The following is a 57,671-nucleotide window of genomic DNA, read 5'->3' on the forward strand; positions in this document are numbered from 1 at the left end:
CTTTATTGATGAAGGAAACATTCTGGAGGAAGCAGCACCGGCTGAGTTTTACGCAAACCCGAAGGAAGAACGGGCACGCCTATTCTTGAGCCGTATTTTAAATCATTAAAAAGAGAAATGGGGGAGTTTGTATGAAAAAGATTTTATCGTTAGCATTGATTTCTTTAATCGCTGTTGCCATGCTTGCTGCATGCGGAAGCAAGGGGTCAAACGGAGAAAGCGCAAAGGATAGCAAAAAAGATACATTAGCTGCCATTAAAGATCAAGACAAAATTGTTTTCGGTGTTAAAACCGACACCAGGCTGTTCGGCCTGAAAAACCCAAGCTCAGGTGATATCGAGGGATTTGACATCGACATTGCCAAACAAATCGCTAAAGATATTTTAGGGGACGAAAACAAAGCTGAATTTAAAGAAGTCACATCAAAAACAAGGATTCCGATGCTTCAAAACGGAGATATCGACGCCATTGTCGCAACGATGACGATCACTGATGAACGAAAAAAGGAAGTTGACTTTTCCGATGTCTATTTTGAAGCAGGCCAATCACTTCTGGTGAAAAAAGGCAGCAAGATCAAAAGTATTGAGGACCTTGGCAAAGGATCGAAAGTTCTCGCTGTAAAAGGCTCCACTTCCTCTCAAAACATACGCGAAAAGGCACCTGATGCGAGTGTATTAGAGTTCGAAAACTACACCGAAGCCTTTACAGCGCTGAAATCCGGTCAAGGTGATGCTCTCACAACGGATAATGCCATTTTATACGGAATGGCTGACGAGAATAAAAATTATCAATTAACAGGAGAACCATTCACGGATGAGCCATATGGAATTGCCGTAAAAAAAGGACAATCGGCTCTCGTAAAAGAAATTAACGCTTCTCTCGAAAAGATGAAATCGGACGGTAGATATGACGAGATTTATAAAAAATGGATTAAAGAAGAACCAGCTGAATAACGAACATCCCGGGGTGAGCAGGCGATGCTCATCCCGATTTTATAAGGAGAGTGAATAAAGCATATGAATGTGTCTATTCTATTCGATAACTTCGACATGTATATGGACGGTTTTTATCACACGCTGCTCGCAAGCCTGATCGCGCTGGCCGGCAGCTTTGCGCTTGGCGTTCTTGTCGCGGTGATGAGAATAACAGTATTTAAGCCCTTGCAATGGCTCGGGACGGCTTATGTCGAATTTATCCGCAATATCCCTTTGCTTTTGATCACATTTGTCTTTTACTTTGGACTTCCAAATGCGGGTCTGAGGCTGGATGGATTCCAAGCGGGAACCGTTGCGCTCACAATTTATACGTCTGCTTTTATCGCAGAAGCCATCAGAGCCGGCATCCAGTCTGTTTCAAAAGGGCAAATGGAAGCAGCAAGATCGTCAGGCTTTACCTACAGCCAGGCAATGGTATATATCATTTTGCCCCAGGCGATCAAAATTGTGATCCCCCCCTTGGGCAATCAATTTTTAAACTTGGTCAAAAACTCGTCTATTCTCGGGGTTGTTGCCGGATTGGATCTCATGTATCAGGCTGATTTGGTGTCATCAAGCACGCTCGTCGTTTTTGATGTCTATATCTTTGTGGCACTCTTTTACTTAGTGCTGACGATACCGCTTAGTATCGGTGTTAACTATTTGGAAAAACGGCTGTAAAGAAGCTATTGATAAGGAGTGAAAACCATTGGATTTCATCGGAGCTTATTCATCTGAACATTTAGCTTTTTTATGGGACGGCTTTCTCGTCACACTGTACGTTGCATTTATTTCTATCATTCTGAGCTTTATTTTCGGGTTGATCGCAGGTACTCTCCGCTATGCGAAAATCCCTATTCTTTCTCAACTGATTGCCGTTCTCATTGAAACGATCAGAAATCTTCCCTTATTATTAATTATTTTCTTTACATTTTTCGCCCTGCCGGAAATCGGGATCAAACTTGAAATTACAGCTGCCGCTATTACAGCCTTAACAATCTTTGAATCCGCCATGCTTTCTGAAATCATACGGAGCGGCCTGAATTCAGTTGACAAAGGGCAGATTGAAGCGGCGCGTTCCTCCGGTCTTAGCTATACACAGACACTTTTCTCTATTGTGATGCCTCAGGCGCTTCGCCGGATGGTTCCGCCGATCGTAAGCCAGTTTATTTCTTTATTAAAGGATACATCGCTAGCTGTTGTGATTGCCCTGCCTGAGCTTATTCATAACGCTCAGATTTTAAACGGGCAAAGCGCTGACGGCAGTTATTTTTTCCCGATTTTTCTGCTGGCAGCATTGATGTATTTTGCAGTCAATTATAGTCTTTCACTTGCAGCCAGACGCCTAGAGGCACGGCAGACATAAAAAGGATACTCTAAAGAGAGTATCCTTCATTCCTTAAAACATCTTCATCATTCTTTTTCTCATCCGCTTCATGCTTCGGTTATTCAGCATGTCAGATTGAGTTGCCATTCGGTACACGAGAGCCCCGGCTCCCAGCGCCAAAAGAGAAGTCATTGTCCGATTCATCCTGCGCATCTCCTTTCGTTATTAAAAATTGATGCTGCGTTCATCCTCAGAAAACAAATCATCCAGGCTGCTTAGCGTTCCGTCTTCTTCCACTTGATGAGTTTCAATCTTCCCTTTGACCACTGTCAGCTCAATGAAACAGCCCCAGCAATAATATTGGTTCACGCCGATTTTCCCGATATCCTTACTTTTGCAGTTCGGGCATATAAGCATATCTCACACCTCTATCCGTTCAGAACGATCTCGTCTTTCCGCACCTCTACAAGCGAATCCGCTCTTTGGATCTGGCGTTTGCACCCCGCTAAGTCAGAAAAGAAACCGTCCGAGAGTTCATATGCTACGATTATGCCCTTGTCCAAACAAAAGTATACATCTTCCAGCATCCCCAAAATATCACCCTCTTGCGATTTCACGAGCTTCATTTTCATCTGCTCATATGTGAAGCATGATTTCGGAAGAGGCAAAAGCTGTTCTGAATTGACTGCGGCCAATATCCGGTCATGAAGAATGCAACTGATATCACATGCACGTAAAAGCGCATGATGGTTATGAAAAAGACGTTTTTGTTCAAGAATAAACCCGAGACAATTTCCTTCGAGAGAAAAACAAATATCAGAAATCGTCCCAAGATAAAAAGAAGTTTGTTCTGAATATACAGGAAATCCTTCTACCTCATGGCATGTTCTCAAAGTGTGATCAACCACCTTTTGTTGAACAGGCTTAGGTTTTGCTTTTCGCCTTTGACACATACGATGAAATCACTTCCACCCCCAATGAAAAAAGCTCCCGCAAACACGGGAGCCCTTTTTACAGCTGTTCTTCTTTCATAAAATCGAATGGCGTAATGCCTTCCATTCCGATATTTGCGTCGTGCACGCTGAACGGGAGCTCTTTTTGCAAAGCCGCAAGCTCAGCATCCATTTCAGCCACCTGCGCTGACAGCCTGTTTTTTAATGAGGTCTGTCTGACAGTCGCGTCATTATTTTTCACGCCCCACTCCAGCGCTTCCTCTTCCCCGCATAAAATGAGAAATTTCTTCGCCCTCGTGATGGCGGTATATAGAAGGTTTCTTCTGAGCATTCTATAGTAGCCCTTCACTACAGGAAGAACCACGATCGGAAATTCACTGCCCTGCGATTTATGAATAGAGCAGCAATACGCATGAGTAAACTGACTGAAGTCTTTTTTCGTAAACGTCATTTCATTGCCGTCAAAAGAGACAACAGCCATGTCTTCTTTTTCTGTATTTTCCTTCGCATAGAAAATTGAAGTGATTTCTCCAATATCGCCGTTAAACACATTGTTTTCCGGCTGATTGACAAGCTGCAAAATTTTATCCCCGGTTCTATAGACAACGTCACCGAACTTAATTTCCCTCCGCTTTTCTTTTGGAGGGTTTAAAATATCCTGCAGCATCACATTCAGCTCATTAATTCCGGCTTTCCCTCTGTACATTGGGGCGAGGACCTGTATATCTTTTGCCGTATATCCTTTTTTCAATGCATTCGCGACAACCTTCTCAACTACTTCTTTAATTTGCGAACCACCGCAGCGGATAAAGGAACGATCCTTTGTCGGGGCCGTCAGGTTGTTTGGAAGCAGCCCGTTTTTCATCTCGTGGGCAAGCTCAACAATCGACGATCCTTCCGCTTGCCGGTAGATGTCTGTCAGTCTTACGGTCGGAATCACCTGGGATGCCAAAAGGTCTCTGAGCACTTGACCGGGTCCGACGGAAGGCAGCTGGTCTTCGTCTCCGACAATGATGATTTGAATATGGTCAGGGATCGCTTTGAACAAATGATTCGCAAGCCATATATCAAGCATACTCGCTTCATCGATAATCAAAAGCTTCCCTTCAATCGGCTGGTCCTCTGTATGAGTAAATCCTTCCGCGCCATTCCAGCCGAGCAGCCGGTGTATCGTAACCGCCGGAAGACCCGTTGACTCACTCATTCGTTTCGCCGCTCTACCTGTAGGCGCGGCCAGCACAATCGGAAAGGCTTCATCTTTTTTATAATCCGACGGATCAAGCGAAGCACCGTGGAGTTCTCCATACAATTCTACAATGCCTCTGATGACCGTTGTTTTACCGGTACCTGGTCCTCCCGTTAAAAGAAGCATCGGTGACGACAGAGCTTTTTGTATCGCTTCCTTCTGACTCGGCGCGTACTGAACATTCATACGCTCTTCCAATTCCCCTAAAGCCAGAAGGAATTCTGATTCAGGAAACTGGTCGTCATATTCGGTTTGGCTTGCGATCTGTTTCACACGCTTTGCAACATTTTGTTCAGCGAAAAACAGCGACGGAAAGTAACATCGTTCATCTTCAATGATAATATCCTTATTTTCTCCAAGCGCAATCATTGCGTTAGCGGCATCCATTTCTGTAATGCGCTGTCCATCTGCCGCTGACTGATTTAACAGCGTTTGGGTTTCGATAATCAGCTGCTTCGTTTCTATGTACGTATGCCCTTCTGAAAGGCATGTCGTTTCAAGCGTGTACAAAATAGCCGCTTTTATCCGCTCAGGATGATTCCCTGAGAGCCCCATTCTTCCGCCAAGCTCATCTGCTTTTCCAAAGCCTATGCCTTCCACGTCTCTCACAAGCTGATAAGGGTTTTCCTGAATTTTCTCCAGCGTCTCGGATTCATAGGCCTGATAGATTTTCATAGACAGCTGAGGGCCGAACCCAAATTGATTCAGCGAAATCATAATTTGCTCCAGTCCCTGATGCCGCTGCAAAGCACCGGCAAGGGTGTCAGCTTTCTTTTTTGACAGTCTCGGAACATCATAAAGGACTGAAGAATCAGCCAAAATTTTATTAATCGCACTGTCACCCAGTTTTTTCACAATCTCTTCAGCGGTTTTTTTACCGATTCCTTCAAACAGATCGCTCGACAAATACTGAATGACGCCTTCTTTTGTTGTCGGGATCTCCTTTTTGAAATGCTCAGCTTGAAATTGCAGTCCGAACTTTGGGTGAGTAACGGTTTTTCCGTAAAACGTGTAGGTCTCTTCTTCTTGAAGCGCAGGGAAGTAGCCCGTCACGGATACGACTTTATCTTCAATAGCTTCGGAGGTCTCTGTGACTTTCACTTTCAGAACCGTATATAAATTGGCGTCATTGTGATAAATGACGGTGTTTACTGTCCCTTTTAAAAAGGGCTCCTCCTCCATTTTCAGCTGATCCGGGTGCTGCTGCACGAGCCGTCCCTCCTCCTGAGCTTTTTATGATGGGTCGATCAGTTTTTTTGCATGAAGCGCCAGCATATGATCGGGCTGGATTTCGATAGCCTTGTCCAGCATTTCAAGCGCTTTTTCACGATTTTCTTTATAAGCATAAGCGACACCGGAATTATAAAACGCATCCGCGTGCCCTGGGTCTTGCTCTGTTACAGCTTCGAATTGGCTGAGTGCTTCGTCCAGCATGTCTTCGTTCGCTAAGCACATCCCGAATTGGAAACGCGCTTCTGCATCGTTTTCATTCAGCTCGACGGCTCTTTGTAAATATGGTAGAGCGAGCTTAGGCTGCTCAAGCTTTACGAGAACGGTTCCAAGCATGTAGAAAAGATCACCGTTCTCCATTCCGGCACGCAGCGCTTTTTCAAACATGTCTTTCGCTTCTTTGTACATTTCTTTTACAACATAGACATTTCCTGCTCCATAATAAGCAGTGGCTGCCCCGCTGTCTAAGTCAAGCGCTTTTTCATAAAACGCAAGCGCCCGTTCCAGTTCATTTACTGATGAAAGCAGGTTAGCAAAGTTAATATACGGAATTGCGTCTTCTTTGTTCTCTTCAATCGCTTTTGTAAAAGCCTCTGCCGCTTTTTCGTAATCGCCTTCCTGCATTGCCTCTATACCGGCTTGATTGTAGTCCACAGACATCTTCCTTTCATTAAAAAACCCCAACTCGCTGTTGAGGTTTTTTTCATTTTATACATACCACAATTTTGTTCCGTCTTTATATACGTCATCGATGGTTCCGCCGCCAAGGCATTCTTCGCCATCATAAAAGACAACGGCTTGTCCCGGTGTGACAGCACGGACCTGTTCGTCGAAGATAACCTCCGCTTCGCCTTCCCCAGTCATTCGAACCGTCACTTTATGGTCTTCTTGACGGTAACGGAATTTGGCCGTGCAGGAAATTTCTTTGCCGTCCATTATATCCGAACGAACCCAGCTGATATTGGTTGCTGTAATTTTATCGGAGTAAAGGAGCGGGTTGTGGAACCCTTGATCCACGTAAAGGATGTTCTTTTCAAGATCTTTACCGACCGCAAACCACGGCTCGCCGCTTCCGCCGATGCCAAGACCGTGACGCTGTCCGATCGTGTAGTACATTAACCCGTCATGGCGTCCTTTTACTTCGCCGTCCATCGTCATCATATCGCCCGGCTGTGCAGGGAGATATTGGCTGAGAAACGTTTTGAAGTTGCGTTCGCCGATAAAACAGATGCCTGTGCTGTCTTTTTTCATTGCCGTTGCAAGTTCTGCTTCTTTGGCAATTTCACGCACACGGCTTTTTTGAAGCTCGCCGATCGGGAACATGACTTTGCTTAGCGTATCTTCTGTCAGCTGATTCAAGAAGTACGTTTGATCTTTGTTTTCATCAATGCCGCGCAGCATTCTGACTTTGCCGCCGCTTCTGTCGACCCTTGCATAGTGGCCAGTCGCTAAATAATCAGCGCCAAGTGACAAGGCATGCTCCAAAAATGCCTTGAATTTAATTTCTTTGTTGCACAGCACATCAGGGTTTGGTGTTCTGCCTGCTTTATATTCATCGAGGAAGTATTGAAATACCTTCTCGTAATATTGCTTTTCAAAATTAACGGCATAGTACGGAATTCCGATTTGATTGCAGACGCGGATCACATCTTCATAATCCTCTGTCGCCGTGCAAAAACCGTTTTCGTCCGTATCATCCCAGTTTTTCATAAAGATTCCGATCACGTCATAGCCCTGTTCTTTTAAGAGCAGAGCCGCCACAGATGAGTCTACTCCGCCAGACATGCCGACAACGACTCTTGTATCCTCCGGCCGTTTTTCCATTTCATTCACTCCAATAATTAAGTCCGCCTTATTGTGTCAGCCGCTTTACAACGGCAGCCACATGTTCGGCAGCGGTTTTCACTTGCTCAGCCGTATTGCCGAGACCGAAGCTGATTCGAATTGAGGACGTCAGCCGGTCGCTCTCTTCACCGAACATGGCAGTCAGAACGTGTGACGGCAGGACTGAACCAGCGGTGCACGCTGATCCGCTGGAAACCGCGACTCCCGCCATATCAAGATTTACCAGCAGGGCCTCCACAGATGCACCGGGAAAATAAAGGTTCATGACATGCGGAAGGCTATGCTCTTGATCTCCATTGATCTCGAATGCCACATCGGCATCCTTAAGCGTGCCGGCAATGATTGTTTTAAACGATTGATACTTCTCGTTTTTTTCGTCCCGTTCTTCGCCCGACAGCTTGACCGCTTCTTTCAGCCCGACAATTCCCGGAACATTTTCTGTTCCGGCACGGCGTTTTCTTTCTTGCTCTCCTCCGAATAACAGCGGAGAAAGCTTTACATCCTTACTTGCATATAAAAAGCCTGTCCCTTTTGGCCCGTTGAGCTTGTGCCCAGAAACAGACAGAAGGTCAATATGGCTGCTTTTCACATCAATTGGAAAAAATCCGAATGCCTGAACAGCATCGGTATGAAAATAAGCCTTATGTTCCTTCAGCAGCAGGCCGATTTCATCGATTGGCTGCACAGTTCCGACTTCGTTATTTCCATACATCACTGTCACAAGGATTGTATCATCACGGAGTGCTTCTTTCACCTGATTTGCACTGACTCTGCCGTTTTCATCAACATCCAGATACGTCACTTCAAATCCGTCTTCCTCCAGTTTTTCACATGTGTGAAGCACGGCGTGATGCTCAATTTTTGTCGTGATGATATGTTTTCCCTGATCTTTTCTGGCAAGCGCAGTTCCCATTATCGCTAAATTATCGGCTTCCGTTCCCCCGCTAGTGAAAATAATTTCCTGTTCTGCCGCACCAATTTCAGCTGCAATCTGCGCTCTTGCTTCGTCCACCCATTTCCGTGATTCCCTTCCAAATGAATGAATGCTGGATGGATTGCCGAAATTTCCGGAGAAATGCGGTATCATTTTCTCCAGCACGCGATCATCCATCGGAGACGTTGCAGCGTGATCCAAATAAATCCGTTCCATTTTGTTTTACACCTCTGATCTAAATATAGAACATATAAGCTTCTTGCTCTCCATCTGTGTAGCTGGCAAGGTCCTCTAAAGTTGTGCTGTCTAACACTTCTTTAACAGCATCCCGTATGCGGATCCACAGCTCCCGCTTGGCAGGCTCCTCGTCTTCGAGCACTTCCACAGGGCTGATCGGACCTTCAAGCACGCGGATGATGTCTCCAGCTGTAATGGCATCCGGCTCACTGCCTAATACGTATCCGCCGTATGCGCCTCTGATGCTTTTGACTAAGCCGGCATTTCTGAGCGGTGATACCAGCTGCTCTAAATAATGCTCTGACAAATTATTCGTCTGTGCGATGCTTTTTAATGAAGTCGGGCCTTCACCATGCTTTTTCGCGAGCTCGATCATAATGGTGAGACCGTATCTTCCTTTAGTTGATATTTTCAACATGAACACCTCTGTTATTTCATGATTTTCCACATATATAATGGTAATTTCTATATAATTCGTCCGTTTATTAAATAATAGACCAACTGCTATTATAGCATACCTTCTGCGAATTTTCATGGAAGCCGGCGGAAACAGGGCTTCCCCCTTTTCTAATTTCCGGTTTTCCGTTACCCTGTAATTAACTAAGGAGAGATGATGATGAAGCCATTGGCATATCGGATGCGTCCGACGAAAATAGAGGATATTATCGGCCAGCAGCATCTGGTGGCTGAAGATAAAATTATCGGCAGAATGGTTCAGGCAAAACATTTGTCATCCATGATTTTGTACGGGCCGCCCGGAATTGGAAAAACCTCAATCGCAACAGCAATCGCCGGTTCAACAAGTATTGCTTTCCGCAAGCTGAATGCCGTTATTAACAATAAAAAGGATATGGAGATCGTAGCTCAAGAAGCCAAAATGTCCGGCCAGGTCATTTTGATTTTGGATGAAGTCCACAGACTCGATAAAGGAAAACAGGATTTTCTTTTGCCTTATTTAGAAAATGGCATGATTATTTTAATCGGCGCCACTACAGCTAACCCATATCACGCCATAAATCCGGCCATCAGAAGCCGAACGCAGATTTTTGAGCTAGAGCCATTAACACCTGAATTGATTAAACAGGCATTAGAGCGGGCTCTTCATGATGAGCACCGGGGGCTTGGCACATATTCCGTTTCAATTGATGACCAGGCGATGGAGCATTTTGCCCACGGATGCGGAGGAGATGTCCGTTCCGCTTTAAATGCGCTTGAGCTTGCCGTATTGTCAACGAAGGAGTCTGCGGATGGCGTGATCCACATCACATTAGAGACTGCGGAAGAATGCCTGCAAAAGAAGAGTTTTTCTCACGATAAAGACGGTGATGCGCATTATGACGTCTTGTCCGCTTTTCAAAAATCGATCCGCGGCTCTGATGCCAACGCCGCTCTTCACTATTTGGCCAGATTAATTGAAGCGGGTGACTTAGAAAGCATCGCAAGGAGACTCTTGGTTATCGCCTATGAGGATATCGGCTTAGCCAGCCCGCAGGCCGGACCGAGAGTGCTGCATGCAGTTCAGACCGCCGAACGTATTGGCTTCCCTGAAGCGCGCATACCGCTGGCCAATGCGGTCATTGAGCTCTGTCTCTCGCCAAAATCCAATTCAGCTATTTTAGCAATCGATGAAGCGCTCGCGGACATCAGAGCAGGAAAAATCGGCGATGTCCCAAAACATTTAAAAGACGCGCATTATAAAGGCGCACAGGAACTTGGAAGAGGAATCGACTATAAATACCCTCATAATTACGAAAATGGATGGGTTGAACAGCAGTACCTCCCTGATCCTTTAAAGAACAAGCAATATTACAAACCGAAACAAACTGGTAAATTTGAATCTGCGTTAAAGCAAGTGTACGATAAATTAATAAAAAGAAAATAAAAAAACAGCCTTGAATATGCTTCAAGGCTGTTTTTTATTCATTATTTATCCTTCACGCGTTTGATTTCAATATCTTTCAAAAGATCCATGACAACATGACCGCCCATAATCAATCCCGCAACAGACGGCACAAAAGCATTAGAGGACGGCGGCATTTTGGCTTTGCGGATTTTCGCATCGTCATTTCCGACTTCTTTTCTGACGTCTTCCCGGATCACAATTGGGCTTTCATCGGAGAAAATCACTTGAACGCCCTTTTTGATGCCTTCTTTACGGAGTCTCGTACGAACCACCTTTGCAATCGGGTCAGTATGTGTTTTAGAAATATCTGCGATTTGGAAACGTGTCGGGTCTGTCTTGTTCGCCGCACCCATGCTGGAGATCAGCGGAATATCCCGTTTCAGACATTCTTTCATTAAATGGATTTTATAATGAATGGTGTCTGACGCATCAATTACGTAGTCAAGGTTATACTCAAAGAATTGCTCATACGTTTCTTCCGTATAGAACATTTTTAACGAAATCACTTCACACTCAGGGTTAATGTCTGCAATACGCGCTTTCATTAAATCCACTTTCGGCTGACCGACAGTTGAAAGAAGAGCGTGAAGCTGACGGTTTACGTTTGTGATGTCCACATCATCCTTATCGACAAGCAGGATGCGTCCAACGCCTGAACGTGCAAGCGCCTCCGCTGCGAACGATCCGACGCCTCCAACTCCAAGCACAGCAACCGTGCTGTTTTTCAGCGTTTCAAGGCCTTCTTTTCCGATAGCTAATTCATTGCGTGAAAACTGGTGTAACAAGAACCTCACTCCACATTCGTAATCTGGTTTTCATATGATAAATGGCTATTACAGAAACAGCCGTTTTTTCTGCGCATAAAAAATAAAGTCCCAATCGTGCCGTTGCAGCTTTCCTTTGTTTTGAACCCGCTCTCAGCAGGTGGGTGCCCTCTTTTAAATCTTGTAAGTCCTCTTTACCGAATGAAAAGAGGCATGTACGCCATTTAAAAATGCGGGCTCCCAAATCAAAAATATGTTCGGTCAAAACTAGGTGTACAACTAACACATCAGGACTTTATTTAACTTGTCAAAATCATATCATAGACGATTTTGATTTTCAAGAATCGAACTGCACATTCAGTTCTTTACTTTTGTTTTAATAGAAAGATGAAGTTCATCAAGCTGCGCGTCGCTTACTTCTCCCGGCGCATCTGTCATCAGACAGCTTGCACTTGCCGTTTTCGGGAAAGCAATCGTATCTCTCAGATTCGTCCGGCCGGCAAGAAGCATCACGAGACGGTCTAAGCCAAGCGCGATTCCGCCGTGCGGAGGAGCGCCGTATTCAAATGCCTCAAGAAGGAATCCAAACTGTTCTGCTGCTTCTTCTTTTGTGAAACCAAGCAGTGCCAACATTTTTTCCTGAATATCCTTTTCGAAAATACGGATCGAACCGCCGCCAAGCTCATAGCCGTTTAAGACGAGGTCATAGGCTTGCGCTTTCATGTCCTCAGGCGCTGTTTCAATCAGCTCAAGGTCTTCACGGACAGGCATTGTAAACGGATGGTGCGCTGCGTAAAAACGGCCTTCCTCCGCATCATGCTCTAAGAGCGGCCAGTCAATAACCCATAAGAAATTGAAGAGGTCTTCGTCAATGAGTCCCCGTTCTTTCCCAAGCTTTAAGCGCAGGGCGCCGAGTGATGCGGCAACAACTTCGAATTTATCCGCCCCGAACAGCAGCAAGTCACCCTCAGCGGCATTAAGTGCTTCAATCAGCTTAGACTGCTTTTCATCATCAAAGAATTTGGCGATCGGGCCTTTCACTCCGTCCGCTTCGACCTTCACCCAAGCAAGTCCTTTCGCTCCGTAATTTGCAGCAAACGCACCTAGAGCATCGATGTCTTTTCTTGAGTAATCGCCTGCCCCGCCTTTTACATTGATGGCTTTGACTACTCCGCCGTTTGCCACAGCTGATGAGAACACCTTAAATTCAGTATCTTTTACAATGTCAGATACATCTGTCAAAAGCATGTCAAAGCGAGTATCCGGTTTATCAGAACCGTATTTGTTCATCGCCTCGTCATACGTCATTCGAGGCAGAGGAAGCTTGAGTTCCACACCTTTCGTTTCACGCATAATCTTTGCCATCATATCCTCAGCCAATGACATAATGTCTTCCTGGCTCATAAAGGACATTTCAATATCGATTTGCGTAAACTCAGGCTGGCGGTCCGCACGCAAGTCCTCATCGCGGAAACAGCGGGCAATCTGATAATAGCGTTCAACGCCTGAGACCATCAGAAGCTGTTTAAATAGCTGCGGAGATTGAGGGAGCGCATAGAATTCACCTTCGTGCACACGGCTCGGCACCAAGTAGTCACGTGCGCCCTCAGGTGTGCTTCCTGTTAAAATCGGCGTTTCAATATCAAGAAACCCTTTTTCATCTAAAAAGCTCCGAGCAGCTTTCGTCACGTTATGGCGCAGCTGGATCGTTTGAAACATAGCCGGTCTGCGCAAATCTAAGTAACGGTATTTTAAACGCACGTCCTCTGATACATCATCCGCTTGATCAGAAATGGCAAACGGAGGCGTCTTCGCAGCACTCAATACAGTCACTGCATCAGCGTGAATTTCAATCGCGCCTGTTTTCAAATTCTTATTCACTGTACCTTCTTCGCGCGCAACCACTTTTCCTTGAATATCAAGTACGTATTCGTTTCTGATGCCTTCAGCAATAGCAAGCGCTTCTTTTGATACATCAGGGTTAAAAACGACTTGAACAATTCCCGTACGGTCACGCAAGTCAATAAAAATCAATCCGCCGAGGTCCCGTCTTTTTTGGACCCAGCCTTTCAGCGTTACAGATTCGCCAATTGCTTTTTCAGTCATTTCGCCGCAATAATATGTTCTTCCAAACAATGCGTTCCACTCCTTATCCCTTTTGGTTTGCTTTCATCACATGTATAAATTCATCAAGAGCCACTACAATCTGTTCGCCTGTTTTTGCATCCTTTACATTGATTTTGTTTTGAGCAAGCTCATCCTCTCCCAAAATCGCAATAAATCTGGCGTTGAGGCGGTCAGCGGTTTTAAACTGGCCTTTCATTTTCTTATTTTCGTAATCAATTTCACTGGAAATGCCTGCTTCTCTCAGTTTGTACACCAACGAAACGGAATAATCCTTCGCTTTTTCGCCAAGCGTCACGATATAGCAGTCAATCCCCTGATCAACAGGCAGTTCTCTTTTTTCAGCATCAATTGCGGCAAGCAGGCGTTCAATGCTCATCGCAAATCCGATGCCGGGCGCTTCTGGTCCGCCGATTTGCTCGACCAATCCGTCATAGCGTCCGCCGCCGGCAAGCGTTGTAATAGCGCCAAAGCCTTCCGCATTGCTCATGATTTCGAATGCGGTATGATTATAATAATCCAGCCCTCTCACAAGGTTAGGATCAATTTCATAAGAAATGCCGAGATCGTTTAAATATTGCTTCACTTTTTCAAAATAAGCGGCTGATTCTTCATTTAAGTAAGTAAGAATAGAAGGTGCCGATTTCATCAGCTCATGATCCCGGTCCTTTTTGCAATCCAAAATTCTGAGCGGATTGGTGTGCAGACGTGACTGACAGTCTGAACAAAATTCCTCGATGCGCGGCTCAAAGTGTTTCACGAGCGCTTCTCTGTAGCTTTTGCGGCTGTCCCGATCGCCAAGACTGTTTATCACAAGCTTGACGTTTTTCAAGCCGGCCTTCTGATAAATACCCATCGCCAGCGCCATTACTTCAGCATCTATTGCAGGGTCTTTCGATCCAATCGCTTCGATTCCAAACTGATAAAACTGGCGGTAACGGCCTGTCTGCGGACGTTCGTAACGGAACATCGGCCCGACATAATACAGCTTTGTCGGCTGAACAGGATTCGCAAATAATTTATTTTCATTAAAAGCGCGAACTGCTGCAGCAGTTCCCTCGGGGCGAAGCGTCAGGCTTCTGCCTTTGCGGTCCTGGAAGGTGTACATTTCTTTTTGTACAATATCCGTAGACTCCCCGACGCCTCTGGCGAACAGTTCTGTATGCTCAAAAATCGGCGTGCGGATTTCTTTATATTGATAAGTTCGGCAAGTGTCTCTCATGATTTGTTCAACATACTGCCAGCGCTCTGATTCTCCGGGCAGAATATCTTGTGTTCCTCTTGGAATGTTATATCCCATGTGTAGACCTCCTTATGTATCCCTTATAAAATATACATTTATCGTCAATGATGAAAAATAAAAAAACTCCCGTCTCTACTATACACATATAGTAGGGACGAGAGTTATACCCGTGGTGCCACCCTAGTTGGAATATTTTCGTATTCCCGCTCGATCCTTTAACGCAGGTTCACGTTCACTGCCTAATGACGGTATCACGCGTTCAGCAGGAAACCTCCGGAGTGTTGTTTCGAGAAAGACGCAATGGGAGCCGCTTTCAGCCTGGGGCGGTTCCTCTCTAGCCATGCAATCTGACCTACTCTTCTCCATTATTGGTTCAGTTTAATTATTATTTATTATGTACTCGATTTCTATTATAATAATGGCATTGCTGTACTCTGTCAAGCTTTATTCCGGTTGTTTTTCTGCTGTGATGCTTCTTTGGACATAAGACCAAATTCCGTTGCCGTTTCAGTGAGATAACCGATTGTATCAGGATCGGCATGATCACTGAAATGCAGGTTTCCTTCGCCGTCGTGAAATGCACGTCCCATTTTTGGATGATATTTCATGATTTGCACACCTTTTTCATTGGTTTTATGCCTAGTATAAACAAATCATTTTATTTTTATTTAAAAATCAGAAAGGACTTTACGATATTAATAAAGAATGCTTTTTTTTATGATCATTAGAAAGGAGGACACAATGAGCAAGAAACACTTTGTCCTTATTGTATGTATTATCGTCGCCGGGGCGCTTTTCCCGCCTTTTTCTGCCGTTACAGCCGCTCAGGGAGAAGCCGTCATCGCAACAGATGAAATGAACGTCAGAAGCGGCCCGGGGCTTAGCTACGGCATCATGGCGGAGGTGAAAAAAGGAGAACGCTACCCCATCTTGAAGGAAGACGGAGACTGGGTGCAAATACAGCTTGGTTCCGGAGATAAAGGGTGGGTTGTCTCCTGGCTTATTACTAAGGAAAAACAGTCAGGCACAAGCTCTACAGACAGCAGTGAAACTGTAACATCAACAGATCCCGATTTACGGATGAGAACAGGCCCTGGTACTTCATACGAAGTCATCGGCAAATTCCCGCAGGGCAGCCAAGCCGCAGTGATTGACAAGAATTCCGGCTGGATCAAGATATCATATCGAAATTCCACCGGATGGGTATCTTCCGAATACGTCACTTCAGGCAGCGGCAGTTCAGCGTCTGAGGAAAGTGATCAGACAGAATCATCTGGTTCAACAACGGGCACGGTTGGCGTTTCTTCACTGAATGTCAGAGGCTCTGCCTCACATGATGCAGCGATTATAACAAAACTTTCACGAGGAACGAAGCTTACAATCCTCGAAGAGAAAAACGGCTGGCTTCATATTGAAGCGAATGGGCTAAAAGGCTGGGTCGCAAGCCATTACATTGTGACCAGTTCTGACCCAGCTGAAGATTCAGCTGATGTCAGCAGTTCAGACAGTACAAAAAAAGCCTATATCGTATACGGAGGAACGAATTTAAGAAGCGATGCCTCAACGTCAGCTTCTATCGTTAAACGCGCAGCCAAAGGCGATGCGTACTCCATTACCGGATCAAAGGGCAGCTGGTATGAAGTAAAACTTGACAATGGGCAGACCGCTTATGTCGCCAACTGGGTGGTACAGACGTCTAAAAGCGCTGAAGAATCCGGAGAGCCGCCTGTCGCTGATTCCGCTTCCGGAAGCGGGTCGCTGAAAAACAAAGCGATTGTTGTCGATCCGGGGCATGGAGGAAAAGACAGCGGAACAATCGGCTATTCAGGCCAATTCGAGAAAAAACTGACGATCAAAACGGCGAAACTGCTGGCCAGCAAACTTAGATCAGCAGGAGCAGACGTGTATGTGACACGGCAGGATGATACATTTGTCAGCTTACAATCACGAGTCTCGACGTCTCACTACCGCAATGCAGACGCCTTCATCAGCATTCATTACGACAGCTTTGCGGATACTTCTACAAGGGGAAGCACAGCTTATTACTACAGTCCTGCAAAGGATCAGGAACTGGCATCAGATGTACACTCTGAAGTGGTTAAGCGATCTTCCATTCCTGACCGCGGCGTACTGTTCGGAGATTATTATGTGCTCCGTGAAAACAAACAGCCCGCTATGCTGTACGAGCTAGGATATGTAAGCCATCCGCAGGAAGAAGCCATTGTACATAGCAATTCATATCAAGAAAAAGTAACAGACGGAATTGAGAGCGGATTGGAGAAATATTTTCAATAAAAAAAGCTGCCTTTTGGCAGCTTTTTTTATTTTGAATCCATAATCAAAGTGACCGGTCCGGAGTTAGTGAGCTTTACATCCATCATGGCGCCGAATTTACCGGTTTCTACTTTGATTCCTTTTTCACGAAGCAGGTCATTCCATTTTTCATAAAGGCCCAAAGCCTTATCAGGTTTTGCGGCGTTCATGTAGTTCGGGCGCCGTCCTTTTCTCGTATCTCCGTAAAGCGTAAACTGTGAAACAGACAAAATCTCCCCGCCTGTATCCAGAAGCGACAAATTCATTTTTCCATCGCTGTCATCGAAAATGCGAAGATTCACCATTTTATCCGCTAAGTAAGCGGCGTCCTCTTCTGTATCATCGTGAGTGATGCCGACCAGGACCATAATGCCTTGTCCAATTTGGCCGATCACATCTCCATCAACGGTTACACTTGCTTCTGTTACTCGCTGAACGACTATTTTCATTTTGTGACTCCTTTAATTCATGACGCGGCGCACAGAATATATATCCCTTATTTGCTTAATGCGCTCGACGACTTTATGCAGATGATTGATGTTCTGGATAAAAATAGCCATATGAATGGTTGCCACTTTGTTGCGATCCGATTTGCCAGAGACAGAAGAAATATTTGTTTTCGTTTCATTCACTGCCTGAAGCACCTCGTTAAGCAATCCGCGGCGGTCATACCCAAGAATCTCGATCTCAACATTGTATTCCTTGCGTTTTTGCACCTGTGACTCATGTTCCCACTCTACTGGGATCAGCCGCTCCTGTGCTTCATTCGTTTTGACATTCGGACAGTCGTCGCGATGGACGGAAACCCCTCTGCCTTTTGTAATGAAACCGACAATATGGTCACCAGGCACAGGATTACAGCATTTCGATAATCGCACAAGAAGATTGTCGATCCCCTTGACGCGAACGCCAGCTTCCCGCTTTCTTCCTTGCGGATACGGTTTAGGCTCCGCAGCGACATCCTGAACGATTTTTTCTTGTTCTTCCTGATCGCGCTGTTTTCTTTCTTTTTCCGTCAGCCGGTTCGCCACCTGCAGGGCTGTGATGCCATTGTAGCCGACCGCTGCGTACATGTCTTCTTCATTTGAGAAATTAAATTTATCAGCAACTTTTTGGATGTTCTCCGGTGTCAGGACGTCCTTCACTTCAAAGTCCAGATTTTTAATTTCTTTTTCTACCAATTCACGGCCTTTTTCAACATTTTCTTCGCGCCGCTGTTTCTTAAAGAATTGACGGATTTTATGCTTCGCCTGTGAAGTTTGAGCAAGCTTCACCCAATCCTGACTCGGACCATAGGAATGCTTGGAGGTGAGAATTTCAACGATATCACCTGTCCGGAGCTTATGGTCAAGGGTCACCATTTTTCCGTTGACCTTCGCACCGATTGTTTTATTGCCGATTTCAGAGTGTATCCGGTAAGAGAAATCAATCGGGACAGAACCGGACGGAAGCTCGATGACATCTCCTTTTGGCGTAAAGACGTACACCATATCCGAGAACAAATCGATTTTGAGCGATTCCATAAATTCTTCGGCATCTGTTGATTCATTTTGGAATTCCAAAATTTCGCGGAACCATGAAAGCTTTTTCTCAAATGTTGCGCTTTCACTCGCTGCTTTTCCTTCTTTATAAGCCCAGTGAGCCGCAACCCCGTATTCCGCGATTTCATGCATTTCAAAGGTGCGGATCTGCACTTCCAGCGGGTCGCCTTTAGGCCCTATAACTGTTGTATGAAGCGATTGATACATGTTCGGCTTCGGCATTGCGATATAATCTTTGAACCTGCCGGGCATCGGCTTCCAGCAGGTATGAATAATGCCGAGCACCGCGTAGCAGTCCTTTATGCTGTTCACGAGAATCCGGACAGCAAGCAGATCATAGATTTCATTGAATTGCTTATTTTGCAGCACCATTTTTCTATAGATACTGTAAATATGTTTCGGCCGGCCTGAGAAGTCAGCCTTGATGTTGACTTCTTCGACACGTTTTTTCACCTCATTGACAACCTCGTCGACATAAAGCTCGCGTTCTGCGCGTTTTTTCTTCATGAGGTTGACAATTCTGTAATATTGCTGAGGATTCAAATAACGGAGCGCCGTATCTTCCAGTTCCCATTTAATCTTTGAAATCCCGAGGCGATGAGCCAAAGGAGCAAAGATTTCCAGCGTTTCATTAGAAATTCTGCGCTGTTTTTCTTGGGGAAGATGTTTCAGCGTCCGCATATTGTGAAGACGATCCGCCAGCTTGATCAGTATGACCCGGATATCTTGAGCCATAGCGACAAACATTTTGCGATGATTTTCCGCCTGCTGTTCCTCTTGAGATTTATATTTAATTTTACCGAGCTTTGTTACACCGTCCACAAGCATTGCCACTTCCTCGGAGAATGCTTCCTTCAGGTCATCAAGCGTCACATCAGTATCCTCCACTACATCATGCAGAAATCCGCCCGCAATTGTGGATGGATCCATTTCAAGATCAACGAGAATTCCCGCAACCTGAATCGGATGAATAATGTAAGGCTCACCTGATTTGCGGTATTGCTCGCGATGAGCGTCTTCAGCGTACAGGTATGCTTTTTCGACAAATGCGATATGCTCATCGGATAGATAACTGCGCGCTTTATCAATAACTTGCTCGGCAGTCAATACTTGTTCGTTCGCCATGGAATCACCTTTTTTAAAATGTAAACTGTATTGTAGTTTATTATCAAGAAAAAAACGATAGATGTAAAGAGCAGAAGTTCAAATCACCAAATAATATATCAAATAAATGCAAAACAATAGGAAAAAAGCACCCTGTATCGAGTGCTTTTTTCTTTATGAGGTTATCTTTAGTATTTCATTAGTGTTAAGATGTCATAATTATCAAGTTTATTTCTGCCGTCAAGGTAAGAAAGCTCGATTAAGAAAGCGATACCAGCTACAATGCCGCCAAGCTCCTCAACTAGTTTGATTGTAGCTTCAATTGTGCCGCCTGTCGCAAGCAGGTCATCTGTAATAAGCACACGCTGGCCTGGCAAAATCGCATCTTTGTGGATCGTTAATACGTCTTTTCCATACTCCAAACCGTAATCCACTTTGATGACCTCACGCGGCAATTTGCCTTCTTTGCGAACCGGTGCAAAACCGACGCCGAGCGCGTAGGCAACCGGACAGCCGATAATAAAGCCGCGCGCCTCCGGGCCGACAACCAAATCAATTTGTTTTTCTTTCGCATATTCAACAATTTGATCTGTTGCATAGCGATAGACATCGCCTTTATCCATCAGTGTCGTAATATCTTTAAATTGCACGCCTTCTTTCGGGTAATCGGGTACAATTGTTACGTATTGTTTTAAATCCATCTGTTTTATGTCCTCCTCGTACTTTCATAAGCCTCTGAATCTTGTTTCATCAGCTTATTCAGCCATTCCTTCAGCTCTTCAGCCGCAGAATAATTCAGCTTTTGATCCAGCTCCATCAGCTGCTGTTTTGCTTGATATGTTTGTGAGTCTGTTAAATCGCGTTTTTTCGCTCCGCTTATCACAGACAGCACACCATTCTCTATTTTAACAAAACCGAGATCAAAAAACACCTTTGTCATGAAATTGATTGTTTCAACGGACCAGCCTTTATGCCTCGCAAGCTCTGAACCGTGTTTTTTCAAGTCAAAAGCGCCTCTTTTCAGCAAGAATGCATAATACCATTTAAAGTGGTCTCTTGCCGGAAAAGATGATAAAAAGTGTTCCTCATGATTGAGAAAGATGAAGTAAATCCGCTCAGGCGCTTTGCCTTCCAGCAAACGTGCGAGCATGTCCAGCGAAGGCGGAGAATCCAGTAATACAATATATGCACCGTCAAGTTCATATGCCTTCGCTTGGTCTTCAGAACTGATAACGTGCACGTCATGGCGAAGATCTTCAGACTGAAGAAGCGTTGTGGTTTCTTCTTTGAAGGAGACAATGACTCGTTTATCAGACGGAAGGGCGGAAACCGTATCTTTCCACGTACGTTTTCCTCTTAAGTCAAACAGCTGCCATTCAGCAACAGCCGCATCCTTGATCATCAGCTGCGGTTTTTTTCTGTTATTCCATTCATTGATCGACATTTCACCAACAATCGAAATTTTTGAACCGGGCACTATACTTTCCTCAAGCTCGCCTTTGTTAAAACCGACGCAGTCAAGCTGGGATGAATCGTTTCTAATCGTCATTTTGACATGATTTTTATTCGCCCCGATTTTGCGGACATCTTCCAGCACTGCGTTTTCTACCATCACATGCGGTTTCGGGTTCAGCATGCCGAAGGGAGAAAGCAGATTCATCTCTGTGATGCTTTCAACCGTAATATCCTCCACGCTGCATACGAGGTCTACTTCCTGTACAGGAATAAAATCTTCTTCTGTAAGCGTATTGTCAGCTATCTCATTCAGCCTGTTCCGCAATTCCGGCACATCTTCGGCATTCAGCGTCATGCCAGCCGCCATTGGATGGCCTCCAAAGTGCGGAAGAATATCTCTGCATTCAGAAAGGCTTTCAAACAAATTAAATCCCCTGATGCTTCGTGCCGAACCTTTGGCGATCCCTTTTTCTTCATCAATTCCAAGAACAATGGCCGGGCGGTAAAAACGGTCTACAAGCTTTGAAGCTACAATTCCGACGACTCCGGGATTCCACCCTGCTTTTGCCACGACAATCGCAGTTTGGTTAAGCCCTTCTTGTTCAACCATTTCAATCGCTTCATCCGTCATTTTGCTGACCATCTTTTGCCGTTCTTTATTAAGCTGATCGATTTCAGCGGCAAGCTCTTCCGCTTCAAACGGGTCCTCGGACATAAGCAAATGAACAGCAGGATCGGCCTGTTCAATTCTTCCGACTGCATTCAGTCTCGGTGCGAGCTGAAATCCGACGGTTTCTTCGTTCGCTTCTCCGATTTCTCCGCCTGAGAGCTTAATCAGTTCTTTTAAACCAAGCCGGTTCGTCCGCCGGAGCTTTTCGAGACCTAATGTTGCAATTAATCTGTTTTCATCATGCAGCGGAACTAGATCGGCAATGGTGCCGATTGCCGCCAGGTCAAGAAGTTCATCTGGCAATTCGCCCAATAATGCGTGGGCAAGCTTAAACGCCACGCCCACTCCTGCAAGCTCCTTAAAGGGATAGGTGCAGCCAGGCTGCTTCGGGTGAACGATCGCATGGACAGCCGGAAGCTCCGGTCCAGGCTCATGGTGATCGGTAATGATGACATCTAAGCCAAGTTCCTTTGCTACCTTCGCTTCATGGACAGCGGCAATCCCCGTATCAACCGTAATAATGAGTGAGAAGCCTCGTTCTTTAATCGAGCGAAATGCCTGTTCATTAGGGCCGTAGCCTTCTTTAAACCGGTCAGGTATATAAAAATCAACTTGCGCCGACAGCTTTTGCAAAGTGTGCAGCATCACTGACGTACTGGTAACTCCATCGGCGTCATAATCGCCATATATCATAATCTGTTCTTGTTGTGAAATCGCCTGTTTTATTCGTTCAACCGCTTCTTTCATCCCCTTCATCTCATAGGGATCATAGAATTCGGCATCCTTTGTATGTAAAAACAGCCTCGCGTTTTCTGCCGTATCAAAGCCTCTTTTTACAAGCAGCGACGCAACAAGAGGTGTTATGTCCAATTGTTCTGTGAGTGATTTGACCTTTTCCTGATCTGGTCGCTGGATTTCCCATCGCATTTTTGACGCTAACATAAATTCACCCCTCAACCACCCTATTATACTAGAGCATGCTGAGGGGTTTCAAATATAATTCGAAAACTAGTCTTTTTTCTCAATCATGGCGGATGCATCCTGTGTGTCGGCTTGAACATTATTCAAATGAGCATCCTCTTGGTTATGTATCACATCCTGTGCGGTTTTGGTTTCTTTCCGCAACGCTTTTATTTCTCTCTTTAATTTCATGACTTGAAAAATTCCGGCAGAAAAAACGATCAGCGCCCCCATCAGTACTGAACCTAAAATAACTAGAATAAGCGGCCACTCTGATCTGCCAAACAGGTAATCAACTTCTACGGATCTTACATTAATTACTGCGAAAACAGCGACAAGCAACGTAAAAATAAGTGCAAATATAATCGTCCATTGTTTGTTCATTCGATTACCCCCAAACTTCACTTATTGAGGTTAGTTTCCCTATTCACATTGGTTTTAAACATGGCTTGACGCGAGTCAAGCCCCCAGTGCGGTTAATTTTTCACGGATCAGCCTTTTCAGTCCGTCTCTCTCTCCAGAGATGACGAGTGTATCTCCTTCTTCTATCACTGTTTCAAACCCTGGATTCAATTGCTTTTTCTGATTCTTCTTTAATATAGCGATGACTGTCGCTTGATATTCCTGCCGCACGTCCAAATCACCGATTGTCTTGTGAACGGCTGGTGCTCCTGCTTCTGCTTTAAACCATTCTATAATCAAATCGTCAAGAGCCACTTCCACGGTTTCTAACGCTTTCGGTTTATATGCCATCCCGCCCAGAATCGCAGAAATCTGCCTCGCTTCCGCATCATCAAACTGTACGGATGTCACACATTCTTCATGATCATTTTCGTCAAAATAATACAGCTCTCTTCTGCCGTCGTCATGAATGATAATTGATATTTTATCTTGGTTTCTGGTGACAATCTCAACTTTTTGCCCGATACCCGGCAGCTCCGACTCGCGAACCTTCATACCCAAACCCTCCCACATAAATGAAAACCTGTCACAAATCCTCTTCACACCATTTATATGTTTAATTGTAAGCGTATGTCATTATAGCAAATGTCTATTTTAAGATCAATCAAACGCCAAAAAATCAGGCTGCCCATAATGGACAGCCTGACAGTTACTCTATTGTTCCGTACCTTTTTTTAATTCTTTCCCTTTCCAAACAAGCCAAATTTGCGCGGCAATGTAGAGGGATGAATAAACACCTGTTAACAGCCCAACCAATAGAGCGATTGAGAAGTTTGTAATAGAAGATGCTCCAAAGATCAGCAATGTTATGACAACAATTACTACAGTTAATACAGTATTAATGGATCTTGTAAAGGTTTGCTGCAAGCTTAGATTTACGATATGGCTCAAATCGGCAAACGTTTTCGGCTTGCGCTTTTTCATATGCTCGCGAACCCTGTCAAATGTAACGATTGTATCGTTAATCGAATAACCGACAATCGTCAGGACGGCCGCAATAAAGGTAACATCTACCTCCAGCCTTGTAATGCTGAAAAATGTGACAATAAAGAAAGCATCATAAAGCAGTGAAACAATCGCAGCAATCGCCATTTTGTACTCGAATCGGATGGAAACGTAAATAATGATTCCGATTGAAGCAATGGCTACTGCGTACAATGCATTTCTCGCCAGTTCTTTACCAACAGTAGGTGACACCGTGCTGACATTCGGCTCGGATCCGTACTTGTCTTTAAAGTAATCTTTCACTTTTGCAATGGTTTCTTTATCAGGCACTCCTACAAAGCGGGCAACACCAATATTGCTCTTTTCGCCTGACAAGACTACCGTGTCAGGTTCCATGCCGAGTGATGCAAAGTCCTTCTCCACCTGCTCTGTCGTGAGCTTATGGTCACTTTGCACTTCAATCCGTGCGCCGCTCGCAAAGTCAATGCCCAGATTCAGCTTAAATACAAGCAGAATAATAATCCCGGCAACGGTAACTACACTTGAGAAAATAAAGAAAAATTTTCGTTTGCTCGTAAAATCCCATTTTTGGAACGGCGTATACGGTTCTGTATTTTCATCTGTGTCCTGGATGTCCACAATATGTTTCTTTTTGACGCCAAACCAGCCTTTTTTCCGGTCTAACCATCTGCTTTCCACAAGAAGCGAGAGCAGAAATCTTGATAAGAAGACTGCGGTAATAAAGCTTGTCAGAATCGACAGAATCAGCATTGTCGCAAACCCTTTAACAGAGCTTGTCCCAAAAACAAAGAGCACAACCGCTGCAATAATGGTTGTAATATTCGCGTCAAAAATCGTCGCAAATGACCGTCTGTTTCCTGAGCGAAAGGCAGAACGGACGGATTTTCCTAGCTTAAGCTCTTCCTTAATCCGCTCATAGGTGATGATGTTGGCATCTACAGCCATCCCGACGCCTAAAATGAGTGCGGCTATTCCCGGAAGAGTGAGAACAGCGTTCATCCAGTCAAAAATCTGGAGCGTAATGTATACATAAACTGATAGCGTAATCACCGCAATCAATCCTGGCAGGCGGTAATAGAAAAGCATAAATAGGAAAATAATAGCTATTCCGACAATACCTGCAAACACCGTATCGTGCAGCGCCTGCTGTCCAAATTGTGCGCCTACTGATGTTGAGTATTTTTCAGTCAGTTTAACAGGCAGCGCCCCGGCATTTAAAATGCTGGCTAAATCTTTCGCTTCCTGGACTTTAAAATGCCCTTCAATTGTAACGTCTTTTGTGTTTAATTCCTGGCTTACATTCGGAGCGGAAACATACTTAGGGTGCTCTTTTTGAACTTCTTTCTTAAAAGAGTCTCCTTTTTCGTAATCCATCCAAATGACAAGCTGGTTGTTTGGCGCCATTTTCATGACCTTTTTCGTCACTTCACCGAATTTATCAGCATCTTTCAGTTTAATACTGACAATCGGTTCATTTGTTTTGGCGTCGTATGTTTGTTTTGCCCCGTTTTCAACGAGATCAGAACCGTTCAGCAATTCCTTGTCATTTGTATCTCTGAAAGAAAGCTGAGCCTCAGTCGCCAAAATTTCCCGCGCTCTGTTTTGGTTTGTCACACCAGCGAGCTGAACACGAATCCGGTTATTTCCTTCAATTTGGATGTTCGGTTCACTGACACCGAGGACATTCGCCCTGCGGTTCAAAGCCTCTACTGTGCTGACCAGAACGTCTTTTGTGATTTTGTCACCTTTTTTTACGGGCTGTACGTCATACAGCACCTCAAATCCGCCTTGCAAATCCAATCCTAACGTAATATTGTTTGCAGCAGGCTTTGTAAAGTAGCCCAGACCCGTGCCAATCAATAGAACGAAAAGGAAAAACGCAATCAAGCGTCCTTTTTTCATTATGTATATCCTCCCTTAAACCTATGCAGATCAACTGCTACCTCAGTAGTTCTTCCAATGCTTCCTGACCTTCTTCACTGCCCAGCCAATTAGACGTTTTAAATGACTCAACAGTTGCATAGTTCATAAATTCTCCAATTTTCACTGATAAAATATCTCTTGTCAGTTCATAGATGTGCAGTTCCGATTTCTTTTTCCACTTCTTGTTTTTTAAGTATGACCACAAACTATCGAGCTCAACATCATCATATCCCAGAATCTTAAACTCTTCCAGTTTGCTGTAAAGAAACGGCCTTACGTGGTCTTTATACAGATCGGCTGGATGCTTATCCACGAATTCCACGCTCCTTTTTTATTGTTTTTCAAGAAGACTTGTCATGCTTGGACGATATATACGCATATCTTTATTGTATATGATTCCAGGTAGTTTGAGAAGGCAGGGGGTAAAAATGGCGAAACAGACGTTTTTAAAGGGCACTCTTATCCTTATCGCAGCAGGGATGGTCACAAGAATGCTCGGCTTTGTCAACCGGGTGGTCATCGCCCGTTTTATCGGCGAAGAAGGGGTCGGGCTCTATATGATGGCGGCTCCTACCTTTTTCTTAGCCACTACATTAACTCAATTCGGTCTTCCCGTCGCGATCAGTAAGCTTGTCGCTGAAGCCAGCGCACGCGGAGATCATCAAAAAACGAAAAATATTTTAGTCATGTCTCTTACCATCACTGGGATTCTCAGCCTGATTTTCACACCGCTGTTTTTATTTTTCGCCCCGGTAATGGCGGAAACCATGCTGACAGATCAGAGGACGCTGTACCCCCTCTTGGCCATTACTCCGGTCGTGCCGATTATCGCCATATCCAGTGTGCTGAGAGGGTATTTTCAAGGAAAACAAAATATGAACCCGCTTGCCGTTTCACAAGTCCTAGAACAGATCGTCCGCATTTCTCTCGTGGCTGTATGTACGACGATTTTTCTCCCTTACGGAATCGAATATGCCGCAGCGGGAGCCATGCTTTCTTCAGTTGCAGGAGAGCTGGCATCACTCGTTTATTTATTCATTTGTTTCAAATTCAAAAAGACAATGAAAATCAGAAACCATTTTTTTCAATCGATTAAAAATGGAAAAGAAACTTTTTCTCAATTAATGAGCGTCTCACTTCCTACAACCGGCAGCCGTTTTATCGGCAACCTGTCTTGGTTTTTTGAACCCATTGTTGTCGCGCAAAGCCTTGCAATTGCCGGAGTGGCGACAGTTGCGGCTACAAAGCAATACGGGGAACTGACCGGCTTTGCCATGACGCTGCTGACTCTGCCCAGCTTTATTACATATTCTTTGTCGACCGCGCTCGTTCCTGCGATAAGTGAAGGAATGGAACAGAAAAAACTTCAGGTGGTTGAATACCGATTGGAGCAGGCCATGCGGCTGTGCCTGCTTAGCGGGGGCATTTCAGTAGTGATTTTATATGTGTTTGCGGATGAGCTGATGAGCGTGATGTATGGGTCCTCAGGCGCAGCTGTGTTTATAAAAGTCATGGCTCCGTTTTTTCTGCTTTATTATTTCCAGGGTCCGCTTCAGGCTGTGCTGCAGGCGCTCAATTTAGCAGGAGCCGCAATGATGAACAGCTTGATCGGAGCCCTTGTAAAAACAGGCCTTATTTTCGTCCTTGCCACCAGACCGTCTCTCGGCATCATGGGTGCTGCATTAGCGATTGTAACGGGCATGGTGCTCGTCACCCTTTTGCATGCAGCGACAGTGAGCAAAGTGCTGCCGATCAGCATCAAAATAAAAGAGTACGTGCTCTGCTTTGCGGTTATTTTTATATGCGGGTTCCTCAGCTCTGCTGTCAAACAATATGTGCGGTTCGGAGAGTCAGAGGCTGTGAATGTTGCCGGATGGATTGCGATAAGCGCTGTTTTCTATATCATCTTGCTGCTCGTTTTCCGTTTAATCAAAAAAGATGAGCTTCGCCGCATCCCTATTATCGGACGCCTGATCGTCCGATGAAAATCAGGTGCGGTGCCCATCTTTTTCATCAATAAAAAATTCGCCGTCAGTAAACGAACAAAATGATATAGCTGAAGGATTCGTATATCCCTGTTTCAATAAATTCTCCTCAAGCCACTGGTTATCTTTGCCGATCCGAGCCAGGTTCTCAGTTTGAATGTCACCGTCAATGATAAGCGGCATCTCCAGCTGTCTATGTTCATCATTGTTTTGTTTTTTTACGACAGTCAGTTTGCCTGACGGCTCTAATATAGCAAATGATACATCAGCCACTCTGTCGATATTATTTTCTCTTAGCTGAACCATCAAATCATCAAAATTATAACGCTGTGATTTCATGGCGTTTTCGTCAATTTTTCCGTATTTAATGATAATGGTGGGCTTGCCGTCAAGAAGCTGACGTACGTTCCGGTTTTTTAAGGATATGTATGCAAACGTCACTTGGATCATCATTAGCACAAGCATTGGCAAAATGGTATGAAACAGATGGTCCTCTACGTTTTCTATGGCCAGGACAGCAATTTCTGCCATCATGATAAAGACAACGAGATCTAATATACTAAGCTCTCCGATCTCCCGCTTGCCCATGAAACGAAAAATAATCAGGATCACAAAATATAATACGACTGTGCGAAACGTTATAGTAAGAAGCTCTTCCATCATGCACCTCCAACTCATCATAGCATGCAACAAAACATACGATTTATGTAAGAAAAAGTGATCGTATTTCATAAAGCTTTTACGTCTAATTCACGGAACGAGGGAATACATTTTTACAAAGACGAGCCATCAGCATGTCTGAGGCTTTGTTTAAAAAGAACAGAAGCCTTTATAGATAGGCAGGGAGGAGAAATTCATGGAGGAAACGAAACAAGTTGGAAAAGGCATACTCTACGGCTTAATCGCTATTTTTTCAGCCATGCTCCTAACGAGTTTAGCCGTTTCACTTTTACTGACAGTAACCTCGCTTGAAGAATCATCATTCAACTGGCTGATTACCGCCGTATCATTTCTTTCTTTATTTATCGGCGGATTCATATCTGGCGGGAAAGGGAAGGAAAGAGGATGGCTGATTGGGGCATTGACTGCTTTAAGCTTTTCCTTGATTATTTTACTGTTTCAATATCTGGGATTCGGAAAAACATTTACAGCAGAACAGCTGCTCTTCCATCTTGGCTTTTTAGGCGTATGTATGCTTGGCGGCATTTTCGGAGTGAATTTGAGAGGAAGCAGATCTTCCTAATAAAAAAAGAGCGGGGGTTACCCGCTCTTTTTTGTTTGCTATGTATGAACTCCTGCTGTTATTCAGCAGCAGAAGTTTCTCTGATCGCGCGGCGGTCGAAAGTAAGACGTGTGTTATCACCAGTCTTAATGACGACTTTGCTTTCGTCGATAGAGTCAACTGTACCGTGCAATCCACCGATTGTCACGACTGAATCGCCTTTTTTCAGTTCCTCCTGCATTCGACGCACAGCTTTTTGCTGCTTCTGCTGCGGACGGATCAGCAAGAAATAAAGAACCGCAAACATTAAAATAATAGGAACTAATGTACCTAAAGTACCTGTCATCTTTTTCCCCCCTTTCTGAAACAAACTTGCCATTATGGCTTTTTATATTAGAAGCTTTTCGCATTTGGCTTGTTATAGCCGTAACGCTCAAAGAACTCTTCTCTGAAATCACCCAGACGATCCTCGCGAATAGCCTGTCTTACCTGCTCCATTAAGTGTAACAGAAAATGAAGGTTATGGTAAGTTGTTAATCGGAGTCCAAACGTTTCATTGCAGCGAATCAAGTGTCTGATATACGCCCGTGTGTAATTTTTACATGTGTAGCAATCACACTCTTCATCAATCGGACGGAAGTCTCTCTCAAATTTTGCGTTTTTCATATTGAGCCGGCCTTCAGCAGTAAACACTGTGCCGTTCCGTGCAATACGGGTAGGCAGCACACAGTCAAACATGTCTACTCCGCGGATCGCTCCGTCAATCAGAGCATCCGGAGAACCAACTCCCATCAGATACCTCGGCTTATCCTTCGGTAAAAGCGGTGTCGTAAATTCAAGCACCCGGTTCATAACGTCTTTCGGTTCACCAACGGACAATCCACCTATAGCATATCCCGGAAAATCAAGGGAAATCAAGTCTTTCGCGCTTTGTGTGCGCAAATCTTCGTATTCTCCCCCCTGAACAATACCGAACAGGCCTTGCTCGTCCTGCCGGGCATGGGCATTGAGGCAGCGTTCAGCCCAGCGGCTTGTCCGCTCAACTGACCGTTTCATGTAATCGTATTCTGCCGGATATGGCGGGCATTCGTCAAATGCCATCATAATATCAGAGCCGAGTGCGTTTTGGATCTCCATCGCTTTTTCCGGAGATAAAAACAGCTTATCTCCATTTAAGTGATTGCGGAAGTGAACGCCCTCTTCCTCTATATTACGAAACTTGCTTAATGAAAAGACCTGAAAACCGCCTGAATCTGTTAAAATTGCGCGGTCCCAGTTCATAAATTTATGGAGTCCGCCCGCTTCTTTTACAATATCCTGTCCCGGGCGGAGCCATAGGTGATATGTGTTGCTTAATATGATGCCCGCGTCCATTGCCTTCAGCTCTTCAGGCGCCATTGTTTTGACTGTCGCCAGTGTGCCGACCGGCATAAAAACAGGCGTTTCAAAGGAGCCGTGGGGAGTATGCACTCTGCCCAGGCGCGCCCCTGTTTGTTTGCATTCTTTTATAAATTCATAGCGTATTGGTTGTTCAGCCACTTTTTATGAGGCCTCCTGTTCTCAATTTATATAATCAGCATTGCGTCGCCGAAGCTGAAGAAACGGTATTCTTCTTCAACCGCATGGTTATACGCACGCAGAACGTTTTCTCTGCCTGCAAGCGCACTGACCAGCATAATCAATGATGATTTCGGCAAGTGAAAGTTTGTAATCATTCCGTCAATGGCTTTGAATTCATAGCCCGGATAAATAAAAATAGATGTCCATCCGCTTGATGCTTTAAATCGCCCATCATGTTCACCGGCAATCGTTTCAAGCGTGCGGGTTGAGGTCGTGCCGACAGAAATAATCCGTCCGCCCTTTTCCCTTACGCTGTTTAAAGCCGCGGCCGTTTCTTCTGACATTTGATAGAACTCTGCATGCATATTATGCTCTTCCACTTCATCGGCACTGACCGGACGAAACGTTCCGAGACCGACATGCAGTGTGATGAACTCAATCTGAACGCCTTTGTCCTTCAGCTGCTGTAAAATGTCTTCCGTGAAATGAAGTCCGGCTGTAGGCGCAGCGGCAGATCCGATTTCTTTTGAAAACACCGTTTGGTAGCGCTCTCTGTCATCAAGCTGTTCCTTAATATATGGCGGAAGCGGCATTTCTCCGAGTGATTCCAGCACCTCGTAAAAAATACCGTCGTATTGGAACTCAACTTTTCTGCCGCCATGCTCCAGCTCTTCCGTGCAGACAGCTTTTAATCTGCCGTCTCCAAAAGTTACAACGGTTCCTTTTTTTACCCGTTTTGCCGGTTTGACGAGCGTTTCCCACCTGTCACCAGCTTCCTGTTTCAGCAAAAGCAGTTCTACTTTTGCCCCCGTATCCTCTTTTGTTCCGAATAACCGGGCAGGCAAAACGCGGGTATTGTTCAGCACGAGACAATCCCCTTCTTTAAAGAAACTGATAATCTGTTTAAACGAGCTGTCTGTCAGCTCTCCTGTATGTTTATCAAGCACCATCAGCCTTGAAGCGTCACGCTGTTCCAATGGCACCTGTGCAATTAAACGTTCCGGAAGTTCAAAATCAAATAAATCAACTTTCATAATTTCACCTTTATTCTAGTCTTTTGTTATTTCATTCTGCCGAAAAGATTAAGCAAGATTGATAATACCACACTTATGATAATACAAGTGACAACCGGGAAGAAAAACGTCACATTTCCTTTTTTCACAAAAATATCTCCCGGCATCTTGCCGACAAAATGCAAAACCGCTCCGATAATAAGCAAAACAGCACCAAGAATCATAATGATCTTAGGAAATTCAGTCATATCGGGGAGCCTCCATTTGAAAATGGTGATAAACGGCCGGTGTGACGATCCTTCCCCGCGGCGTTCTCTGGATAAAACCGATTTGCAGAAGATACGGTTCGTACACATCTTCAATCGTATGCGGTTCTTCGCCGATCGTGGCTGAAATCGTATCAAGCCCCACCGGACCGCCGTTAAATTTTTCGATCATTCCCATCAGCAGCTTGTGATCAATGTGATCCAAGCCTAGACGGTCGACTTGAAGCCGCTCCAAAGCGTCCTGAGAAATCTCTTCTGTAATCCGGCTGTCGCCTAACACCTGTGCAAAATCCCGGACCCTTCTCAGCAGGCGGTTGGCCACCCGCGGCGTTCCTCTTGATCTTCTGGCAATCTCAAGCGCTGACGGCTGATCAATTTCAACCTCAAACACATCAGCCGTTCTCGTAACAATATCAGCAAGCTCTTCTTGTGTATAATACTCAAGCCGCGACATGACGCCAAATCGATCTCTTAACGGCGCCGTCAAAAGCCCTACTCTTGTCGTGGCGCCAACCAGTGTAAAAGGCGGAAGATCAAGACGGACTGAACGGGCAGAAGGCCCTTTTCCAATGACAATATCAAGACAAAAATCTTCCATTGCCGGATAAAGCACCTCTTCAATCGATCTGTGCAGCCTATGTATCTCATCGATAAATAATACATCCCCCGGCTCGAGCGCCGTTAAGATCGCAGCCAAATCACCCGGCCTTTCAATCGCAGGTCCCGAAGTCGTCCGCAACTCCACTCCCATTTCGTTGGCAACGATGGAAGCAAGCGTCGTTTTTCCAAGCCCTGGCGGACCGTATAAAAGAACATGATCAAGCGTTTCCTGTCTCATTTTTGCGGCATCTATAAAAACACGCAAATTCTCTTTTACCTTATGCTGCCCGATATATTGAACCAGGCGCTGAGGCCTCAGGCTTTGCTCTATCACTGATTCATGGTTGTCTGCTTCACTTGAGACGAGCCGTTCATCCATGAACATCACCTTACTTCAATAGTTTTTGTAATGCTTTTTTTACGTACTGGTCTGTTGTCAGACCAATATCCTCTTTTAAGTGAGGAAGTACCTTTTTGATTTCTTTTTCGGCATATCCAAGTACCCTAAGGGCCTCGAGTGCTTCTTCAAGCGCCGTTTCTGCCGTTTGTTTTTCAAGTCTTTCTTCATGATTGAACAGATTTTCAATCATTTCAGGCACCACGTCAGCCAGCTTTCCTTTTAAATCAAGGATAATCTGGCGGGCAGTTTTTTTGCCGACACCCGGAAACTTGACTAAAAAGGCTTCATCTTCATTTTCAATTGCTTGAATGACCGCTCCCGGGTCACCTGATCCCAAAATGGCGAGTGCCCCTTTTGGACCGATTCCGGTCACATTTAACAGCTTTGTAAAGAGCGCTTTTTCCTCCCTTGTTGAAAAGCCGTATAGTAAAAACGCATCTTCTCTTACATGATGGTACGTAAAAATGGTTTCTTGACTTCTCTCCTTATATACAAACGGATTTGGCGTAAAAATCTGATAGCCGATGCCGCCGTTTTCTATCACAATATATTGGGGAGATACATAATCAATCGTCCCTTTAACAAATTCGATCACGAAAATTCACCTCTTTGACTGTTCTTCATTGTACCATAAAAACAGCCAAAGGCTTAAAGAAAAGTTAACATATGTTCGCTTCTCATTCATTGTTCCACGAAAAAAAAGACATGAGCACATGTCTTCAATCAGCAGTGGTCACCCGCTGTACGTCTTGATATGTTCTATGACATCTTCAAACTCCGCTTTCGTCCGAAACGGAATGCCTTTTTCGAGATTTTTTTGCATATGGCTCTCCAGTCTTTCTAAGTCAATTTGAAAAAAAGATTGAATCGGTTCAGAATCCGACTCCGGCCGTCCATGAAAGGTGGAAATTACTCCGCTGTCAGAAACGCCGATATACCCATTCACCTTGCTGAGCGGAGAAATATCGTCCACCTGCTTTCGAAATAGAACGTACCCATTTTTATGTTCGACAAGCGTCCATCCCGCATAATCTGCCCAAAAGTCATCCATGGAAAGCACCTTTTCACGCTTATGCTCGATGCTGACCTCTCCATCCAAATACACTTTTTCAAGCTGCACATGCACTTGCAGCGGTTCATAGTGCTCCACTTCCGCCCCTGACGCGCGGGGAGCACCCATTAGAAAAGCTGCGGCTGAGCAAAAAATCCCCAGCAACAGATACGCAGTGCTAAATCGTTTCACCCTTTACACCTCTTTGCACACGTTTATGACTAGTCTGACCAAAGAGGCTACTGCTTAACCGTTTCCTCAAAATTTGTTTGCACATTTTTCCTGACAAGCCGTTCCTCTGGATACATATCGGCGTGCCGTTCTGAAATCGTCAGAAATTGTGTCAGGAAAGCACTGAGAAAATATAATGCTGCAAAAATCCATATCACGCCGCCTGCGCCGAGCGGGCCGATAAAAAGGCTCACGATGCCGGGAGCAATAAAAGCGCACAGACCCGATCCCAGATTTAACACAGACATGGCAGCACCTTTGTTATCAGGCGCAAGCGTCGGCAAAAGCGCGCTTAATGGAACATATCCGGCCAGTGCCGCACCGTAGCAGCAGGCAATGATCATCAGCACCCAGTACTGATGCCCGATCAATTGCGGCGCGTAATAGAGCGCCAGTGTAAAAATGCCGCAGCCGACTCCGCCAAACCACATGACAGTATTGCGCCAGCCCAGTTTATCTCCGACCGCGCCGAAAATGATGTTAAATACAATGTTGACAAAAAACAGCGTCCCCCAGATTTGCAGCCATTCTGAAACAGAATAGCCGTAACGCGCCAAATAGGTCGGAAGAAATATCGCAAATCCGAATTGTCCGATAGCATTTATTGTCTTGACTATGCCGCCGATGCCGACTTTAGGATTTTCAAACATAATTGTAAACGCCTTCGACAGCTCTTTCCATTTCGGCTGATCTTGTTTTTGTACAGGCATAAATTTATCTTTATTAAAAAACAGTGCGAGAACTCCGCCTGCTGCCACAAATAGTAAAGCGCTCCAAAGCGTATTGATTTCTCCAATCGCCGGAACCGCATAGCTCGAATAAAACGGTCCAAGCACGTTCAGACCGCACGTAAACATAAACCAAAACCAGCCGACGGCTTTACCAAGGATTTGCTGAGAGGTGCTGTATGATACCCATACAAGAAACGAGTATGCAAACAGCGGGTACCCCAAGCCCCTGAGCGCGTAGCTGCCCAAGAGAGCCGGATAGTACATATGAGGAATCGCCCAGCCGATAAAAGCAACCGAACCGAGGATAAAAGCAAGTAAACCGACCGTCATCGTCTTTCTTGGCCCCCAAGTCTGGACAAAGGTTCCTGATAGCCAAGCCGAAATCGTGACAGCAATGCCATACACCGTAAAGAGCGAAGCAGATTGCTGCATACTGAGACCGTGATCAACAAGAAAAGGAGACAGCCATCCTTGCTCAAGTCCGTCTCCAACCATAAAGATGACCACGCCAATATAACCCCAAATCATGTGAGAAGGAATTCCGATTTTGTTTAAAGCATTTCCTTTAGCATGTGCTGTATTCATGATTTCCACCGCCTACTTTTTATAAAGTATCAATGGAATGTATATACCCAAGCTTGCTGTATTGTAATCCCTTTATCTGAATATTAAAAAACCATTTTTTCAGTATGTTCAATGCTGACAGGCATGCCTAAAGCGAGCGACTGCTGAGCCGCCCTTGCTATTCGTTCCGCCTGAAAGCCGTCATCGCCGGTGCAGGCAGTCTCCCGATTGGTTTTGATCGCGTCTGCAAACTGAAGAATCTCTTCTGTGTAGGCTTCCTTATAGCGTTCAAGAAAAAAGAAATGCGGTTTATCCTTCATGACAAAGTCAGCCGTTGACACTTCTACCGTCGTCGGCCTGCTGTTGTCCGCTGCTGCCGAGCCTTTCGTGCCGAAAACCTCGACCCGCTGGTCATATCCGTACACAGCTTGACGGCTGTTGTCTATCACACCCATGGCACCGTTTGCAAATGTCAAGGTCATGACAGCCGTATCAATGTCCCCCAGCTCTGCAAAGGACGGATTCACCAAAGCCGCTCCTTTTGCATACACTTCCGTCACTTCACTTCCCATGATGTATCTGGCCATATCAAAATCATGAATCGACATATCGATAAATAAGCCGCCTGATGTGCGGACATAATCAACATTCGGCGGTTCAGGGTCCCGTGACGTAATTTTTAATAAATGAGGCGTGCCGATTTCACCATTTGAGACAATGGTTTTGATTTTCTTAAAATGAGGGTCGAAACGGCGGTTAAATCCGACTTGCAGCTTAACCCCATGTTTCCGCACGGCCGCAAGTGCCTCCTTCGTTTCATCGGGAGAAAAACTGATTGGTTTTTCACAAAAAATATGTTTTTTCGCCTCAGCTGCTTCTCTGATGATTTGCGCATGTGTATTTGTTGGCGAACAGATAAATACAGCGTCAATATCAGGATCAAGTAATAAATCTCTATAGTCAGCGGTTATGTATTCAATGTGGTGACTGGCAGCCCAATCCTGTAAACAGCTTGCAGAAATATCAGAAACCGCTTTTATTTTCATATGAGGAATCCGATGTATATTTTGAACATGAAGTTTGCCGATGCGCCCTGCACCGATAATTCCTGTCACCATCTGTTTCGTCATAGCGTGTTCCCCCTTGATAGTTTACGAAAGCGCTTTATTTAAAATTAATAGTATCCCATTTGTAAGCGCTTTTCAAGGAGTGGAATAAACGTTTTTATGTCTCTTTTATCACAATCAAAGCTTATAGGTAGCCTTCTTTCCCAAGACCAGATACACTATATTTAGGCTCTTTTTCCTGAACAGTTTTGGATTTTCCTATAAACAACTGCATAAAATAGAGCAAAGAAGGTGAATGAAATGCTGACAAAAGCAGAGGCACTGGCCCATTCAGTCATATACCGCCAAAACAGCAGATTTGATAAAGTCAAAGAGAAACCCGAGGAATTAACATTGATCGGCAAGGGACGAAGCGCCTATGTGTTTGCCATAACAGAAGGTGACCGGAAAATGGCGCTGAAGGTATTTTTTCCGGAGTATCAAGCGACAGCCGTCAAAGAAGCAGCGATTTATGAAAAATTAGCCGGATCCGCATTCTACCCTGACATTTATGAAACTGGTGATTCATTTATTTTAATGGAATATATTAAAGGCGATACCTTTTACAACTGCCTGAAAAAAGGCATCGCGATCAGCGACGATATGATTCAGCAGGTAGAGGACGCACTTTCTGACGCCCGTGCAGCCGGCCTCAACCCGTCAGACATTCATTTGCGCAATCTGATTCTGACAGAATCCGGAGCAGTGCGGGTCATTGATGTTGCGAGATTTGAACAGACGAAAACGTGCACGCAGTGGGACGATTTAAAAACGGCGTATCATACGCTTTATAAAAAGCCGATTTTCCCGAAAAAAATCCCGGGCTTTTGGCTTGAGGTTATTGCTTTTTTATATAAAAAAGATTGGTTTCAGAAGCACTTTGCCCAACGGAAAAGAAAATATTCTTCATAGAAAAGGCAGCCGCATATGCGGCTGCCTTTATCATTTTATTTTACTTTCTGACAGCAGAAATTAATTTCATTTGTTCAGGCGACAGCTTGATGCGATACCCTCTCACACTCAAATAAACCACTTCTAAGTTCTTTTCGCTGGAATGACAATATGTGTTTTCCATTTCTGTCTCCCCCACCCTTTATCTATTTTCTTTTATCATACCTGCACTTTATTGAGGAAATTTTAAAGAAATGTAAAGATCGTATAAAATCCGTGATGTGGTAAAATGGGAGAAAAAAGGGAGATAGTCACATCAAAACACGCAGTAAAGTCCTTCTTATAATATTCTCATGTCTTCTGTTTTTTGGCGGTGCCGTCTATTGGATGTTTTTTTCACTGAAAAATGTTCCGAAAGGCAGCCTCGTACAATCAGTGGAATCGCCTGACGGAAGCTATACGCTAAACACTTATGTATCCAAAAATACCTTAAGCTCAGATGCCGCTAGAGGCGAACTCGTGAATGAAAAAACACTTGTCAAAAAAACAATCTATTGGAATTATCCTGACAGCAGACCAGCCGTTAAATGGTTGAACAACAATACAGTAAAAATCGGCGGCCAGACTTTACATCTCGATATCGATGAAACTTATGATTGGCGAAAGGATGATCATTGGATTCGTGAGGAACCGCCGCAAGCATCAGTGAGGTGAGATAATGAAAGATCCTTATCGCTTTGCCTTTTATATACGCAATGGCAGATCTTGGCTATTTATTTCTCAAGGACTGTTTCACAATTGGTGTCCACATGCCTTTATAAACAGAAGCGCGGCGTACTTCATACGCTGCGCTTTTTTCACCCCATTCTCCCCTCTCATGATCATTACACGTTAAATAATGTGACAGATTAATTGTAAAAATAGTTCAATTAACCCAAAATCCTCTTTATAAAAGCAATCGAAACGACGTGAGGAGGAAGCTTGATGGCAGATTTTGTTGCTAGTTTAAACGCGGTCTTATGGAGTACACCCGTCATTTATATTTTATTAGGAATTGGATTGATCTTTTCTATTGTGACCCGTTTTTTACAAGTCAGACACATCAAGGAAATGATTGTGCTGATGTTTCAAGGCAAGAGCTCAGAGGCAGGGGTATCTTCGTTTCAAGCATTATCAATCGCGCTGTCCGGCAGGGTGGGGACCGGAAACATTGCAGGTGTGGCAACAGCAATTGCGTTCGGCGGACCCGGCGCGGTGTTCTGGATGTGGGCCATTGCTTTTATCGGTGCTTCGAGCGCCTTTGTTGAATCTACTCTTGCCCAAATTTATAAAGTGAAACAAGGCGGCCAATATCGAGGCGGACCCGCTTATTATATAGAAAAAGGATTAGGCATTAAGTGGTTTGCTGTTTTATTTGCGGCTGCGGCCCTTATTGCAATGGCTCTCCTTATGCCAGGGGTCCAGTCCAACTCCATTGCAGCGGGCGTCCAAAATGCATTCGGCATCTCTCCTGCCATTACTGGCTGTTTTCTTGTTCTCTTATTAGGTTTTATCATTTTCGGAGGTATAAAACGTATCGCCAGTGCCGCACAAATGATTGTCCCGTTTATGGCAGTCGGATACATTCTGCTCTCTCTGATCATCATTGTGATGAATATTTCTGAACTGCCTGCTGTCATTTCTTTGATTTTCAGAAGTGCTTTTGCATTAGATTCCGCATTCGGCGGTCTCATCGGAATGGCCATTTCATGGGGCGTCAAACGAGGCATTTATTCAAACGAAGCCGGACAAGGAACAGGCCCTCATCCTGCTGCCGCCGCAGAGGTATCTCATCCGGTAAAGCAAGGATTGGTTCAGGCATTTTCTGTTTATATCGACACTTTATTTGTATGTTCCGCTACAGCATTCATGATTTTATTTACCGGTATGTACAATACACAGGCTGCCGACGGTTCATTTATTGTCAATCACCTGAAAGGTGTAGAAGCTGGACCGGGCTTCACTCAGGCCGCCATTGACAGTGTGCTGCCCGGCTTTGGTGCAGGCTTTGTCGCTATTGCTTTGTTCTTCTTCGCTTTTACAACCATTATGGCTTATTACTACATCGCTGAAACAAATATCGCATATTTAGCGAGAGGCAGAGAAAGCAAGTGGGCAATGCTCGGCTTAAAAATGATCATTTTAGCCGCGACATTCTACGGTGCTGTCAAAACCGCTACACTTGCTTGGGCATTAGGTGACGCGGGACTTGGCATTATGGTTTGGCTGAACGTCATTGCCATTGTTTTGCTCGCCAAGCCGGCGCTTATTGCGTTAAAGGATTATGAGCAACAGAAGAAACAAGGCTTAGACCCAGTCTTTGATCCTAAAGCTCTCGGCATCAAAAACGCTGATTTCTGGGAGAAAGAATACACACACGAAAATGAGCGCGTCTCTTAAGACGAAAAAAGACCGGCCTGAGATCACTTCGCGCCGGTCTTTTTTATATTACTGGTAATTTGTATACACTGCCTGAACATCATCATCGTCTTCAAGCGCATCAATCAATTTATCCAGTTTTTCAACAGCCTCATCATCAGCATCTGCATATGTTTTCGGAATCATGGTTACTTCAGCTGAATCGACTGGATAATTTGCTTCAAGTGCTGTTTTTACCTCTTCAAAACGTTCAGGCGCTGTTAATACCTCCAAGTATTCATCCTCTGTCTGCAGCTCTTCGCCGCCCGCTTCTATGACATCAAGCATCAGGTCATCCTCTTCTATTTGCCGATGTGTACGGTCAATTGCAATGTACCCCTTCCGCTCAAATAAAAATGCTACACATCCGCTTTCTCCGAGACTTCCGCCGTTTTTATTGAAAGCTGTCCGCACATTTGTCGCCGTACGGTTTTTATTATCAGTTAAGCACTCCACCATGACGGCAACCCCTGATGGGCCGTAGCCTTCATAGGTGATTTCCTCGTAGCTGCTGCCGTCCTGGCTTCCTGCGGCTTTTTTTAGGGCACGGTCTATATTATCATTTGGCATATTGGCGCCTTTTGCTTTTTCAATCACAAGCCGCAATGCTGAATTTGCTTCAGGATCGGCTCCGCCTTGCTTTGCTGCCACATAGATTTCTTTAGCAAGCTTCATAAATACTTTTCCGCGCTTTGCGTCTTGCGCATTTTTTCTTTTTTGGATGTTTTTCCACTTAGAATGGCCAGCCATGCTTTCACCTTCCTTGATATTTCTATGTACACTTTAATGGGTATTGCAAGCCGTTGTAAAGAAAAAGACCGCCGGGAATCACTCTCCGGCGGCCTTCTTAGTCCTAGCGTCTGTTCATTTTATGAAGTCTTGTGAACAGTCCTTTATCTGTAGATACTTGAACGTCACGGCCATCCGCATAGTTTCGTGCGGCTTTTTTGACATTTTGCCTGTCAGACTGTGTGAAATCAGCGTGGCTTCTGACTGCGATGACTACTTTGTCATCCGTTACCATCACTTGTGTGTCGTTGACGTTTTTGACTTGTTTCACACGATTGGCGATTTTTGCGGCAAGTCTTCTGTTCTCTTGGTTGTCATACCCGTTGTTGTTCGTCCCATTTCGGTTCATGTTTCTGTTATTTGTGTTGTTATATGTTCCGTCAGTTGCCAATGGGACGCGATCATCTGCAGTAACACGGTCGTTTACATTGGTTGTGTTTCGGTCACGGCCGTTCTGGCCGTTCTGGTCCTCCATCAATTCAGAGACCGGGCCGTCGTGATCCATCCCGTCTCCCTGTCTGTCAGCGTCATTCTCATTTGTATAATATCCGATTGGACGGGTATTGCCGTTATTACCGTTATTACGAGTATCATTAAGGGCATCATTATTTGCGCCGCATGCTGTTAATCCGGCTGTCATCAAAATGAGGCCTGCAATTGTTAACTTTCTACCCAATGGAAAAACCCCCCGAGGACTGATTGAGCATGTTGTGCTCGTTTTTATCATGTGCATCAGGGAGATATGTTAAGCGTGTCAGTTATGACCATTCGACGATTGTAAGGCAATACAAAAAAAGGAACGATTTACATCGTCCCGAACAATCATTCACTTTCTTCTTCCGGCCGTCCAAACATCTGGTTTGTTGAAGGCTGATTCGGCATGGAAGTTCCGGCTGCATACGGATTCGGATTTGCTCCTCCGTAAGGCATATAAGGAGTTCCATATGCTCCTCCCTGATGACCAGGTGCTGAGAAGTATGGCTGCTGATCATCGTCACACCCGCAATCATCATGATCCTTAAATGGCGGTATATAACCATGTGCCACATTTGGCTGATAAGCACCCATCACTTGAGGAGCGCCATAATAAGGACCATATGGCATATGCCCATAAGGAGATCCATAAGCCGGCGATGCATATTGAGGCGCGCCGTGCGAAGGCTGATATCCGTAATGCCCGTGATGGCTGTTTTCATGATGCTGGTTATCATATTCACCCGGATCATATTGCGAAGGTGATACAAAACTTGGCTGGAAGCCATAAGGCTGATGGATCGGAAATGCATGTGCAGGATAGTATGGGTAGCACAGGCCGGATCCAGGCAGGACAGGTGAGATAGGAACCGGACATGGCACAAAATGGGCTGGATACGGACAGTATGGCTGAACTGCCGGCATATTCGGAACAGTGTGGTGGATGTTTTCTTCTTCCATACCGCCTACATCTGGCGCCTTAGGCGTATTAGGCATATTCGGATAATTTGCATTCTCCATATTACTCATTGCCTCCTGTTGTGGAAATTGATCTTGCATGTCATACATATGATCTATATTTCCGTCATGATGCTTTTTAGGCTCCTCCGGTTTAGGAGGTGACCAAGGCTGAAAAAGCTGATTCATATCATAATAATCGTTCACATCAGCTTCAGGATACACATTATCATGCAAATTCGGCATCGGCGGGACAAAAGGAACAGACTGCTTTTCTTTCGGTTTTGTGTCTTCTACGTCGACAACGGATTTAGGCTTCTCCTTGGAAAATGGGTGTTCTTGCTTCTCATCCCCGACTGCCGCTGGACTTTTGCCCGCTTTTATCTCTTTTCTGACTGGAACACCCCCAGACGGCACTTTTATTTTCATTCCAGGCATGATTAAATCTGGATTGCTGAGCTGCGTATTGAGCTTTTTTACTTCCTCAACATCAACTCCGTATTTTTCAGCTATTTTCCAGAGTGAATCGCCTTTTTGAACGATATGGATTTTCAACGTTTTCCCCTCCTATGCAAAACGTGAACAGTTCAGTTGTGATTACAATATGTTTCTTCACAACATATGCCTGATCAAAAGAAATTATGAATACAGGAGGGGAAATATTTCTGATTTACGTGATGGTTAGCATTCGATTCAGAGCAAGAAGGGCATCGTCCTGAATGACTTTCGGCACTTTGATCACACCTGCTGGTTCTCCTTTTTCTATTTGTTCTAAAGACCAGAGCAAATGCGGGAGGTCAATTCGATTCATCGTCAGACATGGACACATATCCGGATTGAGTGATTCAATTTGTTTGTCGGAATGCTCTTGAATCAGTCGCTGAACAAGATTCATTTCTGTACCGATTGCCCATTTGCTTCCCGGCTGAGCGTGGCTGATTGCATCAATAATATATCTCGTTGATCCGCTGTCGTCACTTTGCATTACGACTTCATGGGAGCATTCAGGATGAACAATGATCCTGATGTCAGAATCTCGTTCTCTCAAATCATTTATATTTTTCACGGTGAATTTTTCATGAACAGAGCAGTGGCCTTTCCAAAGAATAACCTTGATATCGTTTTGTTCTGCCTCGTTCTCTAATTGATCCTGAATCGGGTCCCAGACAGCCATGTCCTCAAGCGGGATACCAAGTTCATAAGCGGTGTTCCTTCCTAAATGCTGATCGGGCAGAAATAAAATGCGTTTTTTCTGTGTAAACGCCCATTCAAGCACTTTTTTGGCATTGGATGAGGTTACAGTCGCTCCGCCGTGCTTTCCGACAAATGCCTTGATCTCCGCTGTAGAATTCACATAGGTTAATGGTATGATCGTGTCGCCGAATATATGCTGAAGTTTCTCCCACGCCCTGTTCGTCTGCTGCATGTCAGCCATATCAGCCATAGAACAGCCCGCTCTCATATCTGGCAGGATGACCGTTTGGTCCGTACCTGTCAGCATATCAGCGGTCTCTGCCATAAAATGTACGCCGCAAAATACAATATATTCCGCATCCTTATTTTTTTCCGCCATTTGGGCAAGCTGGAGTGAATCGCCCGTTTGGTCAGCAAATTGAATTACTTCATCCTTTTGATAATGATGGCCTGGAATAAACAACCTGCTCCCGAACTTTTCCTTAATGGCTGCAACACGTCTCTCCATCTCTTTCATTGACAGCCCTTTATAATGGTCAGGCATCATTTCAAATTGTTTGATTGCATCAAGAATTGACATAACCGCATTCCTCCACTGACTGATTTGTTAACGCTACATCCATGCTGATATCTAAGCTTCTGACCGAATGAGTCAGAAATCCTAAGGAAATATAATTCACACCCGTCCCTCTAAAAGCGGGCAGAGATTCTAATGTAATTCCTCCGGAAGCTTCGGTTTTAATGTGATCCGGTGTGATATTTGCAAAATGGCGGACAGTGTCAGGCGGGCAATTGTCAAACATAATGACATCAGCTTCAGCAAGAATGGCTTCTCTGAGCTGCTCCTCAGATTCAATTTCCACTTCAATATTCACCATGTGCCCTGCTGCCTGCCGCGCTTTTTCACACGCCTTTACAATGGAACCGCAAGCTGCAATATGATTATCTTTGATCATGATTCCGTCGTACAGGCCGAATCGATGGTTATATCCTCCTCCGACCCTGACCGCATATTTTTCGAGCATTCTTAACCCCGGCGTCGTTTTCCTTGTGTCACAAACCTTAATCTGTTCATCATCAAGCCGTTCAACAGCCTGCCTTGTCATCGTCGCAATACCCGACAGCCTTTGAATAAGATTTAATACTACCCTCTCTCCAGAAAGAAGAGCAGCGGCCGGCCCGCGTAAGACGGCAATCACATCACCCTTTCGCAAATGATCTCCATCTTTTTTGTGTAAAAACGTCTGAACCTTTTCATCTAATAAGGAAAAGCCTTCCTTAATCACCGCAGCTCCGGCGAAAATGCCGTCTGACTTTGCAACAATTGAGGACTCACAGTTCTGTCCTTCAAAGATGGACTGTGATGTAAGATCTCCCGTCCCTATATCCTCATGAAAAAAGTGATTCAGCAATTTTTTCAGCTGTAAATGATTCATTTCTCCAAATCCCTTCGTTTTTTCTCATTTTGGTTCCCTTTTTTGTATGGACAATTTGTTTTCCTTGCCAGCCTGCATCAGCCTGAGGAATATCAATTCGAAAATGCGCCCCCCTGCTTTCTTCCCGCAATAGAGCAGACGAAGTCATCAGCTTTGCAACCTGCCACAAGTGAGAAAGCTCCAGCTGCGGAATTGTGATATCCTTCACATTTATCTTCTGAGATGGGAGCCCACAAAGCCAATTGCTCATCTCAATCAGTCTGTCTTTTTCTCTTACTATGGACATGTCGCTTGTCATTCTGTTTTGCAGTTCAGAAAGTTCGATATTCGGCACCTCATAAACTCCGCTGGTTTCACCGTTGAATTGACTATACCTGTTATCAGCCGGTTTTCTCATAATATGTTCTGCTGCTCTTTTACCAAACACAAGTGCCTCCAGCAAAGAATTGCTCGCAAGACGATTGGCTCCGTGTAAGCCGGTGCATGCAGTTTCCCCTATCGCGTAAAGCCCGGGCACAGTTGTTTCTCCCCACCGATTGACTGAAACGCCTCCCATTAAGAAATGCATTCCCGGCGCAACAGGTATTTTTCTTTTGCGAATATCAACCCCTGCCTTTTGGCAAATAGAGGTGATTGTGGGAAAACGCACTTCGAAGTCAGAAATAGCGCTGCAATCGATATACACACGTTTTCCTTTTGCTATTTCTTCATGAATCATCCGCGAGACGACGTCCCGTGGTGCTAAATCCTCCAGCGGATGCCGTCCGGCCATAATACGGCGGCCATTTTGGTCTGTTATAAAACCGCCCTCACCTCTGACTGCCTCTGAAACAAGCCCAAACGAGACGCCATTTTTGACTAGAAGTGTAGGATGAAACTGGGTAAACTCTAAATCAGTTAATTCCGCTCCGGCCCGGTAAGCAAGTGAAAGACCATCACCCGTGACAGATGGATCGTTCGTATGGTGCTGAAACAAGCTGCCGCATCCGCCAGCTGCCAGCACAACCTCATCCGCATGCCGCAAATTGATCCGGCCGCGGCTGTCTTTCGTCACTACACCGGCACAGCGCCCATTCTTCATCAGCAAATCAACCGCTGTTTCATTCTCGATGACTTCGATTTGACTATTGATTTGTTTCAGCAAGTAATCAATGAGCATGCTGCCTGTAGCGTCTCCGCCTGCATGAAAAATGCGGTTGCGCGTATGGGCTCCTTCCCTGCCGAGGCTGACTTTGCCTTGTTTATCCCGGTCAAATGGAAAGTCATTCTCCAAAAAATTCTCAATGATGGTTTTTCCATCAAGCAAAACGTCTGATACGATGTTTTGATCGTTATGTCCGCAGCCTGCGTATAACGTATCCTCCATATGAGACGCAATCGAGTCATCTTTTGCATAAGCCGCCGCAATTCCGCCCTGTGCATGTCTTGAATTGCTGTTTTTTGTGCTTTTTTTCGTGATGACAGTCACCTGGTATGATGGCGGAAGTGCAGAAGCCAGGGCAAGTGCCGCCGCTCCTGAACCAATGACCGCAATCGTCTTTATAGACATATGCCACCTCCTGTTGTTTACACCTGTCTTGACACCTATATTTACACAACGATAAAATAAACTCAAGAGTTTTTTATGAAGAACATATGGAGGAAAGACCGGATGATTTATTTAGATTATGCAGCAACCACGCCAATTTGCGAGGAAGCACTGGACGTATTTCAGAAGCTCAGCATTGATATGTACGGGAATGCCAGCAGCTTGCATGACGCTGGGGGAAAAGCAAAGCATATACTGGAGTACTGCCGGGGGAAAATAGCTGACATAATCGGCGGAGAAACAGACGGTATATATTTTACAAGCGGAGGCACTGAATCCAATTTTCTTGCCATTCAATCATTGTTAAACGGCTTGCCAAAAACAAAAAGACATTTTATTACGACTGCCATGGAACATCAATCAATCCATAACTGTGCTGCTTTACTGCGGAATCATGGCTTTGACGTGACAATCATTAAGCCTAACGAGTACGGACTTATTACCGAGGAAATATTGGCAGCTCATATTCGCCCGGACACAGGCCTGGTTTCTATTCAGCATGCCAATTCAGAAACAGGAATTATTCAGCCCATTAAACACCTGTCATCGTATCTTCACAACAGGCAAATTCTTCTTCATTGTGATGCGGTACAAACATTCGGCAAACTGCCCATCCATACTGAAGAAATGGGGGTGGATGCTCTCTCTGTTTCGAGTCACAAAATTCACGGCCCTAAAGGAGTCGGAGCTGTCTATATTCGGCCGGACGTCAATTGGAAACCGGTGTACCCTGACACCGTTCATGAAAATGGGTTTCGAGCAGGCACGGTAAACGTACCGGGTATCGGAGCCTTTACAGCGGCTGCGGAGCTGATCGTAAGTGAAATGGAAAGTCAGATATCCCACAATCAAACGCTGAGACAATATTTTTTAGAACAAATCCGTATTCGGTCTCTCCCTGTAACCCTTGCGGCAGATGGTGCAAACACAGAATGTCTGCCCCATATTATCGGGTGTTTTTTTGGCTCATTTGAAGGACAATATGTTATGTTAGAATGTAATCGGAATAATATTTGCATTTCAACGGGCAGCGCTTGTTCTGCAGGTTATCATGGGCCGTCTGAAACGATGAAAGCGTTAAGAAAAACAGAACAGGAAGCCCTGCAATTTATCCGGATCTCTTTCGGAAAAAACACAACAACTGAACAGCTGGATATGTTATTAGATACGTTTACAGCGCTTTTGGAACAAAGGAAAGGAGAATATCATATTGACCGAAGAATTAAAGCTCTTGGGCGCCAATAGGCGTGAGCAGCTTCTTTTGTGGCTGAAGGAATCCACATCGCCGCTGACAGGAGGAGAGCTCGCCAAAAAAGCCAATGTTTCGAGACAGGTGATCGTTCAGGATATCTCGCTTTTAAAAGCGAGTAACGAGCCGATTATCGCCACAAGCCAAGGCTATGTCTATCTGGACGCCGCCGCTCAGAAGCATCAGCAGGCAGAAAGAATCATAGCGTGTCTGCACGGGCCTGAACGGACAGAAGAAGAATTGCAGCTCATCGTGGATGAAGGGGTAACTGTAAAAGACGTAAAAATTGAGCACCCTGTATACGGAGATTTAACTGCAGCGATCCAAGTCGGCACTCGAAAAGAAGTCAAACATTTCATCAAAAAGATCAATTCCACAAATGCCTCCTATTTATCACAGCTGACAGATGGTGTGCATCTTCATACACTGACAGCACCCGATGAACATCGCATCGATCAAGCCTGTCAAGCACTCGAAGAAGCCGGTATTTTGATTGAAGACTAAAAAAAGCCCTAATAGGGCTTTTTATAATTGATAAGATTGATATGTACCAAGCAGCTTTACTTTGCATCCGAGCGCCTCAAGCTCCTGCATAGCCCCAGGGATTAATACTTCATCAAACGCCTGTTCAATATCAATAATAAAGAAATAATTCCCTAACCCGGTTTTGGTCGGACGGGATTCGATTTTTGACAGGTTTAAGTTTCTCCAAGAAAAAGCAGACAGCACTCTATGCAGCGCTCCGGACTGATCATCCTGCGGAAGCATCACCATCAGTGTTGTTTTTGGTCTTGAATTCAATTTTGAATTCACTTCAAATGATATATTTTCATCAGGAGACAGAATGACAAATCGCGTATGATTGTCTCTATAATCCTGTATATCCCGTTTTACGATTTTTAATTCGTATGTAGAAGCCGCCATTTCATTGGCAATCACCCCGATATTCAGCTCGGGATGGTCACTGACAAATTTTGCCGCCGCTCCGGTTGAATTGGCGTATTCATACGGCACGGAAGAAAAATGCCGATGGAGAAATTTATGGCACTGTGCAATCGCATGTGAATGAGAATAAATTTTGTCTAGGTCCTTCCATGCATTCTCTCTGGAAGGATGAACGAGTAAGTGCTGATGAATCGGCAATGTCATTTCACCTACGATAGGCAGAGGCTGTTCATGTATTAAATAGTCTATTGTTAAATTTACTGATCCTTCTAATGCGTTCTCTAAAGGAACAAACGCAAAATCAACCTCACCCGCAACTGCCGCATCTATACATTCCGGTATCGTGCGGTAAGCAACATGCTCGGCGCCATTTTGGAAACAAGAACTGACTGCTAGATGTGTGAATGTAGCTGCTGGACCTAAATAACCGACTTTCATGACGATATTCTCTCCCCTTACGCTCCTGAACCTAATATTTCAACCTTTTCTACAAAGTCAAACTTTCTCATCTTGTTCATTAATGTATGAATATCCTCTTCCATTGCAGATGTACTGATAGACAGCGTTACGTTCGCTCTCCCTTGAAGCGGGATGGTCTGGTGAATGGAAAGAACGTTGCTTCCAGAGTCAGCCACCGCCTGAAGGAGCTGAGATAACGCGCCTGAGCGATCCTCTAAATGAAAGAAAAGTGTGATAATTTGCTCTTTAACCATTGTATAAAAAGGAAAAACGGCATCTCTGTATTTATAAAATGCACTTCTGCTTAAATCCACCTTTTGAACGGCATCTGCCACTGATTCTGCTTTTTTTCGATCCAGCAGTTTTTTGACTTCCAATGTTTTTCTCATCGCATCAGGCAACACATCTTCACGGACAAGATAAAACGTCTCCTCTTTCACTTGCATCCCCCCTTTTGAAAATAGAGAGCCTGATATCCAGGCTCTCACCCATTATTAATCAATAAATTCAAATTCGAATTCAAGAAGTCTGATAATGTCTCCGTCTTTGGCCCCGCGTTCTCTGAGTGCTTCATCAACACCCATTCCCCGCATCTGTCTTGCAAATCGTTTAACGGATTCATCACGTGAGAAATCAGTCATCTTGAATAACCGCTCAAGACTGTCTCCTGAAAGCACAAAGACTCCGTCAGGATCTCGCGTAATGCTGAATGGCACTTCTTCATTCTCCATCGTGTACATGACACGGTTTTGCGTAAGCTCTTCCTCGTCATACAGCGGGAATTCCGGAGTGTTTTCCAGCTGATTGGCGACTTCATACAGAAGCTCGCGAAGTCCTTCTCTTGTCACTGCACTGACCGGGAATACCGGATAATCATCCGTCAGCTTTTCTTTAAACCCTTCAAGATTTTCCGCCGCCTGCGGCATGTCCATTTTATTTGCGACAATAATTTGCGGGCGCTCAGTGAGACGCAAATTGTACTCGCTCAATTCCTGATTAATTGTCACATAATCCTCATACGGATCGCGGCCTTCCAAGCCGGACATATCAATGACATGAACGATAACACGGGTCCGCTCAATATGGCGCAAAAATTGGTGGCCAAGCCCGACGCCTTGATGAGCCCCTTCAATCAGTCCAGGCAAATCGGCTATAACGAAGCTCCGTCCATCATCTGTTTCGACCATGCCAAGATTCGGAACAAGTGTCGTAAAATGATAATCCGCAATTTTCGGTTTTGCAGATGAAACGACGGACAACAAAGTCGATTTTCCTACACTTGGGAACCCGACAAGCCCGACGTCTGCAAGCACTTTTAATTCAAGAACAACATAGCGTTCTTTTCCCGGTTCACCGTTTTCTGAGAGCTGAGGTGCGGGGTTCGCCGGTGTGGCAAAGCGTGAGTTCCCTCTTCCGCCTCTTCCGCCCCTTGCGATGACAGCCTGCTGTCCATGTTCGGTTAAATCGGCAATGACCTGTTTTGTATCATCGTCTGTCACAACAGTGCCAGGCGGCACTTTAATGACCATATCATCAGCATTTCGTCCATGCTGGTTTTTTGACATGCCATGCTCGCCGCGAATCGCTTTAAAGTGTTTTTTATATCTAAAATCCATAAGAGTACGGAGACCTTCGTCCACTTCAAAAACGACGTCTCCTCCTTTTCCGCCGTCGCCGCCGGCAGGGCCGCCTTTCGGCACATATTTTTCACGGCGAAACGCAACCATCCCGTTGCCTCCGTCGCCGCCTTTTACATACACTTTCACCTGATCTACAAACATAATGTCCTCCGTTCTAAACCGTTAAAAAACTCCGCTAGTTCAACCCAATTTCAATCAGACATTCGTGACTTGTGATCTCAAAACGCATGATATCAAAGTCCTCATATCCATTTTGCCGAAAATCGTCAAAGGCAGATATATTGGCAAAAGTGCCGTGAAAATCAAGGTACAGAATCAGCTGTCTGTCAGGATGATCGGTTTGAAGCGAAACGGTTAAATGATTTTCACTGCCTCTAGTGACTGCTTGTTCAAACAGATCAAACAGCTTTCTCATCAGTTTCGCCAATTTTTGATCATAAGCTGACAAATCCTTAATTTCCCCGAGAACTTCATATTCAAGTGTCATACATTGGGCTTTCCAATTAAACGTAAGAAAATCAAACGCTAAATGCGGTGTTTTCAGGTTTGAGAGCTTTGATTCGTGCTTAGCGTCTATCACCATTTCTTCAATGATTTCAAAGACGCGGTCATACTTCTGCAAGCTTAAGTTTCCTTTAATTAGCTGCAGCTTATTCATCCAATCATGCCGGGAATGGCCAAGAAGATGAATCAGTTCATTTGTTAAAGCCGTATCGCTTATATTTTCTTCTTGATTTTTTGAAACATCCTTCATTTTCGCACTCCCAATCATTTGATTTCTTATTTAGGAGTCTGTATAAGTGTGTATTATGAATTATAACAGAGAAGGCTTTGATAGAAAAACAATTGTTTTTCCCAGAAATATCATGTTCCTTTTTTCTGGCTTCGGTTGATTTTCAGCCAGGCAGAACATTTTATGTATTACTGCTTGGGGAACATATCCAGTGGGTTTGAGACATTCGTTCTCATTCTTGGCGGGGTCTGCTCGCACATACTCTGCATAACATTCTTGATGCTTACTCCGCATATTGCAAAAAAAACTCCAGTCATCATCGACCGGAGTTTTTGAATCATTATTGAGCTACAGGATATACGCTCACTTTTTTGCGGTCACGGCCGAAACGTTCGAATTTAACAGTTCCGTCGATTTTCGCAAAAAGAGTGTCATCTCCGCCGCGGCCCACGTTTTCACCTGGGTAAATTTTTGTTCCGCGTTGACGGTAAAGGATAGAACCGCCTGTTACGAATTGACCGTCAGCACGTTTAGCACCTAAACGTTTAGCCTCAGAGTCACGTCCGTTCTTTGTAGAACCTACTCCTTTTTTAGAAGCGAAAAACTGAAGATCTAATCTAAGCATGTAGCTCACCTCCTATATTATGTTTGTGGTCACACGCAAGTGATCTTTATAATCCCGCTCAATTGTCTCTAACGAAACAATCATGCCTTCAATCAGCAACTGAGCTTTTTGGCGCGCCTCCGGATCGAGAGATTCAGGGAATTCAAAATAGAAATAACCCCCATCTTCTCCTATATCAAGAAGCGGCTCGAAGCCCGCCAGCGCGATGACCGCGTTAACGGATCCAAACACAACGGCTGTTACTCCGGCACAAACGAGATCTTGTCCATGTTCAGCAAAGTCGGCGTGGCCCGTCATTTCAAAAGACAATAAGCTTTTGTCAGTACGGGACCTTCTGATTGTTGCCTGAATCATGCTTACGCGTTGATTTTTTCGATCGTCACTTTAGTGTAAGGCTGACGATGACCTTGTTTTTTATGAACGTTTTTCTTTGCTTTGTATCTGAAAACAGTGATTTTTTTCGCGCGGCCTTGTTTTTCAACTTTAGCCGTTACTGTTGCGCCTTCAACTGTAGGGTTGCCGACTTTCACATTGTCTCCGCCAACAAACAAAACGTCTTCAAAAGTAACTGTTTCACCTGCTTCAGCAGCAAGTTTCTCGATGTAAACAGTTTGGCCTTCTTCAACTTTAATTTGTTTACCGCCTGTTTTAATGATTGCGTACATTCTCTGCACCTCCTATTAGACTAAGACTCGCCAGATACCAGGGGGCTGTAAAACAACTCTTAACACCTGTACTGAGCGGTTGTAGCATTGGTGCTACATCCATAACATTAAAAAATATATCAGAATATAAGGCGTTTGTCAATCGATTTTAATAAGGGAGCAGCAGCTCTTCCATGGAGGAATTTGTCCGCTTATCAGCAAAGTAGGCATGCAGCACTTCATTCTCATCCAGCTGGCTTAGCTTCTCTCCGGATTTTTCTATAATAATGGGATGCTTGCAGCCTCGTTTGAATTCCGCCATGACATGATAGACTTTGTCCTCAGCATTAACGGTAAGCGGAAGCAATTTTTCAAGCTCGCGGTTTTTCCCATAATATCTTTCCAGGAGAAACCTCACATGGATGTAGTGTCTTTGCCTGTACTCCTCAAACAGAGAAACAGCCAGAAAGACAAACAAAACCCATGCGCTGATTTGCAGAGGAACCGCAAATAAAACCCAGCATGCGAGAAGCAGGCAGCACACAAGTGAAGTCTTTAGATTCAGCCGGTGCGCTTTTTGAAAAGACAGATGCTTTGAAAAAATTAAAAATAACAGCTTACCGCCATCAAGCGGCCAAATCGGCAGCAGATTCACAAATAAAATAGATAGATTATAAAATGTAAACAGCTCAAAGGTCTGCTGATCAATTATTGAGAGGCCTGCAATCATCCAAGCGGCAAGCTGGAGCCAAATGTGCTGAAGAGGTCCGGCAATAATAACCGCAAACTCTTCCTTTAACGGTCGATTTCCGTGCTCTTCCACTTCAACCGTTCCTCCAAATGGCAGCAAAAAAACACGCTTGATTCTCCAAGAAAAAAACACGGCCAGAGCGGCATGCCCCAGCTCATGGATCAGAACAATCACAAGTAAACACAGCAATGCTTTCATATGCCCTGTAATCAGCCCCAGCGCCATGATAATCCAAAGAAAAGGATGAACATGAGTTTTCAAGATGAGGTCAAGCCATTTATTCAAATGAGATCACCTGGATCGGATCAATAAATTTGTCGCCGTCTTTCATGGCAAAATAATAGAGCCCTTTGTTATGATCATCGAGTTTAATCGAACCGAGCTTTTTGCCTTTATCTACAAAATCATATAAAGCGACATCCACGTCTTTCAGTTCACCATAAATGCTGTAGGTATTGTCAGCATGCTGCACTTTCACTGTCAGCCCCGTCTCACCGTCTTTACTGACTTCAACAACATAGCCTTCTTTTATACAATCGATTGTATCGCTGCTTGTTTCGACTTTAATGCCTTCTCCGTTGTCCTGAAAATCCTGCTGAACTTTACCAGATGCGGGTGCGACGAGATCCTGACCCACTTCAACCTGCTGTTCCTTATTTTTCTTTTCAGGAGCAAGAAATGCAAGCGGGCTGCCAAATTTCGTTTCAAACCAATGGCTTGCTGAAGCAAATTGAAATTCTGTTTCGAAGGTTTGTGCAACGACCGGCTTGAGCTGGCTGACGGGTCCAATATTTGTTTTATAGGCTATGGCAGAAACAAGAACAAGGCAGGCCGATAGAAGACATTTCAGAATAATTGAGTCTGTTTTCACCAAAGGGTGTCTTCCGCTGAAATTCGAATTGCCATCCTCATATACCGGGAGGGTTCCATGTTTTTCCTGATCAGACATCATGACCCAGGACGGCGTTTTTTGCTTTTCGGAACCTGTCTGAGTAGGGAAACGTTTTGAGCCGGAAACCTGTTTCCTTCTTTTCTCTAATCGTTTTCTGATTTCATCTGCTCTGTGACTCATTGCCATCATCCTTTGCATTCGTTGGGTTTGTACATCATATGTCTTGTCCACGGCAATTATTCGATTTACCTTCAAGCACAGAGCAGTCAGAAACAAAAAAACCTGACACAGCATTTGCTTTGTCAGATTCTTCTCTTTTATTCTATGAAATTATGATCTTACTCCGAAAAATGACTTAATCTTAGCCATCATTCCCTTGTTCTGCTCTTCAAGCACCTGCAAAGGAACAGATTCGCCTAAAATGCGGCGGGCAATATTGCGATATGCGATGGAAGCGCGGTTTTTCGGGTCCATTGCAATCGGTTCGCCATGGTTAGATGCCTTAATGACTTCATCATCATCGGCAACGATACCGAGCAAATCAATCGACAAATGCTGAACGATTTCATCGATATCCATCGTGTCACCGTTTTTCATCAGGTGATTTCTGATTCTGTTTACAACGAGCCGCGGCGGTTCAATATTTTCTTCTTGCTCCAAAAGCCCTATAATGCGATCAGCATCTCGCACAGCTGAAATTTCAGGCGTTGTGACCACTACCGCCTTGTCAGCCCCGGAAACGGCGTTTTTGTATCCTTGCTCAATTCCTGCGGGGCAGTCTATGATGACATAATCAAATTCCTGCTTGAGCTCTTGGACCATAGTTTTAATTTGTTCAGGAGCAACAGCCGTTTTATCACTCGTTTGAGCAGCGGGCATTAAATAGAGCAAATCATCAAAACGTTTATCCTTTACGAGCGCCTGATGCATTTTACATCTGCCCTCTACAACGTCTACGAGATCATAAATAATTCTATTTTCAAGACCCATTACTACATCCAGGTTGCGCAGTCCTATATCAGTATCTACTAAACATACACGCTTCCCTAAAATGGCTAAGGCGGTACCGAGGTTAGCAGATGTTGTTGTTTTACCTACTCCGCCTTTTCCCGAAGTTATTACGATAGCCTCACCCAATTCACATTCCTCCCTCAAGCCTTGTTAGATCAGGTCTTAAATGAGCCAAATGTTGAAGGCGTTCAATGACCATATTTCCGTCTGTATCTAAATAAGCACATTCCATTTCGTTCCCTTTTTGAATGTGGTCTGGGGAGCGATTTAACACGTGATTGATTCTTAACTGTGTCGGCAGCATTTCAGAGGCAGCAATGACCGCATGGTTATTTCCGTTAAATCCGGCGTGGGCAATCCCTTTCAGCGAACCCAGAACAAAAATGTTTCCGCCGGCTCTGACTGTCCCGCCCGGGTTCACATCTCCGATTAGAAGCAAATCGCCCTTCACCTCGAGCACTTGGCCTGAACGGACAATTTTTGAAACAGAAATAATTTCAGCTTCCTCTTTCATACGCTGTGCTTCTTTTTTAGTAATGACTTCACTCTCAATAGAATGAACAAACAAATCTTTCTTTGACGCAATTAATTCGGTCAGCTGTTCCTCTTGCTCCTGATATAAGCAGCGATTGCCCAGCTTAATGTGAACGCTGATTTTCTGGCCTTTTCCATCTGTATATTGTTCAATTGACAGCATATTCTGAAGACCATCGAGAAGCTCATCAAAAGAACATGCATCATCAAGATGCAATGTCAAACCATTCTTTGTTCCTTTTATCGTTACATATTGCTGCTTTTTGGTCTTCACAATATTCACCTCAACAACATACTCATTTCGTCAAAAAAAGATAAAATCCTTTTTACTCATCTCTCAATTCTTTCTTTAGACTCATAAAAAATAATCTAAATGGGAGAACCAGGATGAGTGCGCTTATCATATTTAATAAAACTGTCGGTATAAACCGGTCTAGCACAAAGCCATTAAACGTCATAATGTCTTTGTGAATCAGCGACTGAATGCCGAATACATAAAATTCAAGCAGGCAAACTGCGAGAACAGCAATCAGGATGACGACAAAAGCGTTTGTGTGCAGCACTTTAAACGCTTTTGACGCCAAATAGCTTAGCCCCGCAAAGCCAAACATATAAACACCTAATAGACTTGTATAATTCATATCATATAGAAAGCCGAAAATAAAACCGTAGATCACCGCGTGTTTTTGATTGATAAAAGCCGACATAAAAATCAGCACAAGCATCAGAAAACGCGGGACGAGCACCTGGTCATCCGTGACGAACGGGAAATGCACCAGATCAGTAAAGATGCTTTCCGCCGAAAAAACCAACATCATAACGAAAGGGAGAAGGAAACGTTTCACGATCCTTCCTCCTCTGTATCGACAGTCGGCACATCACGATTAACAACGATCACATTATTTAAATCAGAAAGATCAGCCGCAGGTTTTACATAGGCAACTTTCGTTAATCCATAAGAGTCAGACTCGATCTCAGTCACTTCACCGATTGTCAGCCCTTCTGGAAATACGCCTCCTGTGCCCGACGTTTCAATCAGATCGCCTTTTTTCACGTCTTGTTTATCCTTGCGTTCGATTATGGTCATCTTCAGCCGTTTTTTGTCTTTATCATAGCCTTCGATTAAACCGTAGCCTTTGCTGCCTTTTTTCCCGGAAATGGTTGTTGCGACTCTGTTATTCCGGTCAGTATCGCTTAAAAGCTGGACCGTAGACGTAAAGTTATTAAGGCCGGAGCTTTTAATCTTCCCGATTAATGCGCCTTTTTCGTTCGTTACAGCCATATCTTTCGCTACGTTTTGCTGAGTCCCTTTGTTAATGGTCACCTGCTTCGCCCAGTTATCAGGACTTCTGGCAATGACTGTCGCCAAAATCGGCTTGTAATCTTTTATTGATTTCACATGGCCGAGTTCGTCACGCAAGGATTTGTTTTCGTCTTCAAGTTCTTGAAGCTTGGCTTCATATTTTGTCTGTCCGTCAAGCTTTTCTCTCAGACGCTCG

General features: G+C 44.6%; 64 protein-coding genes, 1 other RNA gene and 2 other annotated features (2 of these 67 cut by a window edge). Of the genes, 14 read left to right on the top strand and 51 right to left on the bottom strand.

The annotated features are described in order from the left end of the window. The 4 genes from WA325_RS05575 to WA325_RS05590 all read left to right on the top strand — a co-directional run. A protein-coding gene (locus WA325_RS05575) for an amino acid ABC transporter ATP-binding protein (RefSeq protein WP_105953511.1) crosses the window boundary here: on the top strand, nt 1-109 show its 3' end. Its footprint begins 620 nt before the window's first position; 109 of the gene's 729 nt are visible here — the last part of the coding sequence; its start codon lies off the left edge, out of view; its stop codon occupies nt 107-109. 22 nt (nt 110-131) lie between these two features. Further along, nucleotides 132-953, top strand: a complete 822-nt coding sequence (locus WA325_RS05580) for a transporter substrate-binding domain-containing protein (RefSeq protein ID WP_336183296.1) — start codon at nt 132-134, stop codon at nt 951-953. A gap of 63 nt (nt 954-1,016) precedes the next feature. Next, nucleotides 1,017-1,655 carry an amino acid ABC transporter permease gene (locus WA325_RS05585; RefSeq protein WP_336183297.1) on the top strand — a complete coding sequence of 213 codons (639 nt, stop codon included), beginning with the start codon at nt 1,017-1,019 and terminating at the stop codon, nt 1,653-1,655. Nucleotides 1,656-1,683: 28 nt separating this feature from the next. Further along, a complete protein-coding gene (locus tag WA325_RS05590; protein ID WP_336183298.1) occupies nt 1,684-2,340 on the top strand; it encodes an amino acid ABC transporter permease in 657 nt (218 codons plus the stop codon). Between the two features lie 33 nt (nt 2,341-2,373). Here the strand turns inward: WA325_RS05590 and WA325_RS05595 are convergent, their stop codons facing one another. The 8 genes from WA325_RS05595 to cymR form a co-directional block, all read right to left on the bottom strand. After that, nucleotides 2,374-2,505, bottom strand: a complete 132-nt coding sequence (locus WA325_RS05595; RefSeq protein ID WP_024122308.1) for a YrzQ family protein — start codon at nt 2,503-2,505, stop codon at nt 2,374-2,376. A 21-nt stretch (nt 2,506-2,526) separates the two neighbouring features. After that, complete coding sequence (locus WA325_RS05600) at nt 2,527-2,718, bottom strand: hypothetical protein (protein WP_010335110.1); 192 nt, start codon at nt 2,716-2,718, stop codon at nt 2,527-2,529. A gap of 11 nt (nt 2,719-2,729) precedes the next feature. Then, complete coding sequence (locus tag WA325_RS05605; protein WP_151174396.1) at nt 2,730-3,254, bottom strand: PRC-barrel domain-containing protein; 525 nt, start codon at nt 3,252-3,254, stop codon at nt 2,730-2,732. A 58-nt stretch (nt 3,255-3,312) separates the two neighbouring features. Next, a complete protein-coding gene (gene recD2 / locus WA325_RS05610) occupies nt 3,313-5,709 on the bottom strand; it encodes an SF1B family DNA helicase RecD2 (protein WP_336183299.1) in 2,397 nt (798 codons plus the stop codon). Nucleotides 5,710-5,733: 24 nt separating this feature from the next. Beyond that, entirely contained in the window at nt 5,734-6,354 is a 621-nt protein-coding gene (locus WA325_RS05615; RefSeq protein WP_105953798.1) for a tetratricopeptide repeat protein, read from the bottom strand. An 84-nt stretch (nt 6,355-6,438) separates the two neighbouring features. Then, nucleotides 6,439-7,554: a tRNA 2-thiouridine(34) synthase MnmA gene (mnmA, locus tag WA325_RS05620; protein ID WP_336183301.1), complete on the bottom strand. Its 1,116-nt coding sequence runs from the start codon at nt 7,552-7,554 to the stop codon at nt 6,439-6,441. Nucleotides 7,555-7,582: 28 nt separating this feature from the next. Next, nucleotides 7,583-8,725, bottom strand: a complete 1,143-nt coding sequence (locus WA325_RS05625; protein WP_105953508.1) for a cysteine desulfurase family protein — start codon at nt 8,723-8,725, stop codon at nt 7,583-7,585. Between the two features lie 19 nt (nt 8,726-8,744). Beyond that, entirely contained in the window at nt 8,745-9,161 is a 417-nt protein-coding gene (gene cymR / locus WA325_RS05630; RefSeq protein WP_003225879.1) for a cysteine metabolism transcriptional regulator CymR, read from the bottom strand. A gap of 201 nt (nt 9,162-9,362) precedes the next feature. Between cymR and WA325_RS05635 the strand changes: the two genes are divergently transcribed. Further along, on the top strand, nt 9,363-10,628 hold the full coding sequence (locus tag WA325_RS05635; RefSeq protein WP_105953507.1) for a replication-associated recombination protein A: 1,266 nt from the start codon (nt 9,363-9,365) through the stop codon (nt 10,626-10,628). 41 nt (nt 10,629-10,669) lie between these two features. Here WA325_RS05635 and WA325_RS05640 read toward each other — a convergent pair whose 3' ends face one another. From WA325_RS05640 to WA325_RS05660, 5 genes are all read right to left on the bottom strand, one after another. Next, complete coding sequence (locus tag WA325_RS05640; RefSeq protein ID WP_059293512.1) at nt 10,670-11,434, bottom strand: tRNA threonylcarbamoyladenosine dehydratase; 765 nt, start codon at nt 11,432-11,434, stop codon at nt 10,670-10,672. A gap of 83 nt (nt 11,435-11,517) precedes the next feature. Further along, a non-coding RNA gene (ssrS, locus tag WA325_RS05645) (6S RNA) lies at nt 11,518-11,710 on the bottom strand. A gap of 60 nt (nt 11,711-11,770) precedes the next feature. Continuing rightward, nucleotides 11,771-13,549, bottom strand: coding sequence for an aspartate--tRNA ligase (gene aspS / locus WA325_RS05650; protein ID WP_336183302.1), 1,779 nt, complete (start codon nt 13,547-13,549; stop codon nt 11,771-11,773). A gap of 13 nt (nt 13,550-13,562) precedes the next feature. Continuing rightward, on the bottom strand, nt 13,563-14,837 hold the full coding sequence (gene hisS, locus WA325_RS05655) for a histidine--tRNA ligase (RefSeq protein ID WP_105953505.1): 1,275 nt from the start codon (nt 14,835-14,837) through the stop codon (nt 13,563-13,565). A 90-nt stretch (nt 14,838-14,927) separates the two neighbouring features. Next, nucleotides 14,928-15,158 (bottom strand) — a binding site (T-box leader). Between the two features lie 59 nt (nt 15,159-15,217). Continuing rightward, on the bottom strand, nt 15,218-15,388 hold the full coding sequence (locus tag WA325_RS05660; protein ID WP_010335119.1) for a YrzK family protein: 171 nt from the start codon (nt 15,386-15,388) through the stop codon (nt 15,218-15,220). Nucleotides 15,389-15,521: 133 nt separating this feature from the next. On the opposite strand from WA325_RS05660, the gene WA325_RS05665 reads away from it, so the two are divergent. Continuing rightward, entirely contained in the window at nt 15,522-17,075 is a 1,554-nt protein-coding gene (locus WA325_RS05665) for an SH3 domain-containing protein (protein WP_336183303.1), read from the top strand. Nucleotides 17,076-17,101: 26 nt separating this feature from the next. On the opposite strand, the gene dtd is transcribed toward WA325_RS05665, so the two are convergent. The 8 genes from dtd to WA325_RS05705 form a co-directional block, all read right to left on the bottom strand. Beyond that, nucleotides 17,102-17,542, bottom strand: coding sequence for a D-aminoacyl-tRNA deacylase (gene dtd / locus WA325_RS05670; RefSeq protein ID WP_059293508.1), 441 nt, complete (start codon nt 17,540-17,542; stop codon nt 17,102-17,104). A 12-nt stretch (nt 17,543-17,554) separates the two neighbouring features. Next, complete coding sequence (relA, locus tag WA325_RS05675) at nt 17,555-19,759, bottom strand: GTP diphosphokinase (RefSeq protein WP_044154273.1); 2,205 nt, start codon at nt 19,757-19,759, stop codon at nt 17,555-17,557. A 167-nt stretch (nt 19,760-19,926) separates the two neighbouring features. Continuing rightward, nucleotides 19,927-20,439, bottom strand: coding sequence for an adenine phosphoribosyltransferase (locus tag WA325_RS05680; RefSeq protein WP_010335123.1), 513 nt, complete (start codon nt 20,437-20,439; stop codon nt 19,927-19,929). A gap of 5 nt (nt 20,440-20,444) precedes the next feature. Beyond that, nucleotides 20,445-22,805 carry a single-stranded-DNA-specific exonuclease RecJ gene (recJ, locus tag WA325_RS05685; RefSeq protein WP_336183304.1) on the bottom strand — a complete coding sequence of 787 codons (2,361 nt, stop codon included), beginning with the start codon at nt 22,803-22,805 and terminating at the stop codon, nt 20,445-20,447. Between the two features lie 66 nt (nt 22,806-22,871). Further along, on the bottom strand, nt 22,872-23,207 hold the full coding sequence (locus WA325_RS05690) for a LapA family protein (protein ID WP_044154255.1): 336 nt from the start codon (nt 23,205-23,207) through the stop codon (nt 22,872-22,874). A gap of 75 nt (nt 23,208-23,282) precedes the next feature. Continuing rightward, on the bottom strand, nt 23,283-23,780 hold the full coding sequence (locus WA325_RS05695; protein WP_105953503.1) for a cation:proton antiporter regulatory subunit: 498 nt from the start codon (nt 23,778-23,780) through the stop codon (nt 23,283-23,285). 159 nt (nt 23,781-23,939) lie between these two features. Next, nucleotides 23,940-26,153: a protein translocase subunit SecDF gene (gene secDF, locus WA325_RS05700; RefSeq protein ID WP_336183305.1), complete on the bottom strand. Its 2,214-nt coding sequence runs from the start codon at nt 26,151-26,153 to the stop codon at nt 23,940-23,942. A gap of 37 nt (nt 26,154-26,190) precedes the next feature. Continuing rightward, nucleotides 26,191-26,487 (bottom strand): post-transcriptional regulator, encoded by a 297-nt coding sequence (locus tag WA325_RS05705; RefSeq protein WP_010335127.1) that lies wholly within the window; start codon nt 26,485-26,487, stop codon nt 26,191-26,193. 115 nt (nt 26,488-26,602) lie between these two features. Between WA325_RS05705 and spoVB the strand changes: the two genes are divergently transcribed. Further along, entirely contained in the window at nt 26,603-28,159 is a 1,557-nt protein-coding gene (gene spoVB / locus WA325_RS05710; RefSeq protein WP_336183306.1) for a stage V sporulation protein B, read from the top strand. Between the two features lie 3 nt (nt 28,160-28,162). Here the strand turns inward: spoVB and WA325_RS05715 are convergent, their stop codons facing one another. Then, nucleotides 28,163-28,819: a DUF421 domain-containing protein gene (locus tag WA325_RS05715; RefSeq protein ID WP_024122323.1), complete on the bottom strand. Its 657-nt coding sequence runs from the start codon at nt 28,817-28,819 to the stop codon at nt 28,163-28,165. A gap of 196 nt (nt 28,820-29,015) precedes the next feature. Here WA325_RS05715 and WA325_RS05720 point away from each other — a divergent pair, with 196 nt between their 5' ends. After that, nucleotides 29,016-29,402, top strand: coding sequence for a TIGR04086 family membrane protein (locus WA325_RS05720; protein ID WP_336183307.1), 387 nt, complete (start codon nt 29,016-29,018; stop codon nt 29,400-29,402). A 58-nt stretch (nt 29,403-29,460) separates the two neighbouring features. Here the strand turns inward: WA325_RS05720 and yajC are convergent, their stop codons facing one another. From yajC to iolG, 9 genes are all read right to left on the bottom strand, one after another. Beyond that, nucleotides 29,461-29,727, bottom strand: a complete 267-nt coding sequence (gene yajC / locus WA325_RS05725) for a preprotein translocase subunit YajC (protein ID WP_024122325.1) — start codon at nt 29,725-29,727, stop codon at nt 29,461-29,463. 47 nt (nt 29,728-29,774) lie between these two features. Then, complete coding sequence (tgt, locus tag WA325_RS05730; protein ID WP_024122326.1) at nt 29,775-30,920, bottom strand: tRNA guanosine(34) transglycosylase Tgt; 1,146 nt, start codon at nt 30,918-30,920, stop codon at nt 29,775-29,777. Between the two features lie 26 nt (nt 30,921-30,946). Further along, a complete protein-coding gene (gene queA / locus WA325_RS05735; RefSeq protein ID WP_024122327.1) occupies nt 30,947-31,975 on the bottom strand; it encodes a tRNA preQ1(34) S-adenosylmethionine ribosyltransferase-isomerase QueA in 1,029 nt (342 codons plus the stop codon). Nucleotides 31,976-32,001: 26 nt separating this feature from the next. Next, nucleotides 32,002-32,202 (bottom strand): DUF2905 domain-containing protein, encoded by a 201-nt coding sequence (locus WA325_RS05740; protein ID WP_003222669.1) that lies wholly within the window; start codon nt 32,200-32,202, stop codon nt 32,002-32,004. Then, nucleotides 32,195-33,199 carry a Holliday junction branch migration DNA helicase RuvB gene (ruvB, locus tag WA325_RS05745; RefSeq protein ID WP_024122329.1) on the bottom strand — a complete coding sequence of 335 codons (1,005 nt, stop codon included), beginning with the start codon at nt 33,197-33,199 and terminating at the stop codon, nt 32,195-32,197. The genes WA325_RS05740 and ruvB overlap by 8 nt, the downstream gene beginning before the upstream one ends. Nucleotides 33,200-33,209: 10 nt before the next feature. Further along, complete coding sequence (gene ruvA, locus WA325_RS05750) at nt 33,210-33,815, bottom strand: Holliday junction branch migration protein RuvA (RefSeq protein WP_202853536.1); 606 nt, start codon at nt 33,813-33,815, stop codon at nt 33,210-33,212. Between the two features lie 138 nt (nt 33,816-33,953). Then, nucleotides 33,954-34,463 (bottom strand): intercompartmental signaling factor BofC, encoded by a 510-nt coding sequence (locus tag WA325_RS05755; protein WP_105990296.1) that lies wholly within the window; start codon nt 34,461-34,463, stop codon nt 33,954-33,956. Nucleotides 34,464-34,510: 47 nt separating this feature from the next. Continuing rightward, complete coding sequence (locus tag WA325_RS05760) at nt 34,511-35,818, bottom strand: MFS transporter (protein WP_105953498.1); 1,308 nt, start codon at nt 35,816-35,818, stop codon at nt 34,511-34,513. 83 nt (nt 35,819-35,901) lie between these two features. After that, nucleotides 35,902-36,927, bottom strand: a complete 1,026-nt coding sequence (gene iolG / locus WA325_RS05765; protein ID WP_336183308.1) for an inositol 2-dehydrogenase — start codon at nt 36,925-36,927, stop codon at nt 35,902-35,904. A 237-nt stretch (nt 36,928-37,164) separates the two neighbouring features. Here iolG and WA325_RS05770 point away from each other — a divergent pair, with 237 nt between their 5' ends. After that, a complete protein-coding gene (locus WA325_RS05770; RefSeq protein WP_024122334.1) occupies nt 37,165-37,815 on the top strand; it encodes a phosphotransferase in 651 nt (216 codons plus the stop codon). Between the two features lie 40 nt (nt 37,816-37,855). Here the strand turns inward: WA325_RS05770 and WA325_RS05775 are convergent, their stop codons facing one another. After that, nucleotides 37,856-37,978: a hypothetical protein gene (locus WA325_RS05775; protein WP_142391702.1), complete on the bottom strand. Its 123-nt coding sequence runs from the start codon at nt 37,976-37,978 to the stop codon at nt 37,856-37,858. Between the two features lie 176 nt (nt 37,979-38,154). On the opposite strand from WA325_RS05775, the gene WA325_RS05780 reads away from it, so the two are divergent. Together WA325_RS05780 and WA325_RS05785 are read left to right on the top strand one after the other, a co-directional pair. Next, nucleotides 38,155-38,508, top strand: coding sequence for a DUF5412 family protein (locus tag WA325_RS05780; protein ID WP_336183404.1), 354 nt, complete (start codon nt 38,155-38,157; stop codon nt 38,506-38,508). Nucleotides 38,509-38,778: 270 nt separating this feature from the next. Beyond that, nucleotides 38,779-40,233, top strand: a complete 1,455-nt coding sequence (locus WA325_RS05785; RefSeq protein WP_336183309.1) for an alanine/glycine:cation symporter family protein — start codon at nt 38,779-38,781, stop codon at nt 40,231-40,233. A gap of 48 nt (nt 40,234-40,281) precedes the next feature. On the opposite strand, the gene WA325_RS05790 is transcribed toward WA325_RS05785, so the two are convergent. The 6 genes from WA325_RS05790 to nadB form a co-directional block, all read right to left on the bottom strand. Next, a complete protein-coding gene (locus WA325_RS05790) occupies nt 40,282-41,001 on the bottom strand; it encodes a YebC/PmpR family DNA-binding transcriptional regulator (protein ID WP_336183310.1) in 720 nt (239 codons plus the stop codon). A 103-nt stretch (nt 41,002-41,104) separates the two neighbouring features. After that, nucleotides 41,105-41,716: a YhcN/YlaJ family sporulation lipoprotein gene (locus WA325_RS05795; protein WP_024122340.1), complete on the bottom strand. Its 612-nt coding sequence runs from the start codon at nt 41,714-41,716 to the stop codon at nt 41,105-41,107. Between the two features lie 146 nt (nt 41,717-41,862). Then, nucleotides 41,863-43,026 carry a spore coat assembly protein SafA gene (gene safA / locus WA325_RS05800; protein ID WP_105990291.1) on the bottom strand — a complete coding sequence of 388 codons (1,164 nt, stop codon included), beginning with the start codon at nt 43,024-43,026 and terminating at the stop codon, nt 41,863-41,865. Nucleotides 43,027-43,141: 115 nt separating this feature from the next. Further along, the gene (gene nadA / locus WA325_RS05805; RefSeq protein ID WP_336183311.1) at nt 43,142-44,245 is read right to left on the bottom strand and encodes a quinolinate synthase NadA; all 1,104 of its coding nucleotides are present in this window, start codon (nt 44,243-44,245) and stop codon (nt 43,142-43,144) included. Further along, nucleotides 44,232-45,101 carry a carboxylating nicotinate-nucleotide diphosphorylase gene (gene nadC / locus WA325_RS05810; protein WP_336183312.1) on the bottom strand — a complete coding sequence of 290 codons (870 nt, stop codon included), beginning with the start codon at nt 45,099-45,101 and terminating at the stop codon, nt 44,232-44,234. Before nadC ends, nadA begins: the two co-directional genes overlap by 14 nt. Next, nucleotides 45,055-46,650 (bottom strand): L-aspartate oxidase, encoded by a 1,596-nt coding sequence (gene nadB / locus WA325_RS05815; RefSeq protein WP_326326284.1) that lies wholly within the window; start codon nt 46,648-46,650, stop codon nt 45,055-45,057. The genes nadC and nadB overlap by 47 nt, the downstream gene beginning before the upstream one ends. A 102-nt stretch (nt 46,651-46,752) precedes the next feature. Here nadB and WA325_RS05820 point away from each other — a divergent pair, with 102 nt between their 5' ends. Beyond that, nucleotides 46,753-47,934 carry an IscS subfamily cysteine desulfurase gene (locus tag WA325_RS05820; RefSeq protein ID WP_202853440.1) on the top strand — a complete coding sequence of 394 codons (1,182 nt, stop codon included), beginning with the start codon at nt 46,753-46,755 and terminating at the stop codon, nt 47,932-47,934. Continuing rightward, nucleotides 47,900-48,442, top strand: a complete 543-nt coding sequence (locus WA325_RS05825; RefSeq protein WP_326326287.1) for a transcription repressor NadR — start codon at nt 47,900-47,902, stop codon at nt 48,440-48,442. Before WA325_RS05820 ends, WA325_RS05825 begins: the two co-directional genes overlap by 35 nt. Before the next feature lie 21 nt (nt 48,443-48,463). Here WA325_RS05825 and pheA read toward each other — a convergent pair whose 3' ends face one another. From pheA to WA325_RS05845, 4 genes are read right to left on the bottom strand one after another with little or no spacing between them, the layout of a single operon-like run. Further along, a complete protein-coding gene (gene pheA, locus WA325_RS05830; protein ID WP_202853442.1) occupies nt 48,464-49,321 on the bottom strand; it encodes a prephenate dehydratase in 858 nt (285 codons plus the stop codon). A gap of 17 nt (nt 49,322-49,338) precedes the next feature. Further along, nucleotides 49,339-49,782: a transcriptional regulator ThrR gene (thrR, locus tag WA325_RS05835; protein WP_010335153.1), complete on the bottom strand. Its 444-nt coding sequence runs from the start codon at nt 49,780-49,782 to the stop codon at nt 49,339-49,341. Between the two features lie 54 nt (nt 49,783-49,836). Then, complete coding sequence (obgE, locus tag WA325_RS05840) at nt 49,837-51,123, bottom strand: GTPase ObgE (RefSeq protein WP_024122348.1); 1,287 nt, start codon at nt 51,121-51,123, stop codon at nt 49,837-49,839. 34 nt (nt 51,124-51,157) lie between these two features. Next, nucleotides 51,158-51,736, bottom strand: a complete 579-nt coding sequence (locus WA325_RS05845; protein ID WP_095714292.1) for a sporulation initiation phosphotransferase B — start codon at nt 51,734-51,736, stop codon at nt 51,158-51,160. 77 nt (nt 51,737-51,813) lie between these two features. On the opposite strand from WA325_RS05845, the gene WA325_RS05850 reads away from it, so the two are divergent. Then, on the top strand, nt 51,814-51,936 hold the full coding sequence (locus tag WA325_RS05850) for a hypothetical protein (RefSeq protein WP_125825434.1): 123 nt from the start codon (nt 51,814-51,816) through the stop codon (nt 51,934-51,936). A gap of 119 nt (nt 51,937-52,055) precedes the next feature. Here the strand turns inward: WA325_RS05850 and rpmA are convergent, their stop codons facing one another. From rpmA to mreC, 9 genes are all read right to left on the bottom strand, one after another. Continuing rightward, on the bottom strand, nt 52,056-52,340 hold the full coding sequence (gene rpmA / locus WA325_RS05855; protein ID WP_003222623.1) for a 50S ribosomal protein L27: 285 nt from the start codon (nt 52,338-52,340) through the stop codon (nt 52,056-52,058). A gap of 12 nt (nt 52,341-52,352) precedes the next feature. After that, complete coding sequence (locus tag WA325_RS05860; protein ID WP_024122350.1) at nt 52,353-52,694, bottom strand: ribosomal-processing cysteine protease Prp; 342 nt, start codon at nt 52,692-52,694, stop codon at nt 52,353-52,355. Nucleotides 52,695-52,696: 2 nt separating this feature from the next. Further along, complete coding sequence (gene rplU, locus WA325_RS05865) at nt 52,697-53,005, bottom strand: 50S ribosomal protein L21 (RefSeq protein ID WP_003222620.1); 309 nt, start codon at nt 53,003-53,005, stop codon at nt 52,697-52,699. A 13-nt stretch (nt 53,006-53,018) separates the two neighbouring features. Next, nucleotides 53,019-53,096 (bottom strand) — a sequence feature (ribosomal protein L21 leader region). Between the two features lie 57 nt (nt 53,097-53,153). Then, entirely contained in the window at nt 53,154-54,020 is an 867-nt protein-coding gene (locus tag WA325_RS05870) for a M50 family metallopeptidase (RefSeq protein ID WP_105990283.1), read from the bottom strand. Next, the gene (locus tag WA325_RS05875; protein WP_336183313.1) at nt 54,013-54,807 is read right to left on the bottom strand and encodes a M23 family metallopeptidase; all 795 of its coding nucleotides are present in this window, start codon (nt 54,805-54,807) and stop codon (nt 54,013-54,015) included. Before WA325_RS05875 ends, WA325_RS05870 begins: the two co-directional genes overlap by 8 nt. A gap of 150 nt (nt 54,808-54,957) precedes the next feature. Then, nucleotides 54,958-55,764 carry a septum site-determining protein MinD gene (gene minD / locus WA325_RS05880; RefSeq protein WP_024122353.1) on the bottom strand — a complete coding sequence of 269 codons (807 nt, stop codon included), beginning with the start codon at nt 55,762-55,764 and terminating at the stop codon, nt 54,958-54,960. Between the two features lies 1 nt (nt 55,765). Further along, nucleotides 55,766-56,446, bottom strand: coding sequence for a septum site-determining protein MinC (gene minC, locus WA325_RS05885; RefSeq protein WP_024122354.1), 681 nt, complete (start codon nt 56,444-56,446; stop codon nt 55,766-55,768). A gap of 52 nt (nt 56,447-56,498) precedes the next feature. Further along, nucleotides 56,499-57,017 carry a rod shape-determining protein MreD gene (gene mreD / locus WA325_RS05890; protein WP_010335162.1) on the bottom strand — a complete coding sequence of 173 codons (519 nt, stop codon included), beginning with the start codon at nt 57,015-57,017 and terminating at the stop codon, nt 56,499-56,501. Continuing rightward, on the bottom strand, nt 57,014-57,671 hold the 3' portion of the coding sequence (gene mreC / locus WA325_RS05895) for a rod shape-determining protein MreC (protein WP_010335163.1). The gene runs 215 nt beyond the window's last position; only the last 658 of its 873 coding nucleotides appear in the window; the start codon falls outside the window, past its right edge; it ends in the stop codon at nt 57,014-57,016. The genes mreD and mreC overlap by 4 nt, the downstream gene beginning before the upstream one ends.

It is taken from the genome of Bacillus sp. 205(2023) (genome assembly GCF_037027485.1).
Taxonomy (GTDB): domain Bacteria; phylum Bacillota; class Bacilli; order Bacillales; family Bacillaceae; genus Bacillus; species Bacillus halotolerans.

Bases quoted from the DNA above. Each gene is read 5' to 3' on its own strand.
- WA325_RS05580 (WP_336183296.1), top strand. From the start codon at position 132: ATGAAAAAGATTTTATCGTTAGCATTGATTTCTTTAATCGCTGTTGCC.
- WA325_RS05585 (WP_336183297.1), top strand. From the start codon at position 1,017: ATGAATGTGTCTATTCTATTCGATAACTTCGACATGTATATGGACGGT.
- WA325_RS05595 (WP_024122308.1), bottom strand. From the start codon at position 2,505: ATGAATCGGACAATGACTTCTCTTTTGGCGCTGGGAGCCGGGGCTCTC.
- WA325_RS05600 (WP_010335110.1), bottom strand. From the start codon at position 2,718: ATGCTTATATGCCCGAACTGCAAAAGTAAGGATATCGGGAAAATCGGC.
- WA325_RS05605 (WP_151174396.1), bottom strand. From the start codon at position 3,254: ATGTGTCAAAGGCGAAAAGCAAAACCTAAGCCTGTTCAACAAAAGGTG.
- WA325_RS05615 (WP_105953798.1), bottom strand. From the start codon at position 6,354: ATGCAGGAAGGCGATTACGAAAAAGCGGCAGAGGCTTTTACAAAAGCG.
- mnmA (WP_336183301.1), bottom strand. From the start codon at position 7,554: ATGGAAAAACGGCCGGAGGATACAAGAGTCGTTGTCGGCATGTCTGGC.
- WA325_RS05625 (WP_105953508.1), bottom strand. From the start codon at position 8,725: ATGGAACGGATTTATTTGGATCACGCTGCAACGTCTCCGATGGATGAT.
- WA325_RS05635 (WP_105953507.1), top strand. From the start codon at position 9,363: ATGAAGCCATTGGCATATCGGATGCGTCCGACGAAAATAGAGGATATT.
- hisS (WP_105953505.1), bottom strand. From the start codon at position 14,837: ATGGGATATAACATTCCAAGAGGAACACAAGATATTCTGCCCGGAGAA.
- WA325_RS05660 (WP_010335119.1), bottom strand. From the start codon at position 15,388: ATGAAATATCATCCAAAAATGGGACGTGCATTTCACGACGGCGAAGGA.
- WA325_RS05665 (WP_336183303.1), top strand. From the start codon at position 15,522: ATGAGCAAGAAACACTTTGTCCTTATTGTATGTATTATCGTCGCCGGG.
- dtd (WP_059293508.1), bottom strand. From the start codon at position 17,542: ATGAAAATAGTCGTTCAGCGAGTAACAGAAGCAAGTGTAACCGTTGAT.
- relA (WP_044154273.1), bottom strand. From the start codon at position 19,759: ATGGCGAACGAACAAGTATTGACTGCCGAGCAAGTTATTGATAAAGCG.
- WA325_RS05680 (WP_010335123.1), bottom strand. From the start codon at position 20,439: ATGGATTTAAAACAATACGTAACAATTGTACCCGATTACCCGAAAGAA.
- recJ (WP_336183304.1), bottom strand. From the start codon at position 22,805: ATGTTAGCGTCAAAAATGCGATGGGAAATCCAGCGACCAGATCAGGAA.
- WA325_RS05690 (WP_044154255.1), bottom strand. From the start codon at position 23,207: ATGAACAAACAATGGACGATTATATTTGCACTTATTTTTACGTTGCTT.
- WA325_RS05695 (WP_105953503.1), bottom strand. From the start codon at position 23,780: ATGAAGGTTCGCGAGTCGGAGCTGCCGGGTATCGGGCAAAAAGTTGAG.
- secDF (WP_336183305.1), bottom strand. From the start codon at position 26,153: ATGAAAAAAGGACGCTTGATTGCGTTTTTCCTTTTCGTTCTATTGATT.
- spoVB (WP_336183306.1), top strand. From the start codon at position 26,603: ATGGCGAAACAGACGTTTTTAAAGGGCACTCTTATCCTTATCGCAGCA.
- WA325_RS05715 (WP_024122323.1), bottom strand. From the start codon at position 28,819: ATGGAAGAGCTTCTTACTATAACGTTTCGCACAGTCGTATTATATTTT.
- WA325_RS05720 (WP_336183307.1), top strand. From the start codon at position 29,016: ATGGAGGAAACGAAACAAGTTGGAAAAGGCATACTCTACGGCTTAATC.
- yajC (WP_024122325.1), bottom strand. From the start codon at position 29,727: ATGACAGGTACTTTAGGTACATTAGTTCCTATTATTTTAATGTTTGCG.
- queA (WP_024122327.1), bottom strand. From the start codon at position 31,975: ATGAAAGTTGATTTATTTGATTTTGAACTTCCGGAACGTTTAATTGCA.
- WA325_RS05740 (WP_003222669.1), bottom strand. From the start codon at position 32,202: ATGACTGAATTTCCTAAGATCATTATGATTCTTGGTGCTGTTTTGCTT.
- ruvB (WP_024122329.1), bottom strand. From the start codon at position 33,199: ATGGATGAACGGCTCGTCTCAAGTGAAGCAGACAACCATGAATCAGTG.
- WA325_RS05760 (WP_105953498.1), bottom strand. From the start codon at position 35,818: ATGAATACAGCACATGCTAAAGGAAATGCTTTAAACAAAATCGGAATT.
- iolG (WP_336183308.1), bottom strand. From the start codon at position 36,927: ATGACGAAACAGATGGTGACAGGAATTATCGGTGCAGGGCGCATCGGC.
- WA325_RS05770 (WP_024122334.1), top strand. From the start codon at position 37,165: ATGCTGACAAAAGCAGAGGCACTGGCCCATTCAGTCATATACCGCCAA.
- WA325_RS05775 (WP_142391702.1), bottom strand. From the start codon at position 37,978: ATGGAAAACACATATTGTCATTCCAGCGAAAAGAACTTAGAAGTGGTT.
- WA325_RS05785 (WP_336183309.1), top strand. From the start codon at position 38,779: ATGGCAGATTTTGTTGCTAGTTTAAACGCGGTCTTATGGAGTACACCC.
- WA325_RS05790 (WP_336183310.1), bottom strand. From the start codon at position 41,001: ATGGCTGGCCATTCTAAGTGGAAAAACATCCAAAAAAGAAAAAATGCG.
- nadA (WP_336183311.1), bottom strand. From the start codon at position 44,245: ATGTCAATTCTTGATGCAATCAAACAATTTGAAATGATGCCTGACCAT.
- nadC (WP_336183312.1), bottom strand. From the start codon at position 45,101: ATGAATCATTTACAGCTGAAAAAATTGCTGAATCACTTTTTTCATGAG.
- nadB (WP_326326284.1), bottom strand. From the start codon at position 46,650: ATGTCTATAAAGACGATTGCGGTCATTGGTTCAGGAGCGGCGGCACTT.
- WA325_RS05820 (WP_202853440.1), top strand. From the start codon at position 46,753: ATGATTTATTTAGATTATGCAGCAACCACGCCAATTTGCGAGGAAGCA.
- pheA (WP_202853442.1), bottom strand. From the start codon at position 49,321: ATGAAAGTCGGTTATTTAGGTCCAGCAGCTACATTCACACATCTAGCA.
- obgE (WP_024122348.1), bottom strand. From the start codon at position 51,123: ATGTTTGTAGATCAGGTGAAAGTGTATGTAAAAGGCGGCGACGGAGGC.
- WA325_RS05845 (WP_095714292.1), bottom strand. From the start codon at position 51,736: ATGAAGGATGTTTCAAAAAATCAAGAAGAAAATATAAGCGATACGGCT.
- rpmA (WP_003222623.1), bottom strand. From the start codon at position 52,340: ATGCTTAGATTAGATCTTCAGTTTTTCGCTTCTAAAAAAGGAGTAGGT.
- WA325_RS05860 (WP_024122350.1), bottom strand. From the start codon at position 52,694: ATGATTCAGGCAACAATCAGAAGGTCCCGTACTGACAAAAGCTTATTG.
- rplU (WP_003222620.1), bottom strand. From the start codon at position 53,005: ATGTACGCAATCATTAAAACAGGCGGTAAACAAATTAAAGTTGAAGAA.
- WA325_RS05875 (WP_336183313.1), bottom strand. From the start codon at position 54,807: ATGAGTCACAGAGCAGATGAAATCAGAAAACGATTAGAGAAAAGAAGG.